This window comes from Pseudonocardia sp. MH-G8 (genome assembly GCF_002262885.1).
Taxonomy (GTDB): domain Bacteria; phylum Actinomycetota; class Actinomycetes; order Mycobacteriales; family Pseudonocardiaceae; genus Pseudonocardia.
The window spans coordinates 1-57,671 of record NZ_NKYF01000019.1; the positions used below are offsets into that span (position 1 = coordinate 1).

Sequence of the window (57,671 nt, forward strand, 5' to 3'; positions counted from 1 at the left end):
ACTACGCCGAAGACCAGGGGCGGGGTGTGAGGCAGTGGTCGCGAGCCGGGAACGGCCCGCCCACAGGAGATTCCACGACGACGTAGACGTGAGCGGGGTTGGATCTTCCCCGAACCCCGCTCACGTCTACCTGGTCGTGCAACGGGCACGGAACCTCGGCCGTCCGCGTCCGCGGGATGCGCCACGAGCGAGACGTCAGCGGGGTTGGATCTCCAGCAGACCCCGCTCACGTCTCATTGATCATGCAACGGTCGCGTTCCGGAACGTGAGGTGGCCGTGATCAGCGGAAATGGTGGGAGGTCGACAGATCGAGCGTGTGGCCGACCCGGGCCTCGGATGCCCGATGGTGATCGCTGCGAGAAGCACCTGACGTCGCCGCGGCAGCACCCACGCACTGCTCGCACCGATCATCCGGCCCTGATCATTCCGACATGTACGCCACCGTTGCTGCGCCCGCACCCAGGTGCTGATCGGACCGATCATCCGGCCCTGATCACTCCGACATGTACGCCACCGTTGCAGCGACCGCCGCCAGGTGCTGATCAGACCGATCTCCGCGCACCGCGTCCCGACCCGCAGCGTCGACCCTGGGCGGACGGTCGTGGTCGGCGATCGACCGGCCACCGTGTGCCGTGATCGACGCAGCGTCCGTGGTGCGGGCCGTGACCGATTCGGCAACGGCCTCATTTCGCCCGTTCTCGCGCCGGAGTGCCGACAACGGCCGCTCGGACGGCATCACGTCCGATTCTGCAACCGGCGTCGCGGGTGCGTTCGGGGAGTGTCGGACCGAGGTGGCAGGCTTGTCGTGATGACGAGCGAGGCGGACGGGCTGTTCGAGCTGGGTGAGCCGGAACCGGTGTCGCCGGCGGGCGAGGCCGGCGCGCGGGCCACCGCGCCGCTCGCCGTCCGCATGCGCCCGCGCACCCTCGACGAGGTGGTCGGGCAGGCGCACCTGCTGCGTCCCGGCGCCCCGCTGCGCCGGCTCGTCGAGGGCGGTGCCGCGGCATCCGTGCTGCTCTACGGCCCGCCCGGAACCGGCAAGACCACGATCGCCCGGCTGCTCGCGGGCGTGGGGAGCCGGCACTTCGTGGCGCTCTCGGCCCTCTCGTCGGGGGTCAAGGAGCTGCGCGTCGTGATCGAGGACGCGCGTCGCCGCCGCGACCGGCTCGACCAGCAGACCGTCCTGTTCATCGACGAGGTGCACCGGTTCTCCAAGACCCAGCAGGACGCGCTGCTGGGCGCCGTGGAGGACCGGCTCGTGCTGCTGGTCGCGGCCACCACCGAGAACCCGTCGTTCTCGGTGGTGTCGCCGCTGCTGTCGCGCTCGCTGGTGTTGCAGCTGCAGTCGCTCACCGAGGACGAGGTGCGCGCGCTGCTGCACCGCGCCGTGGCCGACCCGCGCGGGCTCGGCGACGCCGTGTCGCTCACCGCCGACGCCGAGGCCGCGCTCGTCCGGTTGGCCGCAGGCGACGCCCGCCGGGCGCTCACCGCGCTGGAGGCCGCCGCCGACGGCGTGGCGGGCACCGGCGCCACCGAGATCGACGTGCCCGCCGTCGAGCGCGCGGTCACCGAGGTCACCGTGCGCTACGACCGGCAGGGCGACCAGCACTACGACGTGATCAGCGCGTTCATCAAGTCGATCCGCGGCTCCGATGCCGATGCCGCACTTCACTACCTCGCCCGGATGTTGGTGGCGGGGGAGGATCCGCGGTTCATCGCGCGCAGGCTGATGGTGCACGCCAGCGAGGACATCGGCCTCGCCGATCCCACCGCGCTGCAGGCCGCCGTGGCCGCGGCGCAGGTCGTCCAGCTGATCGGGATGCCCGAGTGCCGCCTCGCGCTCGCGCAGGTGACCGTGCACCTGGCTACCGCGCCGAAGTCGAACGCCGTGATCACCGGCATCGACGAAGCGATGTCGGAGGTGCGGGCGGGCGCGGTGGGTGCGGTGCCGCCGCACCTGCGCGACGGGCACTACACGGGCGCGCAGAAGCTGGGCAACGCGGTGGGCTACCGCTACCCGCACAGCACGCCGGACGGGGTGCTCGCCCAGCAGTACCCGCCCGATGCGCTGGTCGGGCGCGACTACTACCGCCCCACGACGCACGGCGCGGAGCGCACGCTGGCCGACCGGCTGCCGAAGCTGCGCCGGGCCGTCCGCGGCAGCTCCTGAAGATCGCCCCCGCTCCCGCTGACGCCCCCAGCTGCCGCTGATGGCGTGCGCGGGTGCGGGTGCGGGTGCGACGGCCTATCGGACGAGGGCGTCGCTCGTCCAGGCCGGGTTGCGGCCGAGCAGGGTGAGGGTCCGATGCCAGGGGTCGGTGGAGGCGCCGGTCGGCAGAGCGGGGGCGAACGCGGCGCCGGGTGCCTCGCGGGCTGGTCCGTCCGGCACCTGCTCGGCCACGGCGAGCCCGGCCGCGACGAGATCCGGGTCGAGTCCGGCGGCATAGGCGTTCTGCGTGCCGAGCGTCGCGGCCACGTCCCAGCCGTGCACGAGTGTGTCGATCAGGTGGAAGCCGGCGACGGTCTCCAGCGGGAAGCTGTTGCCGAACTGGGGGAGCAGCACTGGCCGGTCGAGTCCCGTCGCCTCCGCGAAGGCCGACACGACGGCGTCCGCGCCCGCGGCGTGCACCGTCGCGGGCGCCGCGCCGAGCGGGCGTGGAGCGAACGCGGCGTCGTCGACGTCGGTGCGTGCGAGGGTCGCGCGCACCGCGGCGGCGAATCCCTGGTCCTCGCCGGTCATGTGCTCCAGGAGCGTGCGCAGGTCCCATCCTGCGCACGGTGTGGGGTGGTCGAGATGGACGGGCTGGACGGTGCGGACCACGAGTGCGGCGCTCGCGGTGGCCCGGCGGTGCAGGGCGTAGATGGTGGTCATGGGTAGACCATCTACGGGGGTAGACGATCTGTCAAGGACTATCGTCGCCGCGTGGTTGAGCAGCGGCACGACCTGGGAGCGGCCTTCGCCTGGCTCGCGCGGGCGCTGATGAAGGCGGAGGAGCCGGTGCTGCGGGCGCACGAGGTCGAGATGTGGGACTACGTGGTGCTCACCGCGCTCCGCGAGGGGCCTGCGCCGACGCAGTCGGAGCTCGCGGTCTCCGCCGGACGGGACAAGACCCGGCTCATCCCGATCCTCGACCGGCTGGAGGCCCGCGGGCTGCTGCGACGCACCCCGGACCCGGCCGACCGGCGCAACCGCGTCGTCGCGCTGACGGCGGACGGCCGGGAGCTGGTGGAGTCCTGCCGGGCCGGCATCCGTGAGGTCGAGGCGGAGCTGCTCGCCGGGTTGGACGGGCACGAGCGCCGCACGTTCGTCATCGTGCTGGACCGCCTCGCGGACACCGCGCGCGATCGGTAGCCGGACGCCCGTTGACGGCGGATAAGTTTTATCGTAGAACTTACCCGCCCGGGCGGTGGAGCAGCCGTCGCACGACGAGGTGAACGGAGCGCCGATGTCGCCGATGTCCCCGCCCGCCGACGATCTGGTGCACCTGCGTGCCGCCGGTGTGAGCGTGGTGCTCGCCGCGACCGGCGGCCGCCTGCCGGCCGTGCTGCACTGGGGCGCCGACCTCGGCGACCTGACGCCCGAGGATCTGCGCGCGCTCGAGCTCGCCGCGACGCCCGCCACCGTCCCGAACGACCTGAACGACGTCACCCGCGCCGGCCTGCTCCCCGAGCACTCGGCGGGCTGGAACGGCCGGCCCGGGCTGGCGGGCCAGCGCGCCGGGCGGGCGTGGTCCCCGCTCTTCGCGCGCACCGCCCTGGACGTCGAGCACCGCGCCGACGGTGGCGGCCGCGTGCGGGTCACCGGCCGCGATGACGAGGCCGGTCTCGAGGTGGCGTTGGAGCTGGAGCTGACGCCGTCGGGTGTGCTGCGCCAACGGGCGACCGCGAGCGTGCCCGCGGACGTGGACGTGGACGCCGGGCCCTTCGTGGTGGACGGGCTCGCGCTGGCGCTCCCGGTGCCCCCGGTGGCCACCGAGCTGTTCGACTTCGCGGGCCGCTGGGGCCGGGAGCGGGCGCCCCAGCGCGCGCCGTTCGTCGTGGGCGTGCACTCGCGGGAGAACCGCCGCGGACGCACCGGGGCGGACGCACCGCTGATCCTCGCCGCGGGCACCGACGGGTTCGGGTTCCGCTCCGGCGAGGTCTGGGCCGTCCACGTGGCGTGGAGCGGCAACCACGTGAGCTACGCCGAGCGGCTCGCGAGCGGGGCCGCGGTGCTCGGGGGCGGCGAGTTGCTGCTGCCCGGCGAGGTGCGGCTCGCGCCGGGGGAGTCCTACACGGGCCCGTGGGTGTACGCCGCGCACGCCGCCGACGGCCTCGACGGGATCGCGGCCCGGTTCCACACGCTGCTGCGCGCCCGCCCGCACCACCCGCGCAGCGCGCGCCCGGTGGTGCTGAACACCTGGGAGGCCGTGTACTTCGACCACGACCTCGACCGGCTCGTCGAGCTGGCCCGGGTCGGTGCCGACGTGGGCGTGGAGCGCTACGTCCTGGACGACGGCTGGTTCCGCCACCGCCGCTCCGACAACGCGGGCCTGGGCGACTGGTACGTCGACGAGGGCGTGTGGCCCGAGGGCCTGCACCCGCTGGTGCGCGAGGTGCGGGCCCGGGGCATGGAGTTCGGGCTGTGGGTGGAGCCGGAGATGGTCAACCCGGACTCCGACCTCGCCCGCGCCCACCCCGACTGGATCCTGCAGACCGGCGGGCGGCTGCCGATCCCCGCCCGCAACCAGCAGGTGCTCGACCTCGGCCACCCGGACGCCTACGCGTACATCCTCGAGCGGCTCGACGCGCTGCTCACCGAGTACCCGATCAGCTACCTGAAGTGGGACCACAACCGCGACCTCGTCGACGCCGGGCACGGCCCGCTCGGCGTCCCCGGCGTGCACCAGCAGACCCGCGCGGCCTACCGGCTCCTCGACGAGCTGCGCGCCCGTCACGCGCAAGTGGAGATCGAGTCGTGCTCGTCCGGAGGGCTGCGCGTCGACCTCGAGATCCTGGAGCGCACGGACCGGGTCTGGGGCAGCGACATGACCGACGCCCTGGAACGCCAGCAGATCCAGCGCTGGACCACCCAGCTGCTGCCGCCCGAGCTGATCGGCGCCCACGTCGCCTCGCCCCGCTCGCACTCCACGGCCCGCACCCTCGACCTGTCCTTCCGCGCGGGGACCGCGCTCTTCGGCTCGTTCGGCATCGAGTGGGACGTCAGGACGACCGGTCCCGAGGAGCGCAAGGAGCTCGCGGCCTGGGTGCAGCTGTACAAGGACGTCCGCGGGCTGCTGCACAGCGGCTCCGTGGTGCGCGCCGACGTGGGCGACCCGTCGTTCGCGCTGCACGGGGTGGTGGCCGCCGACCGGTCCGACGCCCTGTTCGCGCTGGTGCAGCTGGCCACCCCGCTCACGGCGGTGCCCGGCGTGCTGCGGCTGCCCGGCCTCGATCCGGACCGGCGCTACCGGGTGGCGCCGCAGCCCCCCGGCGACGCCCCGGACCTGCGGCAGCACCGGCCGCCGGAGTGGCTCGCGCACGGCGTGGAGCTGCCCGGGAGGGTGCTCGCGGGGGCCGGGCTGCGCGCGCCCGCGCTCAACCCCGAGCAGCTGCTGCTCCTGCGCGTGACGGACGCGGGCCGGTGACGGCCCCGACGGCCCCGGCCGTGCCGGCGGCCGGTGCCCCCGCGTCCGGCGCGCTGCCCTCCGCGGCCCGCGCGCGCAACACCCGCGAGACCTGGGTGGCGCTGGGGTTCATCGCGCCGACGCTGCTCGGGTTCGTCGTCTTCTACTTCTGGCCGTCGCTGCGCGGGCTGTGGCTCAGCCTCACCGACTACCAGTTCTTCTCCACCAGCTCGTTCGTCGGCCTGGCCAACTACCAGCGGCTGCTGTCCGACGAGACGTTCTGGAACGCGATGGCCGTGACGGTCTGGTACGTCGTGCTCAACATCGGCTTCCAGACCGTGCTGGCGCTGGGGCTCGCGGTGCTCCTGCACCGCCTCACCCGCTCGGTGGTGATCCGCGGGCTGGTGCTGATGCCCTACCTGGTGGCCAACGTCGTGGTCGCCCTGCTCTGGTTCTGGATGCTCGACGCCCAGATCGGGATCGTGAACCAGGTGCTGGGATGGGTCGGGCTCGGCCCGATCGCGTTCTTCGGCAGCGAGTCCTGGGCGATCCCGACCATCGCGTTCGTCAACACGTGGCGCCACCTCGGCTACACGGCGCTGCTGCTCTTCGCCGGGCTGGTGATGATCCCGCGGACGCTGTACGAGGCCGGTCGCGTGGACGGCGCGAGCGAGCTGCAGATGTTCCGCCGGATCACGCTGCCGCTGCTGCGCCCGGTGCTCGCGCTGGTGTTGGTGATCACGGTCGTCGGCTCGTTCCAGGTGTTCGACACCGTCGCGGTCACCACCGCGGGCGGCCCGGCCGACGCCTCCCGCGTGATCCAGTACTACATCTACGACCTCGCCTTCCAGCGCCTGGACTACGGCTACGCCTCGGCGGTGTCGGTGGTCCTGCTGGTGATCCTGTCCCTCGTCGCCTTCGTGCAGCTGCGGCTGATGCGGGCGAACGAGTCGGACCTGTCCTGAGGAGCTGGGAGTGGTCACCGTCGACACCGCCGTCGCACCCGACCGGGGCAGCCGCACCCCCGGCCGGGAGGCCGGGCGCCTCACCGCGGGCCGGGTCGTGGCCTGGGCCTGCCTGATCGCGATCATCGCGCTCACCCTGTTCCCGTTCTACTGGATGCTGCGCACCGCCCTGTCCAACGGCACCACCCTCGCCACCGCCGGCACGTCGTGGCTTCCGGTCGACTTCACCTGGGGAGCGTTCCGGCGCGTGCTCGGGCTGGCCACCCTCGAGGAGGCGCAGGCCGAGGGTGGCACCGGATCCGCGGTCGACTTCTGGGTCTACCTGCGCAACTCGGTGCTCGTCGCGGCGCTGATCACGGCGGGCCAGGTGTTCTTCGGGGCGCTGGCCGCGTACGCGTTCGCCCGGATGCGGTGGCGGGGCCGGGACACGGTGTTCTTCCTGATCCTGACCGCCCTGATGGTGCCGCCGATCTTCACGCAGCTGCCGAACTTCCTGCTGATGCGCGACCTGGGCATCCTCAACACCTACGCCGCGATCGTGCTGCCGTTCTTCTTCATGACGCCGTTCGCGGTGTTCTTCCTGCGCCAGTTCTTCCTCGGCATCTCCCGCGAGGTCGAGGAGGCGGCGCTGCTGGACGGCGCGGGGCACGTTCGCACGTTCTTCCGGATCATCGTGCCGATGAGCTGGGGCCCGATCACCACGCTCGCGCTGCTGCAGTACGTGCAGGCCTGGAACGAGTACTTCTGGCCGCTGCTGGTGGGCAGCGAGCGCAGCGTCCGGACGCTGACCGTGGCGCTGGGCGTGTTCCGTTCGCAGACCCCGAACAGCGGCCCGGACTGGCCCGGCCTGATGGCCGCGACGCTCATCGCGGCGTTGCCGGTGCTCCTGCTGTTCGTCGCCTTCGGCCGCAAGATCGTCGACTCCATCGGCTTCTCGGGGATCAAATGACGCGCACCCGCACCCTCACCGCGCTCGGCGTGGCCCTCGCCGTCGCGCTCGTCCCGGCCTGCGCGGCCGAGCGCCCGCCGGCCGAGCAGGGCGGCTGGGACGACACCGGCGAGGTCACCTACTGGATGTGGGACGCCACCCAGCTGCCGGCCTACCAGCAGTGCGCGACCGACTTCGAGGCCCGCAACCCGGAGATCGACATCGCGATCGAGCAGGTGGGCTGGGACGACTACTGGGGGCGGATGCTCACCGGGTTCGTCGCGAACGCCGCCCCGGACGTGTTCGTGAACCACACCTCCAAGTACGGCGACTACACGGCGCGTGGCCTGATCGAGCCGCTCGACGAGCTGGTGGCCCGCGACGGGCCGGACATGTCCCAGTTCGTCGAGGGCACCGGGGACCTGTGGCTCGGCGACGACGGGAAGCGCTACGGCCTGCCGAAGGACTTCGACGCCGTCGGCATCTTCTACAACGCCGGGATGGCCGCCGAGGCCGGCGTCACGCCCGAGCAGATGCAGAACCTGACCTGGAACCCGCAGGACGGGGGCAGCTACGAGGACGTCCTCGCCCGGCTGTCGGTCGACGCCAACGGCGTGCGCGGTGACGAGCCGGGGTTCGACCCGCGCAACGTCGCGACCTACGGGCTCGGGATCGCCTACCCGCCGGGCGGCGGGTCGGGGCAGACGCAGTGGTCGATGTACACCGCCACCCTGGGCTGGAGCCACACCGACAAGCCGCTGTGGGGTACGCACTTCAACTACGACGACCCGCGCTTCCAGGAGACCATCGCGTGGTGGCGCAGCCTGATCGACAAGGGTTACATGCCGCCGGTGGAGCAGGCGGTCGGCAACGAGCCCGCGCAGCTCATGCAGGCCGGCCGGGTCGCGCTGGTCACCGAGGGCTCCTGGAACATCGCCACCTTCGCCAAGCTCGGCGGCCTCGAGATGGCCACGGCGCCCACGCCCATCGGCCCGCAGGGGTACCGCGCGGCGATGACGAACTCGCTGGCCGACTCGATCTCGGCGGCCTCACCGAACAAGGGCGCCGCCTGGAAGTGGGTGCGCTACCTGGCCTCGCCCGAGTGCCAGTCGGTGGTGGCCCAGGGCGGGGTCGTCGTGCCCGCCATCGCGTCCGCGGTGCCCGCGGCCGAGGCCCGCATCGCGGAGTCCGGCCTGGACATCACCCCGTTCACCCGGCACCTGCGCGAGGGCACGGCGTTCCCGTTCCCGGCCGCGCAGCACGCCGCCGACGTCGATGCGATCATGGAAACGGCGATGGAGCGGGTGATGGCGGGCAACGCCGACGCGTCCTCGTTCACCGCGGTCAACGAGGAGGTCAACGCCCTGTTCACGCAGGGCTGACCGCCCGCCACCGGGGACGGCGGGCGGCGGTCAGGTCGCCGCCGGCGCGCCGAGCACGTGTTCCTGCACCGCGACGGCCGCGGCGCCGCGCGCCCATTCGGTGAACGGGAACGGGCGGACGTCGACCCGCGGTGGGGCGAGCGGCTCCTTGCGGTTCTCCCGCAGGGCGGCGTCGAGCGCGGGACGCGCGACCTCCACCAGGCCGATGCCGTCGCCGGTGAGGATCACCAGCTCGGGGTCGACGAGGGTGGCGATGTCGGCGACGAGCACGCCGAGCGCGCCCGCCGCGTCGTCGACCACCCGGCGGGCGGCCGCGTGGCCGTCCGCGGCGAGCTGCAGCGCCTCGGCGTAGGTGACCTGTCTCCCCACGGCCTGGGCGACGGCACCGGAGATCGCCCGCGACGACACCAGGCCGTGCGCGCACCCGCGGTGGCCGTCCTCGCAGACCGCCCACGTGACGACCGGACGGTGGCCGATCGTCCCGCCGCCGCCGTGCGCACCCTCGACCAACCGATCGTGCACGACGATGCCGCACCCGAGACCGGCCCCGATCGTGATCACGAGCAACGACCGCATCCCGCGGCCGGTGCCGAACCAGTGCTCGGCGGCGGTGAGCGCGCGCACGTCGTTGTCGACGACCGTCGGGAGCCCGGTGGCAGCGGTGAGGAGGTCGGCGAGCCGGACCGGCTCCCGCCAGCCGAGGAAGTGGGCGCGGGCGACGTCGCGGCGCTCGACGACCAGGCCGCCGATCCCGATGCCGAGACCCACCACGTCGGGGTGCGCGGCCCGCAGCGTCTGCACGACGTCGGCAACAGCACTCACGACGGCCGCGGGTCCCGGGTCGGGCAGCGGCGCGGTGTGCTCGGCGAGCACGGTGGCGCGCAGGTCGGTGACCACCGCGAACACCGCGTCACCGGTGATCTTCACCCCGAGGAAGCGGCGCGAGGACGCCCGGATGTCCAGGGGCAGCGACGGGCGCCCGGTGCGCCCGGGTCCCTCGGGACCGTTCTCCGGGCTGCCCTCGACGAGCAGCCCGGAGTCCACGAGCGGGCGGGTGAGCCGGGTGAGCGACCCGGGCGACAGGCCGAGCCTGCGGGCGAGCTGCGCGCGGGGGAGCGGGCCGAACCGCAGGACCTCCACCGCGACGCGCTGCGCACTGCCGTCGAGGGTGGTCCAGTCGTCGGGGAGCGGAGTTCGTTCCGCGACGGAAGTCACCGAGGAACGATAGCTCGCCCGGACGGGAATCCGCCGCACTTTCGCCCGTGTGGGCAGGACGCACCGTCGCTCACCGGACGGGGTCGAAGACCGCGGGGCCGGGGGCCAGGACGTGCGCCGGGTCGTAGCGGTGCTTCAGGGCCGCCAGGTGCTCCCACCGGTCGCCGTAGTGGGTCCGCCAGTCGGCGGGGCCGTAGCCGACGGTGCCGATCGGGTAGCGGGTGCCACCCGCCGCGACCGCACGCTCGACGATGCGGCGGTTGCGTTCCCGCATCGCCTCCGCGAAGCCGGCGTCGGCGCCCGGTGGTCCGGCGGTCATGACCGTGAACAGGTGCACCAGCTCGCTGCCGTCCGCGGCGGGCAGGCGCAGCGACGGGCGGGTGAGCGCGGCCCGGTGGTGGCTGTAGAGCAGCACGAACCCGCCGGCGCCGACGTCGTACGGGGTGAGGTCGGCCAGGACCTCCGCGACGACCGCCTCGACGCGGCTGTCGGGCAGCCACACGGTGACCCACGGCTTGTCGAGCGCGTCCCAGTCCAGCCCGGCGCGCAGGTCGGCGACGGCGTCGTCGATGCGGCAGACGTGCTCCAGGTAGCCCGACTCGCGCACGGTCGCCGCACCCGGGGCCGCGCTCAGCCCGCGCAGGACGTGCGCGTCGTCGACCTCCTCGTGCGCCCCGGCGAACACGAACGCGTTGAGGTGGTGCACCTCGCCCGCCTCGCCGGGCCGCCACCAGTCGCCGTACACCTCGCTGACCTCGCCGCGGCGCACGAGGGTGCGCAGGTCGGCGAAGAACGCGGCCGGGTCGGCGTAGGGGATGCAGTAGCCGCGCACCCGGGCCGGCGCCGGGACGAGCCCGACCGTGGCCTCGGTGATGATCCCGAACTGGCCGAGCCCGGCGAGGACGGCGTCGAAGAGCTCGGGCTCCGCGGACGGCGAGCAGCGGCGCAGCACACCGTCGCCGGTGACGACCTCGAGCGCGCGGACGTGGTCGACCTGGGCCCCCGTCGCGATCGCGGGCGGGATGCCGCCGACCGACAGGGTGCCGCCGACGGTGAGGCCGAGGTAGCCCGTGGCCACCGGGATCGCGAGGCCGTGGGCGTCGGCGGCACGTGCGAGCTCCAGCCAGGTGGCCCCCGCGCCGACGGTCGCGTGGTCGGCGCCGATCGTGGCGACGCCGGCCAGGTCGCGGGCGTCGACCACGACCCCGTCGGGCACGAGCGACTGGCCACCTGTGGTGTTGCCCAGCCCGCGTGCGGCGACCGGCACGCCGTGGTGCCGGCAGTGCGCGACCACCCGCGCGACGTCCCCGGCCGAGCCGGGACGCAGGACGGCGGCCGGGAGCGCGGTCGCGATCCGGCCGGCGTCGGTCGCGTACCGCTGCCGGGTGGCGAGATCCCGGTGCAGGGTGCCGTCCAGCAGGGTGGCGTCGAGGGGCGGGAGGTCCGTCACGCGGGATCCCGGACGATCGGGCAGCTCATGCACCGCGGTCCGCCGCGCCCGCGGCCCAGCTCCCCGCCCGGGACCTCGAGCACCTCGATGCCGTGGCGGCGCAGGTACCGGTTGGTGGTGACGGTGCGCTCGTAGGTGACCACGACGCCCGGCGCGACGGCGAGGGTGTTGCAGCCGTCGTCCCACTGCTCGCGTTCCGCGGAGTGCACGTCCTGCGCGGGCGTGAGCACGCGGATCGCGGGCAGCCGCAGGGCGTCGGCGATCGCGCGGTGCATGTCCTCGGGGCGGTGGTCGGTGAGGTGCAGCTCCTTCTCGCTGTCGCCGGGCCGGATCGTGTAGGCCGGTAGCTCGCCGAGGCCGGCGTACTGCACGAACGTCTCGGCGTCGACCATCGTCAGCACCGTGTCGAGGTGCATGAAGGCGCGGGCCTGCGGCATCCGCAGTGCGACGATCCGGTCCACCTCACCGCCGGCGAACAGCCGCCGGGCCAGGCGCTCGACCCCCTGCGGGGTGGTGCGCTCGGACAGCCCGACGAGCACCGCGCCGTCGCCGAGGACCAGCATGTCGCCGCCCTCGGTGGTGGCGGGCCCGTTGACCGTGCCGTCGGACCAGACGGCGTAGTCGGCGCCGGCGAACAGCGGGTGCCAGCGGTAGACGGCCTCGTAGTGCACGGTCTCGCGCATGCGCGCCTTCTTGCGCATGCTGTTGATCGCCACGCCGGCGTGGATCCACGCCGACGTGTCGCGCGTGTAGAGGTGGTTGGGCAGCGGTTCGAGGACGAAGTCGTCGGCGTCGAGCACGTGGAAGGCGATCGAGCGCGGCTCCGGGATCCGGTCGAGGACCTCCCGCTTCGTGATCCCGCCGACGAGGTGGTCGGCCAGCGTGTCGGCGTCCATCGCGTCCACGCAGTTGCGCAGGGCGTCGATCGCGAGCGGCCCGTACACGCGGTCGTCGAAGATCCGGTCCAGGACGTGCTTGCGTGCCTCCGGGATCTCCAGCGTCGCCCGCAGCAGGTCGCCGAACAGGTGCACGGCCACCCCGCGCTCGCGCAGCAGGGCCGCGAACAGGTCGTGCTCCTCTTGCGCCCGCGCCACCCACAGCACGTCGTCGAACAGCAGCCGCTCCCGGTTGCCCGGCGTCAGCCGCTTCAGCTCGAGACCCGGCCGGTGCAGGATCACCTGCCGCAGCACGCCCACTTCCGAATCCACGCGGTACACGCGGTCCATCGTGCCCGCTCCCCACCGGGCACGATGGGTTCGTGCCGCTGGACCCCCTGGACGAGGAGATCGTCGCGCTGCTCGTGGACGACGCGCGCCGCAGCTACGCCGAGCTGGGTCAGCGGGTCGGGCTGAGCGCGTCGGCGGTCAAGCGCCGGGTCGACCGCCTCCGGGCCGAGGGCGCGATCACCGGGTTCACCGTGCGGCTCGACCCCGCCGCGCTCGGCTGGACCGTCGAGGCGTACGTCGAGATCTACTGCCGCACCCAGACCGCCCCCTCGGTCATCCGCGTGGCGGTGGCCCGGTTCCCCGAGGTCGTCGAGGCCAGCACGGTGTCCGGCGACGCCAACGCCGTGCTGCGCATCCTCGCCACCGACATGCGCCACTTCGAGCAGGTGCTCGAACAGATCGGCGCGCAGCCCTTCGTCGCCCGCACGAAGTCGGTGCTGGTGCTCTCCCCGCTCCTGCGCCGCCCGTCGAGCCCGCCGCCGCAGTGAGGACCCTGCACTGACGCACCCTGCACTCACGGTGGTGATGGCGCGCGGTGCAGGGCCCATCGGCCCGAGTCGATCTCGAAGTGGCGGTCCGGGCCGAGCCAGCGACCGGTCAACGTCCGACCGGTGGGATCGAGCACGAACTGCACGACGCCGTGGTACACCGCGCCCCGGTAGTAGCCGTCGGTCGCGGTGCGCTCGGTCCAGTTGCCCGTGACGAGCAGTCCGTCGGCGACGAGATCAAGTTCCAGCGTGCCGGTGGACGTGGCGGCGCTCCGCCCGACGAGGCGCCCGCGTTCGGCCTGCAGAACGATCTGGTGCGTCCCGTGGAGTTCCTGGTCACGGGCGGTGCTGACGTAGGTGTAGTGGCTCTCCCAGAGCCCGGCGAGCTCGGTCGGTGCCGGCCCGCGGCCCAAGGCGTTCGCGAGAGGTGAACCGGCGGACCGCCCCGCGGCGACCGCGGCAGCCGCGCTCAGCTTCAGCAGCGAGGCACGCCGCTGCTCGGCGGGCAGCCGGCGCGCCCATTCGCCGATGGCGCGGGTCAGCTCACGGAGGTCGAGGTGATCGACCTGCCACGCGAGCGTCTCGGGTTCGGTGCCGACGGCGGGCCGGTCGCTGCCGTGCTCGCCCCAGCCCGCCACCAGGTCGGCGACGTCGCACCCGTAGATCCGGGCCAACCGGTCGAGCACCTGCAATGACGGCATGTGGCCGGTGGGGCTCGGCCAGTTCTCCCAGTAGGAGATGTTCTTGAACGTCCTGGGCTCGTCGGGCCAGCGGCGCGTCCACTCCTGGGCGGTCTCGGCCTGGGTCCACCCGTGCGCGACCCGCATCGCGACCCGGGCGTTGAGCCCGTAGCGGTCCCGCAGCGTCGTGGCGATCTCCGCCCAGGTCCGGCCGTCACCGCGCAACGACTCGGCCAGTGCGACCTGCTCCCGCTGCCGGGCGGAGCGCGCGACCATGCGTGGACGGTACTCCCCGCCGAACAAGGAGTCACCCTGCGGGATCGGGGTGTCACGGGGTGTTCTCGCAGGTGCGGCGGCACGAAGCTCGGTTCGTGCAGGAGGACGAGGAAGGCCCCGCGGAATGGGGACTCGCGGTGGAGCTGGCCGGTATGTCCGAGGTGTGGCGCAGGTTGCTGGAGCTGCACGTCAGCGGGCGGGACGGGCGGTGCACGGGATGCCGTTCGCCGGTGCGCGCCGCGCCGCACTGGCCGTGCACGCTCTACCGCGCCGCGGCGCACGCGCGCCGGATCGCGGCCGACGGGCCGCGGCGCCCGGCGGGGTGACCATCACCGGCCGCCCTCGCGCCTAGTACCGCGACCGGATTCCGCGACCATGATCCGCAGTATCGGGTGCACATGGTTGTGATCACGACAATGGGCAACCGAAAGTTCGGATCATGCCTGCCCTGGGCCGGGGCTGTTCGATCTTCTCCGAACCGCGCTCACCGCCCTCTCGGCGGGTCGTGATCGGCGCATGCGGTCGTCCGGCCGCATCGGTGCGGTTCCGTGACCGCTCTCGCCGATCATGGGCGTTCGGTGTGCGCAACGTTCGGCATCACAGCCGCTGATCAACGCGTGAATCGTGCGTGGATCAGCAGCACTTCGCGATTGTCGGCCGTGATCGGCGCTCCTACCGTGATCCTCGTGACCAGCGTCCTGCCCCGGCCGTCGGCCGCGACGGCGCGCACCGCGCGTCCCCGCCACTACCTCATGTGCCGCCCCGACCACTTCGAGGTGCGCTACGCCATCAACCCCTGGATGCACCCCGACGTCCCCGTGGACCGCGAGCGCGCCCTCGCGCAGTGGGAGGGCCTGCGGCGCGCCTACCTCGACCTCGGCCACCGCGTCGACCTGCTCGAGCCCGTGCCCGGGCTGCCCGACATGGTCTACACCGCCAACGGCGCCACCGTCGTGGACGGGCGGGTGCTCGGCGCGCGGTTCCGCCACCCGCAGCGGGCGGCGGAGGCGCAGGCGCACCGGGCGTGGTTCGCCGCGGCGGGCCACCCGGTCGTCGAGCCCGAGTTCGTCAACGAGGGGGAGGGCGACCTGCTCGTCATCGGGGACGTCGTGCTGGCCGGTTGCGGGTTCCGCACCGACCCGCGCGCCCACGCCGAGGCCGCCGCGGTGCTGGGACGCGAGGTCGTGGCGCTGGAGCTGGTCGACCCCTGCTACTACCACCTGGACACCGCGATCGCGGTGCTCGACGAGACGACGATCGCGTGGCTCCCCGCCGCGTTCACGCCCGCGGCGCAGCAGGTGCTGCGCGCCCGGTTCCCCGATGCGGTCGTCGCCGACCCGGCCGACGCCGCGGTGCTCGGGCTCAACGCGGTGAGCGACGGGCGCCACGTCGTGCTCCCCGCTCAGGCTGTCGGCCTGGCCGCCACGCTGGCCGAGCGCGGCTTCATCCCCGTTCCCGTGGACCTGTCGGAGCTGCGCAAGGGCGGCGGCGGTCCCAAGTGCTGCACGCTGGAGGTACGCGCATGACGCTCACGACATCGCCCCGGGACTCCGTGACGGCCCGGCACGAGACGCTCGTGCAGGAGCACTCGGCGCACAACTACCACCCGCTCCCGGTGGTGGTGGCCCACGGCAGCGGTGCTTGGGTCACCGACGTCGAGGGCCGCCGCTACCTCGACTGCCTCGCCGGCTACTCGGCGCTCAACTTCGGGCACCGCCATCCCGACCTGGTCGCCGCCGCGCACCGCCAGCTCGACCGGCTGACGTTGACCAGCCGAGCCTTCGGCAACGACCAGCTCGGCCCGTTCTGCGCCGAGCTCGCGGCGCTCGTGGGCAAGCAGCGCGTGCTGCCGATGAACACCGGCGCCGAGGCCGTCGAGAGCGGGTTGAAGGTCGCGCGCAAGTGGGGCTACGAGGTCAAGGGCGTGCCTGCGGACCGGGCCCGGATCGTCGTGGCCGCGGGCGGCTTCCACGGCCGCACGATCAGCATCGTCGGCTTCTCCACCGACCCCGACGCCCGCGGCGGCTTCGGGCCCTTCACCCCGGGCTTCGACGTGGTGCCCTACGGCGACCTGGACGCGCTCGCCGCCGCCGTCACCCGCGACACCGTGGCGGTGCTGCTCGAGCCCGTGCAGGGCGAGGCCGGGGTGGTCGTGCCGCCCGGCGGCTACCTCGCCGGGGTCCGGGAGGTCTGCGACAACGCGCGCGTGCTCTTCGTCGCCGACGAGGTGCAGTCCGGCCTGGGCCGAACCGGGGACGTGCTCGCGACCCGCGCCGCGGGCGTCGACGCGGACGTGTACCTGCTCGGCAAAGCGCTGGGCGGGGGCATCGTGGCGCTCTCGGCCGTGGTCGCCGACGACGAGGTGCTCGGCGTGCTGCGCCCCGGTCAGCACGGCAGCACGTTCGGGGGCAACCCGTTGGCCTGCGCCGTCGGCCGGGCGGTGCTGGAGCTGCTCGCCGACACCGGGCCGCACGGGATGCTCGCCTCGGCCCGCCGGCTCGGCGACGTGCTGCACGCCCGGCTCGAGACGCTGGTCGGCCACGGTGTCTTGGCGGTGCGTGGCGCGGGGCTGTGGGCCGGCGTGGACATCGACCCGCGGCTGGGCAGCGGCCGTGCGGTGAGCGAGGCGCTGGCCCGCCGCGGCGTGCTGGTCAAGGACACCCACGGCGCGACGATCCGCCTCTCCCCGCCGCTGGTGGTCACCGAGGACGAGATCGCCCTCGCCGTCGACGCGCTCGCCGACGTGCTGGCCACCGACCTCTGACCCCCGGCCGCCGCGGCGTCAGGCCCGAGTCGAGGCCCGGGCGGCTCGGCGGTTCAACCAGGCGATCGGCGGGGTGAGCGCGCGGCCGATGAGGCGGTAGGCGCGGGCGTCGAGGTAGGGGTCGCGCTCCTCGAACGCCACGCGGGCCCGCGGGTGCTCCCCGAGGACGCGACCCGGTCGGGGGAACGTGCGCGTGGCCTCGAGCCCGACGAGGTGCTTGATGTTCTTGTAGCCGTACTGGCCGGGACTCACGAGGCGCAGCGGAGCCCCGTGGCCGTCCCCGAGCGGCCGGCCGTCGAGCCCGTCGGCGAGCAGGACGTCGTCGGCCAGCGCGTCCCGCAGGTCCAGGACCGCCGTCACGCCGTCGGCGCCGCGGGCGATGACGGCGACCGCGCCGGCCGGCCGACACCGCGGAACGACGAGCTGCTCCCAGAACTGCCGGAAGGAGACGCCCGACCACTGCAGGCCGGTGGCCGACCAGGTGGCGACGCAGTGGAAGTCGGCGGTCCGCTCGACGCGGGGGAGCGCGTCGAGCACATCGGCGAGCGGGAGCCGCAGCTCGTGCTCGACCGCGCCGGTGACGGTGAGCTCCGGGACGTCCGGTACCGGGGGCCGGGACAGGAACGGCACGCCGAAGCGGGGGAAGTCGCGGCGCCGGCGCTGGCCGGGCGGGAGACCGGCCCGGGAGGAGCTTTCGGTGGCCGTCGGCTCGCGTGGTGTTCCCATGTCGCCAAGGGTGGGACGACCGCCGGTCCCCACCACTCCCGCACGAGGGGGAACCTGCTCCCTCCGGAGGGGGATGTCCGAGGAGTACGCCGCAGCGGCCCTCCCCGCCAGGGCGTACGACTCGCAGCGCTCAGGAGCCGGTGATCGATCCCAGCAGCACGTGAGCGCGGGCCCTGCGACCGTGGTGTGCGGCTCGTGGCGATCGATGAGCGGTGATCCGTCAGCGCGGCTCCTCACACCGCGTCGAGGACCAGCACCCAATCCTGCTCGTCCGGAGCCGTGTACGTGCCGGCCCCGTGCGCCTCGCCGTTGTGGGACTCGCCGGGCTGGGACTCACCCGTGCGCGGGTCGAACCACGTGACCTGCGGGCTGCTGCTCGCCAGCGCGGAGGTGTCCACGCCGATGGAGCCGCCCTCGGGCAGGTAGACCATGGCCCAGCTCCCGGACTGCGACCGGATGGCGCGTCCGGTGCCGGAGGTGATCAGCGACTGGTCGGGAACCCGATCGGCGTAGGACCGGGAGAGCACGAGGTCCTTGAGGTGGTGCATCTGCGTGGCGCCCTCGTGCAGGATCGCGTCCTGCCACGCGTCGCGAACCTCGTACGGCGCGTCCATGCCCGGCTCCCAGAACTGGTGCACGGCGCCGTCGCCGTAGGTGTGCCCCGCGGCACCCGAGAAGACCTGGAAGTAGGCCGCGCCCCGGGCGTGCGAGGCGGTCTTCCAGCCCTCGTCGGAGTTCCAGTTGAACGGGTGCTCCTCGTAGAACACCTCGCTGTCGATCACCGGCTTGACCGGGCTCCTGCCGTAGTCGTCGACCAGCAGCGTGGTGAGCTCCGCGAACGACACGTTCTTGTGGCTGCCCTGGATCATGTTGAAGTCGATGACCGGGCTGTCGTTGGGGAACATCTCCGTGGAGGACTCCTCGCCCCACGGGTGGAACGAGATCAACCGGTCGTGGGTGTCGGTGGCGCGGATGCCCTCGGCCAGTGCGCTCCACACCTGCGGGGTGTTGCCGCCCGCGTTCGACTCGCGGTCGCCGCCGAGGACGAAGAAGACGCCCTTGCCGCCGTAGCGCTCGCCGAGGAACTCCCCGTACGAGCGGGCGTTGGAGGCGTCGAGCACCTCCGGTCCGTCCTGCACCATGCTTCCCCAGGCCGCCCAGAGCGCGACGTACATCCCCTGGTCGTTGGCATGGTCGATCATGTGGTCGACGTCGTCCCAGTAGTCGTTGTCGGGGCCCTCGCGCACGTCCGGCCGGGCGGGGTCGTCGTCGACCAGCGGGATGTGGCCGGCCGGGGTGGGGACGTCGAGGCCGCCCTTCTCGGCGAGGGCCACCGCCTGGATGACGGTGAACCCCTGTGCGGCGCGGGTGTCGAGGTAGAGCCGGGCGTCCTCCCGGTCGGCCCGGTGGAACAGCTCCCACCCCGTGTCGGCCAACCAGAAGAACGGCCGCCCGTCGGGGTGCTGGAGGAACCGCCCGTTCTCCGAGACCTCGACGGGGGCGAGGCCCGTTGCCCCGGCGGGCTCCTGCCCGCCGCGTGCGGGGGGTGGCCGCTGCGAGGAGATGCCCTCGGACGCGAACCGGCGCGGGGGCTCGGCGTGCGAACCGGTGAGCAACGACTCCAGGTCCGCGCGCGTCGGCTCCTCCTCGCCGGTGATGGCGAAGTAGGCCATCCCCGCGTCGGACACATCGCCCTTCTCGGCCAGCTCGAGCCGGGAGTACAGCCACTCCATCGCGGGGTCGCCGGAGCTGCGCAGGTAGTCCCAGTCGGACATGTCGGTCGGACCGAGGTTGCTGTTCTGGTCGGGGATCTGCGTGCGCCGGCAGCCGAGGTCGATCACGTCGTCGTAGGAGTGGCCGCCGTGGTCGGTCTCCCCGTGCGTCTGGTTGAACGTGCCCTCGCCGTGCGAGACGCACCTGACGTTCCCGCGGGCCTGCGGGTCGGCGGCGTCGAAGGCCATCCAGGCGGTCTCCATCGGACCCGCGAGCACGATCGTGAGCTCGTCGTCGGGCGTGGAGGCGTTGATCTCGGCCGTGAGGTCCTCCACGCCGGCCGCGAGCCCGTCGGGGTCCGCGGCGTCGTAGAAGACCGAGCGGTCGAACCCGAACCGTTCCGCCGCACCGAGGACGCTCTCGGTCATGTTCTCGCGATGCGTGGGGTCGGAGTCCCAGATGTGGTTGTCGTAGGTGTAGTTCACCAGGTTCGGCTGCAGGCCGCGCTGGGCCAGGATGGCCAGGGTCATGGGCGCGGAGGCCCAGTCGTCCTCGTCGTGCTGGTTGCCGTCGGCGGCAACGGCGATCCGTCCGACACCGCCGGCAGGCGCGGGAGCGGTGTCGTCGGGGTCGCGTTCTTGCGGGGGGTCATCCTGCTCGGCGCCCCCGCAGCCGGCGGGGGGCGGGCTGTCGGCCGTGATGCCCTGCCGCTCGAGGGCGTCGCGCAGGCGCCGGGCCCGGGCATCGTCCTCGCCCGCGAGCGACCCCGCGAGCCGCACCGCGGCGGCGTGCCAGTCGCAGGGGTCCTGGCCGGCGTGGCCGGGCACCGCGTCGGGCGGTGCCGGGGTGATCTCCCGTACCTGGACGGCGGTCGCCTCCACGTCGGGTGCCGGCGCTCCCACGCCGGACGTGGCCGCGGCGAGCACGGCGAGGGCGGCGACCGCAGGCCAGGCGAAGAACCTCACTGCGGGGATCCTCCTCGACACGCGCCGCGTTCGTGGCGTTTTCGCCTCATCCGATCGGGCATCCGGGGCAGTCACGCGAGGGTGACCTCCAGGTGCGGGACGTGCGCGCTCTCGGCGGAGGAGAACCGCTTCCACGCGAGCGGATCGTGTTCGTCGCTCGCGCGCAACTGGACGGTCCCGGTCGGGGCGCCCGCGCCGGCCCAGCCCCGCACGAGCTCGCTGACGTCGACGCCGGACCACCCGCCTGCGCAGGCGGTGTGCCCGCGGGTGTCGGTGCTGGTGGCCCACAGCCGGTCGGCCACCGGCTGGTTCGCCCACCGGGTCCCGGGCCCCGCGGCCGGCGCGGTCCACACCTCCCACGCCCGCGGCCGGCACGAGGCCGACCAGTCCTGGTGCACGAGCAGCCGCGCAGACATGACCTGCTGCCCGGCGAGCGACGCGGTGTCCCAGGTCAGCAGGCTGCGCGCCACAGCGGTCCCGTCGTAGCTGCCCAGCCGCAGGTCCGGGTCGCCGGAGAGGTCGGAGCGCAGCACGGTGGTCTGCACCGTCGTGTCGAACGGCACGGGCGCAGGCCCCGTGGGTGCGGCGGCCACCACCCGGCTCACCGCGGACTCGGTCTCCACCATCGACTCCCCGGCGATCGACTCCCCGGCACCCGCCGGCTGGCCGTCGCGGCGCAGCGTCAACGGCGGTACGGGGGCCGCGGCCGGGTCGGTCCGGTGCAGGGCCGCGAGGAAGCCGCTGCTGGTGGCCGCCACGACCAGGTCGTGGCCCGGCAGGGCCTGCGGGTAGGTGGCGCGGTGGCCCGCCAATCGCGGGGCGGGCAGCGGCGTGGTCCATTCCAGCGCCGCGCTGCCGCCGCCGGCGAAGCGGACGACCGGCCCGGTCGGGGGCAGCGTGAGGTCGTGCGCGACCGCGGTGGGACGCACGACGCCGTCCGGGCCGGCCACGAGGGTGAGGTCGATGGGACGCCACTGCGTGCCCTGGCGCAGCCGGACCGGCCCGGCGTGCAGGGTCACGGCGCGGGTCCCGTCCGGGTTGCGGACGGTCGTGCTCGTCTCGGTGAGTGCCTGTTCTGTCGTCGCGCCCGGCGGTGCGGCGTGCGCCGCGGTGGGCACCGCCACCGCCGCGAGCCCCGCCGTCGCCACCATCGCCACCGCGCCGAGCGCGCTTACCAGCCGTTGTCGAGGCTCTCGCGTCACGACCGCAACGGATAGGCCCGGCGGTGGGGTGCTGACAAGATCAACGGGCGATGCCCCCACCCGTGGACCGCAGGTCCACCCGTTGGGGGCGGGAGATCAGTGCACGTGGCCGAACGGACGCGCCTGCGCGCCGGCGTCGGTGAGCAGTTCGGGGCGGAGCATGCCGAACAGCACGGTGAGCAGGAGCTCCGCGGTGACCTCGGCGGGCTCGTCGGGGTGGTTGATGCTGCGCAGCAGCAGCAGGTTCGCGATCATCCCGCTGGCCTCGAGCGCCGTGGGGTACGCGCGGAGCTCGCCGGTGAGCTGGCCGTGCTCGATCAGCACCCGCAGCGGCTGCGGGACCGGGGCGAGCGTGCGGGGGTCGATGTCGTCCCCCGGGTCCGGCGGTCCGGCGATCTTGATCGTGTACTCCTCGACCGCGGACCAGAACGCCGCCGTGAGCTTGCGGTTGCGCTGGCTGATCCGGGCGAGCGCCCGGACCTGGTCGGTGAGGGCGTCCACGACGGGCCGATCGGTGCGCACGTCGTGGTCGGCCTGGATCAGCAAGGGGTGCACCAGCGGGCTGTAGACGCAGCCGACGAGCACGTGCTTGGACGGGAAGTGGTTGTACGCGGTGGCCGCGCTGACGCCCGCCGCGGCGGCGATGTCCTCCATGCGCGTGTTCGCCCAGCCCCGGGCGCCGAACGTCGCGTCGGCCGCGTCGAGGAGCGCCCGACGCGTACGGTCGCGCTTCGTCTGCGCCGCCCGTGCACGCGGGTCGTCCAGAGGAGTGGGGTCGGAGGCTGCCATTGGGCGCAGCGTAACCGTTTTCGGGCCGAACTGCTCTTGACTCCAACTTGGGTGCAACACCAGACTGCGTACTTGAGCGTCGAACGACTCCGGCGGGGCAGGGCACGGCGCCACCGGAGGGGCAACGGGGAGTCGGCACCTGCGGTCGGGGGACGCAGCAGGTATCTCGCCGAGTCCCCGGTGTCTCACAGCAGCGAGAAGTAACACGCAGCAGTACCCAGCACGATCGCAGTGCGCGCCACCCGGATGGCACCGGGCGGCGCGGCCGTTGTCGCCGGTGGCGGTCCGCCACCGGTGCAGGGGGAGGGGAACCCGATGAACGTGTTCGACCAGTGCTGCCGCCGCACCACCGGCGCGCACCAGGTGCCGCCGGACGCACGACGATGAGCGCCCTCGCGGTGGCCGGAGCCGGGCAGGTCGCGCCCGCGGTTGCCCCGGTGCTCGACGTCGCGCAGGCCCCGGTCATGCCGAACCACGATCCCGGCCCCGCCGGTGCCGCCGGTCCCGTCGCCGGTCCGGTCGCCGCTGCCGGCGAGCCCGACCCGCCGGTGTTGGAGAGCCTGCTCCGCGGAGCGGTCGCCGGCGAGCCGCGGGCCCGCGAGCGGCTGCTCGAGGAGATCCACCCGCTGGTGTTGCGCTACTGCCGGGCCCGGCTGGGCCGGCAGGAAACCGTGATCGGCGCTGCGGAGGACGTGGCTCAGGACGTCTGCCTCGCCGTCGTGAACGCGCTGCCGACCTACACGTTGCGGGGTCTGTCGTTCCGGGCCTTCGTCTACGGGATCGCGGCGCACAAGGTCACCGACGCGTTCCGGGCGATCGGGCGCAACCGGGCCGAGCCGATGGCCGACCTTCCCGACTCCCCGGTCGTGCACGACGGGCCCGAGCACCGCCTGCTGCAGGCCGAGCTCACCGAGCGGCTCGGCGCGCTGCTGCACCGCCTCACCCCGCGCCAGCGCGAGGTGCTGGTGCTGCGGATCGCGGTCGGTCTGTCCGCCGAGGAGACCGCGCTCATCGTCGGGTCCACCCCGGGAGCCGTCCGGGTCACCCAGCACCGCGCGCTGAACCGGCTGCGGCGCAAGGTCGTCACCGCGGGAGTGGCCACCAAGGAGCTCGACGAGGCCGACAACCCGGAGTGACCGATCCGGTGCACCCGGCGTGCCCTGACCGTGCCCGGGGGCCCGCGGGGGGTAACCTGGCGACGATCAACATCGGTCGTGCGGTGATCCGTACGGACTCCGGGGAGGCAACGTGGCGGCTGGCCAGATCGCGGCGCTCATCGCCGCGGGGGCCTTCGTGGTCCTCGTGCTGCTGCTGGCCGTCCCGCTGCTCAAACTCGGGCGCACCCTCGACGAGGCCACCGTCGCCATCCGCAAGGCCCACGAGGGCAGCGACCCGCTGCTGCGCAACGCGCAGACCACCCTGCACCAGGTGAACACGCAGCTGGAGCGGGTGGACGGCATCACCTCCAGCGCGCGCACGGTGTCGAGCAACGTGTCGGTCCTGACGTCGCTGTTCACCGCCACCCTCGGCGGCCCGCTGGTGCGCGCCGCGGCGCTCACCTACGGGGTCAGCAAGGCGGTCAAGGCCCGCCGCGCGGGCCGCGACGCCGGTGCCCACTCCCTGCGCACGCGCCCGGGACGCCGGAAGGGCAAGCGGTGAGCGAGCTTGCGAGCGAACCAGTGACACGACGCCTGCGCGAGGTCGTGCGATGAAGCGGCTGTTCTGGCTGGGGCTGGGGCTCGCGGTGGGCGTGTACGCCACCCGGCGGGCCACCGAGGCCGCGCAGAGCCTCACGCCGGCCGGTCTCGGCGCCAACCTGGCCGACGGCCTGCGCGAGCTGGGCGCCGGGCTGGGTGCCTTCGGCGCCGAGGTGCGTGCGGGGATGTCCGAGCGGGAGCGCGAGCTCGCCACGCTGGTGGAGCGCCGTACGGGCGCACCGCTGCCGTCGGTGGTCGACGCCTTCGCCGACCCCGAGCCGGCACCGACTCCGTACGCGCGAGCGCCCAGGGCAGGGCGACGCGGCCCAGGGGCCTGACCCGCCCCCCGTGGCGTCCCCCTGCCGTCCCGCGTCCCGCTCGCTGCGGGAGACTGGTCCGCGTCGTCCCACGCCGCGCCCGCCTCCCGCTCGACCCTTGGAAGCCACACCGTGCAGACCCACGAGATCATCCGTCGTTTCACCGAGCACTTCACGAATGCCGGGCACACGCGCGTGCCCAGCGCGTCGCTGATCCTCGACGATCCCAACCTGCTGTTCGTCAACGCGGGGATGGTGCAGTTCAAGCCGTACTTCCTGGGGCAGGTGCCGCCGCCGTACCCGCGGGCCACGTCGATCCAGAAGTGCGTGCGCACGGGCGACATCGACGAGGTCGGGCGGACCACCCGGCACAACACGTTCTTCCAGATGGCCGGGAACTTCTCCTTCGGCGACTACTTCAAGGAAGGCGCGATCCAGCTCGCCTGGAACCTGGTCACCGGTAGCCAGGACGAGGGCGGCTTCGGCTTCGACCCCGACCGCATCTGGCCCACCGTCTACCAGGACGACGACGAGGCGTTCGAGCTGTGGCGGCGGATCAGCGGCCTGCCCGCGGAGCGCATCCAGCGCCGCGGCGGCGAGGACAACTACTGGGACATGGGCGTGCCCGGTCCCGGCGGGCCGTGCTCGGAGATCTTCTACGACCGCGGGCCCGAGCACGGCCGGGACGGCGGGCCCGCCGTCGACGAGGACCGGTACATCGAGATCTGGAACCTCGTCTTCATGCAGGACGAGCGCGGCGAGCTGTCGCCCAAGAAGGGACACCGGCCGGTCGGCACGCTGCCGAGGAAGAACATCGACACCGGCATGGGCATCGAGCGGGTGGCCTACCTGCTGCAGGGCGTCGAGAACGTCTACGAGACCGACCTCGTGCGGCCGGTGATCGCGCGCGCCGAGGAGTTCTCCGGGCGCCGCTACGGCAGCGACCACGCCGACGACGTCCGGTTCCGGGTGATCGCCGACCACGCCCGGTCCGGCCTGATGATCATCGCCGACGGCGTCACCCCGTCCAACGAGGGCCGCGGCTACGTCCTGCGCAGGCTGCTGCGCCGGATCGTCCGCTCGGCGCGGCTGCTCGGCGTGCACGAGCCCGTGCTCGGCGCGTTCGCCGAGGTCGTGCGCGACACCATGGCGCCCGCCTACCCGGAGGTCCAGACCGACTTCGAGCGCATCTCGGCGGTGATGCGTGCGGAGGAGGAGGCCTTCCTCGCCACGCTGACCGCGGGCTCGCGGATCTTCGACACCGCGGTGGCGGAGACCAAGCAGGCCGGCAACCTGGTGCTTCCCGGCGACCGGGCCTTCCAGCTGCACGACACCTACGGGTTCCCGATCGACCTGACCCTGGAGATGGCCTCGGAGGCCGGCCTGGAGGTCGACCAGGACCGGTTCCGCGCCCTGATGCAGGAGCAGCGTTCCCGGGCGAAGGCCGACGCGGCCAAGCACAAGGTGGGCCACGGCGACGGGTCGGTCTACCGCACGGTGCTCGACCAGCACGGCAGCACCGACTTCCTCGGCTACACCGAGCTCGCCGCCGAGGCCACCGTCATCGGGCTGCTGGTCGACGGTCAGCCGGTCCCGGCCGCGCGGGAGGGTGGGCAGGTCGAGGTGGTCCTCGACCGCACCCCGTTCTACGCGGAGGCCGGCGGCCAGCAGGCCGACACCGGCGAGCTGCGCGGCGCGTCGTTCACCGTGCGCGTCGAGGACGTGCAGTCCCCGGTGGCCGGGCTGCGGGTGCACCGCGGCACGGTCGTCGCCGGCGAGGTGTCGCTGGACGCGTCGGTCGTGGCGGAGGTCGACCGGTCCCGCCGATCCTCGGTGTCGCGGGCCCACACGGCCACCCACCTCGTGCACGCCGGTGTCCGGGGCGCGCTGGGCAACGCCGCCGCCCAGGCCGGTTCGCTCAACGCGCCGGGAAGGCTGCGGTTCGACTTCACCTCGCCCACGGGTGCCGTCGCCCCTGCGGCGCTCTCCGAGATCGAGGACGAGGTCAACACCGTCCTGCAGGAGAACCGCGAGGTCGAGGCCTACGAGACGTCGATGGACGAGGCCCGCAGGCTCGGCGCCATGATGCTGTTCGGCGAGAAGCACGGCGACCGCGTCCGCGTGGTCGACATGGGCGACTACTCGCGGGAGCTGTGCGGAGGCACCCACGTCGGGCGCACCGGCGAGATCGGCATGATCAAGGTCCTCTCGGAGGCCTCGATCGGCTCCGGGGTGCGGCGCGTGGACGCCCTGGTCGGGTTGGACGCGTTCCGGCACCTCTCCAAGGAGCACCTGCTGGTCTCCACGCTCGCCGACCAGCTCAAGGCCCGCCCCGACGAGCTGCCCGAGCGCATCAACGGGCTCGTCGAGCGGCTGCGCACCGCCGAGCGGGACCTGGAGAAGGTCCGCGCCGACGCGGTGCTGTCGTCGGCCGGCGCACTCGCCGAGGGCGCCGAGGACGTCGACGGGGTCGCGCTGGTCGCGGTCGCCGCCCCGGACGGGGTCGGCGGCAACGACCTGCGGGCCCTCGCCTCCGACGTGCGCGGCCGGCTCGGGTCGCGGCCCGGTGTCGTCGCGCTGTTCTCCTCGGACGGCGAGAAGGTGGCGTTCGTCGTCGCCACCACGGCGGCGGCCCGCGACCGGGGGCTCGCCGCGGGGAAGCTGATCCCGGCGTTCGCCTCCGCCGTGGGCGGTCGCGGCGGCGGCAAGCCGGACCTCGCGCAGGGCGGCGGCACCAACCCCGCCGGCGTCCCGGAAGCGGTCGCGGCGCTGCGCGCTGCATTGCGCGCGTGACGCGCGGGCGCCGCCTGGGCATCGACGTCGGCGCCGTCCGGGTCGGGGTCGCGATCTGCGACCCCGACGGCGTGCTCGCCACGCCGCTGGTCACGGTGCCCCGTGACGTCGAGGGCGAGTCCGACCTGCGGGCCATCGCAAGCCTGGTCGTCGAGCACGAGGTCGTGGGCGTGGTCGTCGGGCTGCCGCGTACGCTCGCGGGCCGCGAGGGCGCGGCCGCGGAGGCCGCGCGGGTGTTCGCCGACGCGCTCGCCGGCGTGGTCGACGTGCCGCTCGAGCTGTCCGACGAGCGGCTCACCACCGTGGTCGCCACCCAGCAGCTGCGTGCACGGGGCGTGAAGGGCCGCAAGCAGCGGGCCGTGGTCGACCAGGCCGCGGCCGTCGCGATCCTGCAGGGCTGGCTGGACGCGCACCGCGGTTGACCCGCGAGTGCAGCTGCCGCCGCGGGGCTGGTTACTCTCCGGTCTCGTGAGTCCGGACGGATGGGATCAGCGACCGCCGCCCCGTCAGCGGGGCGAGGGCGGCCGTCATGGTGCTCGTCCCGGGCCACCGCAGGCCCCACCGCACCGCCGGCAGGCGCCGGAGTCGGGCAGTCCCACCGTGCCGGTGCCCGTGGCGGGTCGCCGGGAGCTCCCGCCACCTCCGCGACGCGAGATCGGTCCGCCGTTCGACCGTCGTGAGCCCGCACCGCCGGTGCACCGGCAGGACGCCGGGCCTGCGTCGGATCGGCGCGAGCCCGTGCCGGCTCGGGAGCAGGAGGCACCCGGCTCGTCGGCGCCCGAGCCGGCGCCCGCCTCCCCACGGAGCTCGCGGCATACCGAGAACGGGGCTCCTCGGCGCAAGCGCAGGCGCACGACCGTCGTCCTGCTCGCGCTCCTGCTGCTCGGCGGGATCGCCGCTGGGGGCGCCTACACGTTCTTCACCTGGTTCGCGGCGCCCGACTTCGAGGGCACCGGCGTCGGTGACGTCGTCGTCCAGGTCGAGGACGGCGACTCGACCACCCGCATCGGCAACGAGCTCGTCGACAGCGGGGTCGTGAAGAGTGCGAAGGCATTCACCAACGCCGCGGCGGACGACGAGCGGATGCGCGCCGTGCAGCCCGGCTACTACCAGCTGCGGCGGGAGATGTCCGGCGCCTCGGCCGTGGCGCTGATGCTGGACCCGGCCTCGCGCGTCGGGCAGCTGGAGATCCGCGGCGGTGTTCAGCTCGACGACACGAGCGCCCCCGACGGCAGCGTCGCCCCCGGCGTGCTCAGCCTGATCTCGCAGGCCACCTGCGTCCGGCGGGACGGCGAGGAGCAGTGCGTGTCGGTCGAGGAGCTGCGCACCACCATGAGCGAGACCGACCCGGCGGCACTCGGGGTCCCGGCGTGGGCGCTGGAGGACGTGGCCGAGGCGGAGCCGCGACGTCGCCTGGAGGGCCTGCTGCTGCCCGGGCGCTACGACGTCCACCCCGGCTCCACGGCGGTCGACGTCCTGAGCGACCTGCTGGCCGCCTCGGCCGCGCGACTGGAGGCCACCGGCCTCGTCTCGGGCGCGCAGAGCATCGGTTCCTCCCCCTACGACGTGCTGACCATCGCCTCTCTCGTGGAGAAGGAAGCGATCACCCCGGACATGCCCCAGGTCGCCCGGGTGATCTACAACCGGCTCGGGGCCGGGCGCCGCCTCGAGCTGGACTCGATGGTGAACTACCCGCTCGACCTGCAGGCACTGCGCACCACGGCGGAGGACCGCACGCGGCCCGGCCCGTACAACAGCTACGTGGTCACCGGGCTGCCGCCCACGCCCATCGCGGCGGCGGGCCAGGAGGCCATCGCCGCGGCGCTGGAGCCCGAGGCCGGGCCGTGGATGTACTTCGTGCGCTGCCGGTCCGACGGCACCTCCTGCTTCGCCGAGACCTACGAGGAGCACGACACCAACGTCCGCGAGGCGCGCGCCAACGGCGCCTTCTGACAGCGCCGGGCCCCACGAGGCCCGCCGCGGGATGTCGACCTCAGTCCTCGGGACGGCCGAAGAACCCCGGCGGTGGCATCGGCGAGGGGGAGGTGCTGCGGTCGCCGGGCACGGGCACGCCGTCCGCGAGCCCGCGGGCGTCCGGCCCGGGGAGCACCCGGGCGGGGAACGGGTCGCCCGCCGCACGTCGGACCAGCCCGTCCACCGGGAGCGGCGTCGCGGACGCCAGCAGGACGAGGTTGCCGAACCGCCGCCCGTGCAGCAGCGAGGGAACGGCCATCACGGCGATCTCGGGGAACACCGCTGCGGCCGCCGCCACCTGGCTGCGGGCGAACCCGAGCCGCCCTCCGTCGGCGACGTTCGCCGCGTACACCCCGCCCGGGGCGAGCACGGCCGCCGCGGCGCGGACGAACTCCACCGACGTGAGGTGCGCCGGGGTGCGGGCACCGGCGAACACGTCCAGCACCAGCAGGTCCACCGATGCGGGCGGCAGCCGGGCGAGGGCGGCCCGCGCGTCCCCGACCGTGACCTCGATCCCCGTGCCGTCGGCGGGCAGCCGGGAGCCGACCAGGTCGACGAGGCCCGCGTCCAGTTCGACCACCCGCTGCGGCGAACCGGGACGCGTCGCCGCCACGTAGCGGGCGAGAGTCCACGCCCCGCCCCCGAGGTGCAGCACCCGTAACGGGGAGGTCGGCGGCGCCACGAGATCGACCACGTGGCCCAGGCGGCGGACGTACTCGAACTCGAGGTGCAGCGGGTCGTCCAGGTCGACGTGCGACTGCGCCGTGCCGTCGAGCAGCAGCGTCCACCCCTGCGGCCGGTCGGGATCCCCGACGAGCTCGGCTCGGCCGTGGTCCACGTCCGCGCTGATGACCGCGCGCGCCACCCGGTCCGTCCGTTGCCTCTGCACGCCACGATCCTGCCTCTGCCACGGGAGCGCACGGCATGCGCACCCGGTGCCCAGCGCTGGTTGTCCACCTCGCCCTCCCGCCGTCCACAGCCCGTCGTCGGCTCTGTGCGCGGTGTCCTGTGACGTCGAGGATCGAGGGCGGGCACCGGATTGCGGGGGGTGATGGCCGTGCTGGCGGTCGTGCTGGCGGTGGCGGGAGCGGTGGCGGGGGCCGGGGCGCGGCTCCTGCTGGGTCGGCTGCGCCGTGGCGCGCGGGTGCCGGTGCCGTGCTGCGAGGTCGCGGTGGCGGTGCTCTGGGCGGGCACCGGGCTGGCTCGGGCCGCAGGGCTGCTGCCACTCACCTGGCTACCGGTCCTGCTGGGGCTCGGGTGGCTGGCCGTCGCGGCCGGCGCCGTCGACGTCCTGCACCGGCGGTTGCCCGACGCCCTCACGGTGCCCGCGCTGCCGGTGGCGCTGCTGCTCCTGCTGCCGGTGGGGCCCGCGGCCGTCGTGCGCGGGGCGGCCGGCGCGGCGGTGGCCGTGGCCGTGCACGCCGCGGTGCACCTGCTCGACCGGCGGGCGGTGGGCGCGGGCGATGTGAAGCTCGCGGCGTCGCTCGGCGCCGTCCTGACCGCGGTGGCGTGGCCCGCGCTCGCGGTGGCCGCGGTGCTGGCCGCCGTCCTCACCGCGGTCGCCGGACTGCTCGGCGCCGCGGGTCCCGCCGGTGCCGGCGCGCCTGCCCGCAGGCTCCCGCGCCCGCGCTCCGGGGCAGCCGTGGCGCACGGGCCGTCGATGCTCGCCGCCACCTGGCTGGTCGTCACCTGCCTGGCCGGTGTGGGGGCGGCCGGTGGCTCGGGCGGGGGGTGAGAGAATCTCCCCGTGCTGCGTTGGATCACCGCCGGGGAGTCCCACGGTCCTGCCCTGATGGCCGTGCTGGAGGGCATGGTCGCCGGGGTCGAGATCACCACCAAGGAGCTCGCCGCGGAGCTGGCGCGCCGCCGGCTCGGGCACGGCCGGGGTGCCCGGATGAAGTTCGAGGCCGACGAGCTCGAGGTCATCGGCGGTGTCCGTCACGGTGTCACGCAGGGCGGGCCGGTGGCCGTGCGGATCGGCAACACCGAGTGGCCGAAGTGGGAGACGGTGATGGCCGCCGACCCCGTCGACCCCGCGCTGATCGCCGAACGCGCCCGCAACGCCCCTCTCACGCGCCCGCGCCCCGGCCACGCCGACCTCGCCGGCATGACGAAGTTCGGTTTCGACGACGCGCGGCCGGTGCTGGAGCGCGCGAGCGCCCGTGAGACGGCGTCCCGGGTGGTGCTGGGCACGGTGGCGAAGGCGTTCCTCGCGCAGGCGTTCGACGTCGCGATCGTGTCGCACGTCGTGGCGCTGGGGGCCGTCGAGGCGCCGGAGGGGGAGCAGCCGGGCCCGGGCGACCTCGAGCGCGTGGACGCCAGCCCGGTCCGCGCGTTCACCGACACCGCCACCGCCGAGATGGTCGAGGAGGTCGACGCCGCGCAGAAGGACGGCGACACCCTCGGCGGCGTGGTCGAGGTGATCGCCTACGGACTCCCGGTCGGGATCGGCTCGTACGTGCAGAGCGACCGCCGCCTCGACGCCCGCCTCGCGGGAGCGTTGATGGGCATCCAGGCGATGAAGGGCGTCGAGATCGGCGACGGCTTCCGCACGGCCCGCCGCAGGGGCAGCGCCGCCCACGACGAGATGGTGCCGGGCAGCCCCGTGCAGCGGTTGTCCAACCGCGCGGGGGGCATCGAGGGCGGGATGACCAACGGGGAGCCGGTGCGCGTCCGCGTGGCGATGAAGCCGATCTCCACGGTCCCGCGCGCGCTGCAGACCGTCGATGTGGCCACCGGCGAGCCGGCCCAGGCGATCCACCAGCGCTCGGACGTGTGCGCCGTTCCCGCGGCAGGTGTGGTGGCCGAGGCGATGGTCGCGCTCGTGCTGGCCGACGCCGCGTTGGAGAAGTTCGGCGGCGACTCGCTGGCCGAGACCCGCCGCAACCTGCGCAGCTACCTCGACGCCACGCGCTGACCCCGCCCGGCGGGCGGGCAGGTCCCACACTGCTCTCGCGCCCGGGGCAGGCGCTGGTGTACATCTCGGACGGATCACGGGTCGGCCATCGACGAGGGGCCGTACCCGGCCGGCGTGGTGAGCGCTCTGGTGCGCGGCTGATCGGTGATCGATGCGGGACGCACACCGGGGTGGCGCGACGGTCTCTGGTGCGCGTCTGGGATCGATCATGAGTGGGTGATCGATCCCAACCGCGCGCTGGTGCGGCGACGACCTGGCTGCGGCCGGGTCAGCGCTCCGGACGGCGCGGACCGCGCGAGTGGGGTGCGCCGCCACCGCGGCGGGCGCCGGCGCGGAAGGCGGCTGCGCGGTCGGCGGCTGCGCCGGCCGGGCCGCTCGGGGCGGTGTCGTCCCGGACCGGGCGGACCACCGGAATCTCGCCGGTGGGAGCGTCACAGGCGAACGCGGTGAACGGGGTGCCTGCGCCAGGGCCGCCGGGGGCGCGCAGATGCGGGTCGAGGTGGGCCTGGCTGCGCCGGCGGGGGAGCGGGAGCTGCTCGCGGGCCGGTGTCGGGCCGTCGGGCTGGCGGTGTGCGTCGTCGGGCCGCGTCATCGCCGGCGCCTCGCAGCGGGCGTGGTGGGCCCGGGGCACGCAGCAGCGCGGTGGTGGCCCTGGTGCGCGGCGCTGCCGCCTCGTCCGTCCTCGCCGTGGCTCACCGGCTGCTCCGTTCGTGCGACGTCACGTGTCGTCGTTGGTCACCGTTCGGCGTTGCCGCCGTCCAGTCAGCCTAGTAGATCCGTTGTTCGCGGCTGCGACACCCGCCTGGTCCGCGCGGGCCTCCCGCGCGCTGGAGCGACCACCAGTGTGGTGACCTGCTGTGTGAGCCGCGCACCAGGGCCCTCGTGACCGCGCTCCCGTACTTCTCGCACACGGGCTCGCCGTCATGATCGCCGGGAGTGGTGTGAGGACGACAAATCTGTCGCCCTCACACCACTTTCGCTGATCACGGCCGTCGCGCCCCCTGACCGGTGACCATCGGGCAGGTCGGAGGCGTGTCCACCCTCGTGGTCGGCGGGATCGGGACACCAGATGCAGGGGGAGCGTGTTGCCGAATCGGGGCCCCGGATGCCTGATGGTGATCGCTTCGAGAAGTACCTGACGTCGCCGCGACTGATCAGATCGATCAGCCCGTGCCCGGTCACGCCTCCGGACTCGCGCCCCGCACCCCGCGACGGGTCGCGTGGGGGGAGACGGGGTGCGTGGGCTGGGTGCGGACCGGTCGCTGCCTCGTCCGGCGAACGTCCACCGATACCCCCGACGAGCCTCGGACGGGACGCACTAGCCTGGAGCCGTGCAGGTCGAGAGGCGTCCCACCCTGGTCATCGTCGGTCCGCCGGGGGCCGGGAAGACCACCGTCGGGCGGGTGCTGGCCCGTCGGCTCGGCGTCGGGTTCACCGACGCCGACGCGCTGATCGAACAGCGGACGGGCACGGCGATCGCCGACATCTTCCTCGCCGACGGCGAAGATGCGTTCCGGGCACTGGAGCGCGAGGTCGTGGCGGAGGCGCTGGGCGCCACCCGCGGGGTCCTCGCACTCGGCGGCGGGGCGGTGCTGGCGGCGGAGACCCGCGAGCTCCTGCGGGCGCACCGCGTCGTGCACCTGACGGTCGGGCTGGCCGACGGGCTGCGCCGCACCGGGATGTCCACCGCGCGCCCGCTGCTGGCCGGCGTCAACCCGCGGGCCACGTTCAAGGCATTGCTCGACGCGCGTGCCCCGCTCTACGCCGAGGTCGCCACGGTGGCGGTCGACACGAACCGGCGCAGCGCCAACCAGGTGGCCCGCGCGGTGCTGGAAGCGCTGGGGGAGCTGCCGGCCTCGGCCCCCGAGGACCCGGTGGATCCGGACGACCCGCTGGACCGGCCCACGCCGCACGAGAGCGCGACGCTCCCCGACCCGAGCCTCCGCCCCTGACGACTCCTGACAGCCACCTTGGAGCCGTACTGCTGATATTCGGGCGTCAGAACGGCGGTAAGGCTCCAAGGTGCGAGGGGGAACAGGCAGGTGCGAGTGGGGCCGGGGTGGCGGACCGGTCGACAGTAGGGTGATCGCCGTGAGCGAGACAGTGCGGATCGACGTGGCCGGTGAGCGGCCCTACCCGGTGCTCGTCGGGCGGGGTGTGCGCGCGCAGCTGCCGGCCACGGTCGCCGGGCTCGGTGCGGCTGCCGCGCTGATCGTGCACCAGCCCGCGCTGGCCGAGGTGGCCGAGCAGGTCCGGGGCGAGCTGGAGGCCTCGGGTGTCGACGCGCACCGCGTGGAGGTGCCCGACGCCGAGGACGGCAAGGCGCTGGCCGTCGCCGGGTTCTGCTGGGAGGTGTGCGGGCGCGCCGGCCTCACCCGCGGCGACGTCGTGATCTCGCTCGGCGGTGGCGCGGCCACCGACCTGGCCGGGTTCGTGGCGGCCACCTGGATGCGCGGGGTGCGGGTGGTGCACGTGCCCACCACGCTGCTCGCGATGGTCGACGCCGCGGTCGGCGGGAAGACCGGGATCAACACGCCCGCCGGCAAGAACCTGGTCGGGGCGTTCCACGAGCCCTCGGCGGTGCTGGTCGACCTCGCCGTGCTCGACACGCTGCCCGCGCCCGAGCTGGTCGCCGGCAGCGCGGAGATCATCAAGACCGGATTCATCGCCGACCCGGTGATCCTGGAACGGATCGAGGCCGGCCCCGCGGCCGCGCTCGACCCGGCCGGCCCGGTGCTGCCCGACCTCGTGCGGCGCTCCATCCAGGTCAAGGCCGACGTCGTGGCCGCCGACCTGCGGGAGTCGCACCTGCGGGAGATCCTCAACTACGGCCACACCCTCGGGCACGCCATCGAGCGCCGCGAGGAGTACCGGTGGCGCCACGGCGCGGCCGTGAGCGTCGGGTTGGTGTTCGCGGCCGAGCTGGCGCGGGCCGCCGGGCGGCTCGACGACGCGACGGCCGACCGGCACCGCGCCGTGCTGGAGTCGGTGGGGCTCCCCGTCAGCTATGCCGCGGGTGTGCTGCCCGAGCTGGTGGAGACGATGCGCGGGGACAAGAAGGCACGCGCGGGCACGCTGCGGTTCGTGGTGCTCGACGGCCTCGCGAAGCCGGGCCGCCTGGAGGGACCGGAGCTGGAGCTGCTGGAGCGGGCGTACGGGGCGGTGAGCGCGTGAACCGCGTGTTGGTGCTGAACGGGCCGAACCTGGGACGGCTCGGCACCCGGGAGCCCGCGGTGTACGGCCGCACCACCTACGCCGACCTCGTCGCGCTCTGCGAGCGCACCGGCGCGGAGCTGGGCTGCGACGTGGAGGTGCGCCAGACCAACCACGAGGGCGAGCTGCTCGGCTGGCTGCACGAGGCGGCCGACGCGCAGGCCCCGGTGGTGCTCAACGCCGCGGCGTGGACGCACACGTCGGTTGCGGTGCGCGACGCCTGCGCGCAGCTCACCGCTCCGCTGGTGGAGGTGCACATCACGAACGTCCACCGGCGCGAGGAGTTCCGCCACCACTCCTACATCTCGGGCGTGGCCACCGGGGTGATCGTCGGGCTCGGCGTCGAGGGCTACGTGCTCGCGCTGCGGTGGATCGCAGGCCAGGCCGAGAGCGCGTCCCAGTAGCGCGTCCCAGTAGCGCGTCTCAGTAGCGCGGGTCCGGCGGGCGCGGCGGCGGGTACTCGGCCTCCCGGCGCACCACCGGGCGGGCCTGCCGGGCCAGGACGAGGCTCGCGACCAGCCCGATGACGCCGACGACGGTGAGGATCCAGCCCACGAGCTCCAGGTCGATCCCGGCGAGGTCGACCCGCACCGCGAGGGCCAGGATCAGACCGATCGCGATCAGGCCGATGCTCGATCCGATTCTCATGTCCACGCCTACCCGCTCGCGCGGTGCCTGCAACCCCCCGGTCGTAGGGTGGCGGGCATGATCTCCGCCGGTCCGACCGCCCGCAGGCGCGCGGCCCTGCGCGCGCTGCTGCCCGCCGTGGACGGCGGTGCCGGTGTCGATGCGCTCCTCGTCAGCGATCTGGTCAACATCCGCTACCTCACCGGGTTCACCGGGTCGAACGCGGCGCTGCTCGTGCACGCCGACGGCGACGCGGCGAGCCGCTTCTGCACCGACGGGCGCTACCGGACGCAGGCGGCGGCACAGGTACCGGACCTGGAGACGGTGATCGACCGCGCGAGCGCACTCGCGCTGGCCGCGCAGGTGTTCGCGCCGGGCGTGCGTCGTCTGGGCTTCGAATCCGACGCCGTCACCGTCGACGCCCACGACGCGCTGGCGGCCGCGGCCGAGGGGGTGGCGCTGCACCGGGCGCCCGGGCTCGTGCAGCGGTTGCGGGCGGTGAAGGACGCCGGCGAGGTCGAGGCCCTGCGCCGGGCGTGCGCGGTGGGCGACGCCGCGCTCGCGGACCTGCTGGCCGCGGGCGGCCTGCGTGCCGGGCGCACCGAGCGGGAGGTCGCGCACGACCTGGAGGAACGGATGCGCGCCCACGGTGCCGACGGGCCCGCGTTCGCGACGATCCTCGCCGCGGGGGCGCACTCGGCGGTGCCCCACCACCGGCCCACCGACACCGAGCTGCGGCGCGGTGACCTGGTGAAGCTGGATTTCGGAGCGCTCGTCGAGGGCTACCACTCCGACATGACCCGCACGGTGGTGCTCGGCCCGGCGGCCGGCTGGCAGCGGGAGCTGCACGCGCTCGTCGCGCAGGCCCAGGCCGCGGGGCGCGCGGCGCTGGCACCGGGCGCCGAGACCCGGGCGGTGGACGCGGCGGCCCGCGGTGTGGTGGAGCGGGCCGGGCGCGGCGAGGAGTTCGTGCACGGTCTCGGCCACGGGGTCGGCCTGCAGATCCACGAGGCGCCCGCGCTGGGCAAGACCGCCACGGACGTGCTGGCGGCCGGGATGGTGGTCACCGTCGAACCCGGGGTGTACGAGGCGGGCCGCGGCGGTGTCCGCATCGAGGACACGCTGGTGGTGCACGACGACGGGCCCGAGCTGCTCACGCACACCGCGCGCGAGCTGCTCGAGGTCTGACCGGTATCCTGGTCGACGACGAACGGCGCCGCTCGCGCCGGTTTACCGCAGCACACCCGGCGCGTGACGGCAGCCCTCCGCGCCCGACGACGACAATGCGAGGAGTCAGGCGCACGTGGCGACGACCAACGACCTGAAGAACGGTTTGGTGCTCAACATCGACGGCCAGCTCTGGGCTGTCACGGCGTTCCAGCACGTGAAGCCCGGTAAGGGCGGCGCCTTCGTGCGCACCACGCTGAAGAACGTGCTCACCGGCAAGGTCGTCGACAAGACGTTCAACGCCGGCACGAAGGTCGACACCGCCACGGTGGACCGCCGGGACATGACCTACCTGTACCGCGACGGCGGCGACTTCGTCTTCATGGACGGCGACACGTACGACCAGATCCCGGTGCCGGAGGCCACGGTCGGTCGCGCGGCCGGTTTCATGCTGGAGAACCAGGGGGCGATGGTGGCCTTCCACGAGGGCACCGCGCTCTACATCGAGCTGCCCACGTCCGTGGAGCTGGTGATCTCCCACACCGACCCGGGCCTGCAGGGCGACCGCTCCACCGGCGGCACCAAGCCCGCCACCCTGGAGACCGGCGCCGAGATCCAGGTCCCGCTGTTCGTCACCACCGGCGAGAAGGTCAAGGTCGACACCCGGGACGGGCGTTACCTGGGCCGCGTATCCAGCTGATGACCGACCGGCTGCCGCGGGCGCGCACCAGGGCGCGCAAGCGTGCCCTGGACATCCTCTTCGAGTCCGAGGCGCGCGGCGATGACGCGCTCGCTGTGCTCACCCATCGGCGCGAGACCGAGGACGCTCCGCCGGTCTCGGACTACGCCGGGATGCTCGTGGAAGGCGTCGTGGCGCACCGGGAGCGCATCGACCAGCTGCTCTCCGAGCACGCCGAGGGCTGGACGGTGGCGCGCATGCCCGCCGTCGACCGCACGCTGCTGCGCATCGGGGTGTTCGAGTTGCTGTGGGTCGACGAGATCGACGACCCGGTGGCCATCACGGAGGCCGTCGAGCTGGCTCGCACGCTCTCCACCGACGACAGCCCGCGCTTCCTCAACGGTGTGCTCGGCCGGATCGCCGACATCGCCGAGCACCTGCGCGCAACCCGCTGACCCCGGCCCGTGAGTGGATACGAGTGCGTGAGCACCCGTATCCACTCACGGCTCGTCAGGCGGTGGGACGCGCCTCGGGCGGCAGGACGCCCCAGTCGATGAGCTGGTCGGTGAGCTCGCCGGGCGTCATGTCGTAGATGATCGACAGCGACCGCAGGTCCTCGGAGCGGATCGAGAGCACCTTGCCGTTGTAGTCGCCGCGCTGGCTCTGGATCGCCGCGGCGTAGCGGGCGAGCGGGCCCACCTTGTCGGCCGGGAGCTGCTGCAGGCGCTCGAGGTTGATCACGATCTTGGTGGCGGGCTCGGAGCCCGACGGGACACGGCCCTCGGGAAGCAGCTCCGCGACCGGGACGCCGTAGAAGTCGGCCAGCTCGGCCAGCTTCTGCACGGTGACGGCGCGGTCGCCGCGCTCGTAGGAGCCCACCACGACCGCCTTCCAGCGGCCGCCGGACTTCTGCTCGACGCCGTGCAGCGACAACCCCTGCTGCTGCCGGATGGCGCGGAGCTTGCCGCCGAGCGCCTTGGCGTAGTCGCCCATCTGGCGACCTCCTCACTTGCTGCGCGCCCGGCCGCGGGACCGAGCTGTGACGGTGGTGCAGGTTGGGGCGTGCGCCGGGTCGGCGCCAGCCCTTGCTCTTGAGGTGGTGCCCCCCGCTACCGCGGCCACCCTCGGAGCAATGCTTCGATACGGAGAGTAATCATGCGCTCGCGCCGACGATCGGTCAAGTTGTCGTCCCCCTCCCGGTACCACGGAACGTAGAGACCACTCGAACGGCTGATCGAGCGTCCCCCGCCAGGCGTTACGTCGCGTGCGGCGCGTGCTTGTCGGCCCAGATGTTCTCAGCCGTGCTTGCAGGCGGTGACGGGTGGGGTAGGTGTGGGTGTCCGGGAAGGGTACGGCGTGTGACGCTGGCGATGCCGCGGCGCGGAAACAGGGGGCCGTGCGACGCCCGCTGGTAGCGTCCGGTCGACCGGTTCCTTTAAGCCCGTCCGGTGAGGCGGGGAAGGAGAGACTTCGTGGCGGAGAACCGCCGCGGGGACCCGGCCGGCGCGAGCCCTCCCGCCCGGGAGCTGCTCGGCGCTGCCGACGTCACCCGCACCATCGCGCGCATCGCGCACCAGATCATCGAGAAGACGGCGGGCACCGCCGGCCTGGAGAACGTCGTGCTGATCGGCATCCCGACGCGCGGCGCCGTGCTGGCGCGGCGGCTCGCTGCCGCGATCGCCGAGTTCGAGGGCAGCGCGCCCCCGGTCGGCTCCGTCGACCCCACGCTCTACCGCGACGACCTGCGTCGCCGCCCCGCGCGCGCTCTGGAGGACACCGCGGTGCCCGAGGGTGGCCTGGACGACGCGCTCGTCGTGCTCGTCGACGACGTGCTGATGTCCGGACGCACCGTGCGCTCCGCGCTCGACGCGCTGTCGGACCACGGACGCCCGCGTGCGGTGCAGCTGGCCGTGCTCGTCGACCGCGGGCACCGCGAGCTGCCCATCCGCGCGGACTACGTCGGGAAGAACGTGCCGACCGCACGCGACGAGCAGGTCCTCGTCCTGCTGTCGGAGACCGACGGCGTGGACGCGGTCCGGCTGCGGCGCGGGACGCAGGACGAGGTGACGCAGTGAAGCACCTGCTCTCGGTCACCGACCTCGACGCCGCCGCCGCGACCGGTCTGCTCGACACGGCCGACCGGCTCAAGCAGGCGCTGCTGGGCCGCGAGGTGCGCAAGCTGCCCACGCTGCGCGGTCGCACCATCATCACGATGTTCTACGAGAACTCCACGCGCACCCGGGTGTCGTTCGAGATCGCCGGCAAGTGGATGAGCGCCGACACCATCAACGTCAGCTCCTCGGGCTCGTCGGTGGCCAAGGGGGAGTCGCTGCGCGACACGTCGCTGACGCTCTCGGCCATGGGCGCCGACTGCGTGGTCGTGCGCCACCCGGCGTCGGGCGCCGCGCACCGCCTCGCGGGCTGGATCGACCGCGACCACGAAACGCGCGACCACGAGGCCACCGGCGCCCACACCTCGATCGTCAACGCCGGCGACGGCACCCACGAGCACCCCACCCAGGCGTTGCTGGACGCGGCCACCCTGCGCGACCGGTTCGGATCGATCGCCGGTCGCCGGATCGGGATCGTCGGCGACGTGCTGCACAGCCGTGTGGCGCGCTCCAACGTGTTCCTGCTCGCCACGCTGGGCGCCGAGGTGGTGCTCGTCGGGCCGCCGACCCTGCTGCCGGTGGGCGTGGCCCAGTGGCCGTGCCGCGTGAGCCCCGACCTGGACGCCGAGCTGCCCGGGCTGGACGCGGTGATGATGCTGCGCGTGCAGGCCGAGCGGATGCACGGCGCGTTCTTCCCCTCGGCGCGGGAGTACTCGATCGGCTACGGCCTGTCCGAGGAGCGGGCGCGGTTGCTGCCCGAGCACGCCGTGGTGCTGCACCCGGGACCGATGGTGCGCGGCATGGAGATCGCTCCGAGCGTGGCGGACAGCCCGTCGGCGGCGATCCTCGCGCAGGTCTCGAACGGGGTGCACGTGCGCATGGCCGTCCTCTACCACCTCCTCGCAGGAGCCCCCGAATGACCGACCTGCTGATCACCCGGGCCCGGCCCTACGGCGAGGACCCCGTCGACCTGCTGGTGCGCGACGGTGTGGTGACCGAGATGGGGGGCGACCTGCGGGCCCCCGACGGCGTCGAGGTACTCGATGCGGACGGCGCCGTGCTGCTGCCCGGCTTCGTCGACCTGCACACCCACCTGCGCGAGCCGGGCGGCGAGGAGTCCGAGACCGTCGAGACCGGCTCGCGGGCTGCCGTCCGTGGCGGCTACACGGCCGTGTTCGCGATGCCGAACACCGACCCGGTGGCCGACACGGCGGTCGTCGTGGAGCACGTGCACCGCCGGGGCGAGGACGTCGGGCTCGTCGACGTGCACCCGGTCGGTGCGGTCACCGTCGGGCTCGAGGGCGTCAAGATGGCCGAGCTGGGCACGATGGCGAAGTCGCGGGCGCGCGTGCGCATGTTCTCCGACGACGGCCGCTGCGTGCACGACCCGGTGATCATGCGCCGGGCGCTGGAGTACGCCTCGGCCCTGGACGTCGTGATCGCCCAGCACGCCGAGGACCACCGGCTCACCGTCGGCGCGCAGGCGCACGAGGGCGTGGTGGCCTCCCGGCTCGGCCTGGCCGGCTGGCCTGCCACCGCCGAGGAGACGATCGTGGCCCGCGACTGCGCGCTGGCCCGCGAGGCCGGGGCGAAGCTGCACGTGTGCCACGTGTCGTCGGCGCGCACGCTCGCGGTGCTGCGCGCGGCGAAGGCGCAGGGCGTGCGTGTCTCGGCCGAGGTCACCCCGCACCACCTGCTGCTCACCGACGCCGCGCTCTCCGGCTACGACCCGGTGAACAAGGTCAACCCGCCGCTGCGCACGGGCGAGGACACCAAGGCGATGCGCGCGGCGCTGGCCGAGGGTGTGATCGACGTGGTCGGCACCGACCACGCCCCGCACGCCGCGCAGTACAAGGACACCGAGTGGGCCGCCGCACGCTCCGGGATGCTGGGGTTGGAGACGGCGCTGTCGGTGGTGGTGCACACCATGGTCGAGCCGGGCCTGCTGGACTGGCGCGGCGTGGCGCGGGTGCTCTCGCAGCGCCCGGCGCAGATCGCCGGCCTGTCCGACCAGGGCCGGCCGATCGCGGTCGGCGAGCCTGCGACGTTCGCGCTGGTCGACCCGGACGGCGCCTGGACGGTGCGCGGCGCGGCGCTCGCGAGCCGGGCGTCCAACACCCCCTTCGAGGGGATGCGACTGCCCGCGACGGTGACGGCCACCGTGCTGCGCGGGCGGATGACGATGAGGAACGGGGAGGTGCAGGCGTGACGGCAGTTCTGGTCCTGGAGGATGGGCGGATCTTCCGCGGTGAGGCGTATGGCGCCCGCGGCACGGGCCTCGGTGAGGCCGTGTTCACCACCGGGATGACCGGTTACCAGGAGACGCTGACCGACCCGTCCTACCACCGGCAGATCGTGGTGCAGACGGCGCCGCAGATCGGCAACACGGGGTGGAACGACGAGGACGACGAGTCGCACCGCATCCAGGTGGCGGGGTACGCGGTGCGCGACCCGGCCCGCACCCCGTCGAACTGGCGCTCCCGCCGCTCGCTGGAGGACGCGCTGCGCGAGCAGGACGTCGTCGGGATCGCGGGTATCGACACCCGCGCGCTGGTGCGCCACCTGCGCGAGCGCGGCGCGATGCGCGCCGGCGTCTTCTCCGGGGATGCGGTCGCCGGTGACGCCGAACTCGTGGACCGCGTGCTGGCGAGCCCGCCGATGGAGGGCGCGGACCTCTACGGCGCCGTCACCACGCGCGAGCCCTACGTCGTGCAGGCCGACGGGGAACGGCGCTTCCGCGTGGCCGCGCTCGACGTCGGGATCAAGTTCAACACCCCGCGCATGATGGCCGCCCGCGGCATCGAGGTGCACGTGCTGCCGGCCGACACGTCGATCGCCGCGATCGAGGAGCTGGCCCCGGACGGGTTCTTCCTGGCCAACGGGCCGGGCGACCCGGCAACGGCGGACGTGCCCGTCGCGCTGACCCGCGAGGTGCTGGAGCGGCGGATCCCGACGTTCGGCATCTGCTTCGGCAACCAGATCCTCGCCCGCGCGCTCGGGCGCGGCACGTACAAGATGCGCTACGGCCACCGCGGCATCAACATCCCGGTGATCGAGCACGCCACCGGTCGCGTCGCCATCACCTCGCAGAACCACGGGTTCGCGGTCGAGGGCGAGGCGGGGGAGCGGTTCGACACCCCGTTCGGCGCCGCCGAGGTCAGCCACACCTGCCCCAACGACGGCTGCGTGGAGGGCTTGCGCGCGCTGGAGGTCCCGGCGTTCAGCGTGCAGTACCACCCGGAGGCCGCGGCCGGACCGCACGACGCCGCCGACCTCTTCGACCGGTTCGTCGAGCTCATGGACGGGAGCAAGAGCTGATGCCCAGGCGCGACGACATCCGCCACGTCATGGTGATCGGCTCCGGGCCGATCGTCATCGGCCAGGCCGCCGAGTTCGACTACTCCGGCACGCAGGCCTGCCGCGTGCTGCAGGCCGAGGGCCTGCGCGTCTCGCTGGTGAACTCGAACCCGGCCACGATCATGACCGACCCCGAGTTCGCCGACGCCACCTACGTCGAGCCGGTCACCCCGGAGTTCCTGGAGCAGGTGATCGCGGCTGAGCGGCCCGACGCCATCCTGGCCACGCTGGGCGGGCAGACCGCGCTGAACGCCGCGATCGCGCTGCACGACAACGGGGTGCTGGAGCGCTACGGCGTCGAGCTGATCGGTGCCGACGTCGACGCGATCCAGCGCGGCGAGGACCGGCTGAAGTTCAAGGAGATCGTGCAGTCGATCGGCGGCGACGTGCCCCGCAGCGCCGTCTGCCACTCGATGGACGAGGTCCGGGCCGCGGCCGACGAGCTGGGCCTGCCGGTCGTCATCCGGCCCTCGTTCACGATGGGCGGGCTCGGCTCGGGCATGGCGCACACGCCCGAGGACCTCGAGCGGCTCGCCGGCACCGGCCTGGACGCCTCCCCGGTCACAGAGGTGCTCATCGAGGAGTCGGTGCTCGGGTGGAAGGAGTACGAGCTCGAGCTGATGCGCGATCACCACGACAACGTGGTCGTCGTCTGCTCGATCGAGAACCTCGACCCGATGGGCGTCCACACCGGTGACTCGATCACCGTGGCCCCGGCGATGACGCTCACCGACCGCGAGTACCAGACCATGCGCGACGTCGGCATCGCCGTGCTGCGCGCGGTCGGCGTCGACACCGGCGGCTGCAACATCCAGTTCGCCGTGCACCCCGACACCGGGCGCCTGGTCGTCATCGAGATGAACCCGCGCGTGTCGCGCTCGTCGGCGCTGGCGTCCAAGGCCACCGGGTTCCCGATCGCGAAGATCGCCGCGCGGCTGGCGATCGGCTACACGCTCGACGAGATCCGCAACGACATCACCGGCGAGACCCCGGCCGCGTTCGAGCCCACGCTCGACTACGTCGTGGTGAAGATCCCGCGGTTCGCGTTCGAGAAGTTCCCCGGCGCCGACCCCGAGCTCACCACCACGATGAAGAGCGTCGGCGAGGCGATGGCGCTGGGCCGGTCCTTCCCGGAGGCGCTGGGCAAGGCCATGCGCTCGATGGAGACCACCCGCATCGGGTTCTGGACCGCGCCCGACCCGGACGACGAGCCGGACGTGGCGGCCAGCCGCGACGGGCGGATCTACGCCGTGGAGCAGGCGCTGCGCCAGGGCCGCGACGTGGCCGACGTGGCCGCGGCGTCCGGCATCGACCCGTGGTTCGTGGACCAGATCGCGGCGCTCACCGAGCTGCGGCAGGAGATCGAGGACGCGGCGGTGCTCGACGCGGCGCTGCTGCGGCGGGCGAAGCGGGCCGGGCTCTCGGACCGCCAGGTCGCGGTGCTGCGTCCGGAGTTCGCCGGCGAGGACGGCGTGCGCTCCCTGCGCCACCGCCTGGGCATCCGCCCGGTCTACAAGACCGTGGACACCTGCGCCGCGGAGTTCGCGGCGAAGACGCCCTACCACTACAGCGCCTACGAGACCGACCCGAGCGCGGAGTCGGAGATCGCCGCGCAGACCGAGAAGCCGAAGGTGCTCATCCTCGGCTCCGGACCCAACCGCATCGGGCAGGGCATCGAGTTCGACTACTCGTGCGTGCACGCGGTGATGGCGCTGCGCGAGGCCGGGTTCGAGACCGTGATGGTCAACTGCAACCCCGAGACCGTCTCCACCGACTACGACACCGCCGACCGCCTCTACTTCGAGCCGCTCACGTTCGAGGACGTCCTCGAGGTCGTGCACGCCGAGCAGCAGTCCGGCACGGTCGCGGGCGTCATCGTGCAGCTGGGCGGGCAGACCCCGCTCGGGCTCGCGCAGCGGCTCACCGCGGCGGGCGTACCGGTGGTCGGCACCTCGGCGGCGGCCATCGACCTGGCCGAGGACCGCGGCGCGTTCGGCGAGGTGCTGCGCAAGGCGGGCCTCCCGGCGCCGGCGTTCGGCATGGCCACCTCGTTCGACTCGGCGCGCGCGATCGCCGACCGGATCGGCTACCCGGTGCTCGTGCGGCCCTCCTACGTGCTCGGCGGGCGCGGCATGGAGATCGTCTACGACGACGAGACCCTGGCCGGCTACATCTCGCGGGCCACGACGATCAGCGAGGACCGCCCGGTGCTGGTCGACCGGTTCCTCGACGACGCGATCGAGATCGACGTCGACGCGCTGTGCGACGGCACCGAGGTCTTCCTCGGCGGCGTCATGGAGCACATCGAGGAGGCCGGGGTGCATTCCGGCGACTCGTCCTGCACCCTGCCCCCGATCACGCTCGGGCACACGGTGCTGGAGCAGGTCCGCCGCTCCACCGAGGCGATCGCGCACGGCGTGGGCGTGCGGGGGCTGCTCAACGTCCAGTACGCGCTGCACGGCGAGACGCTCTACGTGCTGGAGGCCAACCCCCGGGCGTCGCGCACGGTGCCCTTCGTCTCCAAGGCCACGGCGGTGCCGCTGGCCAAGGCGGCGGCGCGGATCATGCTCGGTGCGACCATCGCGGAACTGCGCGCCGAGGGCCTGCTCCCGGCCGATGGCGACGGCGGCGAGCTGCCGCCCGACGCGCCCGTGGCCGTCAAGGAGGCGGTGCTGCCGTTCCACCGGTTCCGCACTGTCGAGGGGCACGGGGTCGACCCGCTGCTCGGACCGGAGATGAAGTCGACCGGCGAGGTCATGGGCTTCGACGCCTCGTTCGGCGCCGCGTTCGCCAAGTCGCAGGCCGGCGCCTACGGGTCCCTGCCGACGTCGGGGCGGGTGTTCGTGTCGATGGCCGACCGCGACAAGCGCGCCATGGTGTTCCCGGTGCTGCGCCTGGCCGACCTCGGGTTCGAGGTGCTCGCGACGGCCGGCACCGCGGACGTCCTGCGCCGCCACGGCGTCGCCGCCACGGTGGTGCGCAAGCACAGCGAGAGCGCCGAGGGCGAGACGATCGTCGACCGGATCCTGGCCGGCGACGTCGGATTGATCATCAACACGCCGTACGGCAACTCCGGCCCCCGGGTGGACGGCTACGAGATCCGCTCGGCCGCGGTGGCCCGCGGGGTGCCGTGCATCACGACCGTGCAGGGCGCGGGCGCCGCGGTGCAGGGCATCGAGGCGATGAAGGCGGGCCGCATCGGCGTCCGTTCGCTGCAGGACGCGCACGCGAGCCTGGCGAAGGCGCGCTCGTGAACCTCCCTGGTGCGGGGGAGGGGGCGGTGTGAACGCGTTCGGGGCGCGGCTCGTCGACGCCGTCGCCGCGCGTGGAGCGCTGTGCGTCGGCATCGACCCCCATCCCGCGTTGCTCGCCGCCTGGGGGCTCACCGACGACCCGGACGGGCTCGGCCGCTTCGCCGACGCGTGCGTGGACGCGTTCGCCGGGCACGTCGCGGTGGTCAAGCCGCAGTCGGCGTTCTTCGAACGGCACGGATCACGCGGCATCGCGGTCCTGGAGCGCGTGCTCGCGGCGTTCGCCGAAGGGCCGACGCTCACGCTCCTGGACGTCAAGCGCGGCGACATCGGCTCCACGATGGACGGCTACGCCGACGCCTACCTGGGCGTCGGCGCCCCACTGGGGGCCGACGCCGTGACGCTCTCGCCGTACCTCGGTTTCGGGTCACTCGCCACGGCGCTCGACACCGCCGCCGACGCCGGGCGCGGTGCCTTCGTCCTCGCTCGCACATCGAACCCGGAGGGCGCGGACGTGCAGCTGGCCGAGTTCGGTGGCCGCCCCACCGCGCAGTCGATCGTGGACGGTGCGGCGGGCCGCAATGCCGGTGTGGAGCCCATGGGCGACGTCGGCGTGGTCGTGGGGGCCACGCGGGAGCACGGCCTCGACCTGTCCACGCTGAACGGCCCCGTGCTGGCGCCCGGACTCGGGGCGCAGGGCGCCGCACCGGGCGACATCGCGGGGATCTTCTGCGGCGTGCGGGGCGTCGTGCTGCCTGCGGCGTCGCGGTCGGTGCTGCGCGCAGGCCCGGACGTGGTGACGCTGCGCGCGGCGGCGGAGTCCCTGCGCGACGAGCTGGCCGCCACGGTCTGACGACCGCACACACCGTCGCTGGTCCGCACACACGCCCGGCCGCCCCGTGTGCGGACCGCGGGCGCTGTGTTCGGTGCCCTCGGGGTCAGGAGCGGCCCACCAGGAGCGACACGCGCACGTCCTCCGTGAAGGTCGTCGCGGGGCCCAGTGCCTCGCGGAGCCGGTGCTCGAACGTCTCGCGGGCCTCGCCGGTCGGCAGGCTGTCGGGGCTCATCGCGGAGTAGACGCTGCCCACGAGCTGTGCGAACGTCAACTCGTCCCGGTAGGCGACGGCGCGTTCCTCGACGCGGGCGAACCCGGCGGCGACCAGGGCGTCGCGGTAGCCCCTTCGGGAATCCGCGTCGGTGCCGCAGCGCGCGGTGAGCGGCCGGCCCAGCCAGCGCTCCAGGTGCCCGCGCAGGGCGCGCGACCACGCGACGTCCAGCAGCCACTGCGGCTCGCCGTTCGTGACCACGGCGACGCCCCCGCCGGGCCGCACGAGCAGCGCCAGCCTGCGGAACAGGTCGGGCACGTCCATCCAGTGCAGGGCCTGGCCGATGGTGGCCGCGTCGAACACGTCCTCGCCGGTGAACGCGGCGAGGGCGCCGAGGTCGCGGTCGGCGCCGAGCACCCAGGTGACGTTGCCCGCACCGGCGTCGGCGGCTGCCCGGTGCGCGAGGCGGAGCATGTCCGGTTCGACGTCGACGCCGAGCGCTGCCCGCGTCCGCGCGGCGAGCGGGAGGGTGAGCTGGCCGGTGCCGCAGCCGACGTCGAGGACGCGCGAGCCGGCGTCCAGGTCGAGCGCTGCGGCGAGCTCGTCGACCACCACCGGCGGGTAACCCCGCCGGAACCGCGCGTAGTGCTCCGCGACCGGGCCGTGGAAGGTGCTCGTCGGTGTCGCTGTCACGCGCCCAGCCTCACCCGGATGCGGTGCCCGGGTCTCGGGATATCGCTGAGGGCGCACGGCCCGTTCAGCGTGGGGAGCCGGCGAGATCATCGGTTGGGTGCGACGCCGGCCGTATCCGGCCGGTTCTGCGCCCGATCAATGATCACGGTCACACCGGGCGGGATCCTCGTTCGGCGCCGGCTCGAGTGCGACAAGCCCGCGACTCGCGTGCGGCAGCCCGCGACTCGCGGTTGAGAGCCCGCGGCTCGCGGTTGAGGGGTCGCGACTCGCGGGTGGCGGAGGCCGGTGCGCTCGCTCGGCGCACGTGGGACGCCGCCGACAGCGGAGATCGCGCAGCTCGGCGCCACCGGCGACGCGTCGCCGACGGCGCCCGGCGCGCTCGTCCGCCCGTGAACACGGCTGCGGCGGGCCTCGGGCGGCGCGCCACGCCGGAGACGGTCGCTCCGGTGCGCCGAGCGGGCGGGTCGCAGTGCTCGTCCGGGTGGTCGTCGTGGTATCACCCGTCCGGGTGGCCGAAGCCGGAGAACCGGCAGGTGGCACCCCCGTTTCCCCTTCCGTGGGGTGCGTGAGTACGTTCGGTGGAAGCCGCGGGTCAGGCCCGCGACGGTGGTGAGGATGCGCCTGGTTCCAGGCCGCACGAGAAAGACGGAGGAGACCGTGGCCCTTCCCCAGCTGACCGAGGAACAGCGTGCTGCCGCCCTGGAGAAGGCGGCTGCGGCGCGCCGGGCCCGGGCCGAGCTGAAGGACCGGCTCAAGCGCGGCGGGACGACCCTCGGCGAGGTCCTGAAGCAGTCCGACACCGATGAGGTGCTGGGCAAGATGAAGGTCTCAGCCCTGCTCGAGGCGATGCCCGGCGTCGGCAAGGTCCGTGCCGCTCAGATCATGGAGCGGCTCGAGATCGCGCCGTCGCGTCGGCTGCGTGGGCTCGGTGACCGGCAGCGCAAGGCGCTGCTGGCCGATTTCGAGTCCTGAGCCCGAGAGGTCCGGAAATCGTGTCGCACGGCGCGCGGAGGGGTCGGCTGGTGGTATTGGCCGGCCCCTCCGGCGTCGGCAAGAGCAGTGTGATCAACCAGTTGCGGGCACGGCTGCCCGAGCTGTTCTTCAGCGTCTCGGCCACCACCCGCGATCCGCGGGTCGGCGAGGTCGACGGCGTGCACTACCGCTTCGTCGGCCCGGCCGGGTTCGACGCGCTCGTCGCCCGTGGCGATCTGCTGGAGTGGGCCGAGATCCACGGTGGGCTGCAGCGCTCCGGCACGCCGCGCGAGCCCGTCGAGACGGCGTTGGCCGCGGGGCGCCCGGTGCTGGTCGAGGTCGATCTGCAGGGCGCTCGGGCGATCAAGGCGGTGCTGCCGGAGGCCGTCACGGTGTTCCTGGCGCCGCCGTCGGTCGAGGAGCTGGCCCGCCGGTTGCGGGGGCGTGGCACCGAGTCGGAGGCGCAGTACCAGCGGCGGTTGGAGACGGCCCGCGAGGAGCTCGCCGCCAGCGACGAGTTCGATGTGACCGTGGTGAACCACGAGCTGCAGGCCGTCGTGTCGCGGTTGGTACAGTTGCTGGTCGGTGTGGGTGACCCCGCCGCCAGCCCGTCCCCCCAGGAGTCTTCTTCGTGAGCATGCCGCTGACCGGTGCAGTAGCCGGTGTCGCCCCCGAGGGCATCACCAACCCGCCCATCGATGACCTGCTGGGCCAGGTGAGTTCCAAGTACGCGCTGGTGATCTACGCCGCCAAGCGCGCCCGCCAGATCAACGACTACTACTCGCAGCTGGGCGAAGGCCTGCTGGAGTACGTCGGCCCGCTCGTCGAGCCGGGCCCCCGCGAGAAGCCGCTGTCGATCGCCATGCGCGAGATTCAGGCCGGGCTGCTCGAGCACACCGAGGGCGAATAGTAAGTGACCCCCGCCGGGCGTCCGCCACACATCTCGACGGCCCAGGTCCCCGCTGAGCGCTCCGGCAAGCCTCCCGAGTATGCCGATATGCGTGGCGGCCCGCCGGCGCACTCAGCGGAAACCTGGATCCGCCGATATACGCAACGGACTCCCGGCGGGGGGCACTGATGGCCGCCCCCCGGGTCCTGCTGGGTGTCGCCGGGGGCATCGCCGCCTACAAGAGCGCGGAGCTGCTGCGCAGGCTCACCGAGTCCGGGCACTCGGTCCGCGTGCTGCCCACCCCATCGGCGCTGGAGTTCGTCGGCGCCGCCACGTTCGAGGCGCTGTCCGGGCAGCCGGTGCACACCGGCGTCTTCACCGACGTGCCGTCGGTGCCGCACGTGCGGTTGGGGCAGGAGGCCGACCTCGTCGTCGTCGCTCCGGCCACCGCCGACCTGATGGCCCGCGCCGCGTCGGGCCGTGCCGATGACCTGCTGACGGCGTCGTTGCTCACCGCGCGGTGCCCGGTCCTGTTCGCCCCGGCCATGCACACCGAGATGTGGGAGCACCCCGCCACCCGCGCCAACGTGGAGCTGCTGCGCTCCCGTGGCGTGATCGTCCTGGAGCCGGCGTCGGGCCGGTTGACCGGCGCCGACACCGGTCCGGGCCGGCTGCCCGACCCCGCGGAGATCGCCGAGCTGGTCCGACTGCTGCTCGAGCGCGCAGACGCGCTGCCCCGCGATCTCACCGGCCGCCGCGTGGTGGTCTCCGCAGGTGGCACGCGCGAGGCCCTCGACCCGGTGCGCTACCTGGGGAACCGCTCGTCGGGCCGGCAGGGCTACGCGCTCGCGCGGGTCGCCGCGCAGCGGGGAGCCGACGTCACGCTGGTCGCCGCGCACACGGCTGATCTGGGCGACCCAGCCGCCGTCGACGTCGTGCGGGTCGGCTCCGCGCGTGAACTGCGCGATGCGATGCACGCAGCGTCCGCAGGCGCGGACGCGGTCGTGATGGCGGCGGCGGTCGCGGACTTCCGCCCGGTCGCACTCGCCGAACACAAGATCAAGAAGGACGGGTCGGAGCCGCCCGCGCTCGCGCTGGCCCTCAACCCGGACATCCTCGTGGAGCTGGTCGCCGCGCGACGTCCCGGGCAGATCGTCGTGGGCTTCGCGGCCGAGACCGGCGACACGTCGGGGGATCCCCTCCACCACGGCCGGGCGAAGCTCGCGCGCAAGGGCTGCGACCTGCTCGTCGTCAACGCGGTGGGGGACGGTCGGGCGTTCGAGGTGCCCGACAACGCCGGATGGTTGCTGGGCGCCGACGGTACCGAGCGGGAGCTGGCGTCCGGCTCCAAGGCGCTGCTGGCCTCCCACGTCTGGGACGCCGTCGCCACCCGCCTGGAATAGCGGGGCCGGTCACTCACGCGGTTGCGCTCCCGCATGAGGGCGCCGGGAGGGTCGTGAGCCCGCTGAGGTGAAGCGGAGACCGTTCAGCGGGTTGCGTCTGCTCTGGTGGCATTTTCGCTGATCCTGGCCGCCTGCGTCAGGCGGAACTCGCCCGCTTCATGATCAGATCGACGTCAGGGCTGTCGCCGCGAGATCTCACAGCCCTGGTGTCGATGTGACCACGGAAACCTCCCGTGGGCGCGCCGTTCTCGGCTCGCGACGTCTGCCTCAGACCCCGGCCTTCGGCGCAGTCGGCGCGGTCCCCGGATCTCGCCCGTCGGCCGGGGTGGCCGGGTTGGGCAGAACTACCGAGTATCGGGCTGGGTGGGCGGCCGTTCCCGGCTTGGCCCAGGCCCGTTCGGGACGATCCCGTGCCTGCTGGGTGCGTGCGCACCTTGCGGTGGTCCCGTTCCACTCCCTACCGGCGATCGGGTGGTCTGCGGCGTGTTTGCTCTTGATCGGCGGGATCGGGGCTGCAGGAGTGCGGCTCAGGTCCCTGGTCCGCTGATCGTGGCCGTTGTCGAGGGGTTCGGCGACGGCACCACAGCCAGTTGCGCGGGGGCCCGGGCAGGGACGGTAGTTCGGTCGGTGTGAGCGGCCCGGTGCCGTCCTGCGGGGGAGGCGCGCAGGGAGCGAGGGACGAGCGACCGAGCACCGGAGGAGCAGGGCGGCACCTCGAAGGGCCGCGAACCGCCGGAGCGGAGCGGAGGCCATCCAACACAGCCCGCGGGGCGGGCGCAGCTGCGGGTCCGGGGGCACCCGGCGCAGCCCGCCCCGCGGGAAGCGGGTGGCCTCAGCCGATCAGGCCGCCGAGGCCGCCGCCACCGCCGCCGGACTGCTGTCCGCTCGGCTGCTGGCTGTCCTCCTCCGCGGTGTCGTCCTCCGCGGTGCCGTCCTCGGTCTCCTCGCCGGTTTCCTGGCCGGTCTCGCCGCCGGCGCCGTCCTCCTCGGACGTGCCGGCGGCATCGCCGGAGCCCTCGCCGGACGCGGCGTCGCCCTCCTCGCCGGACTCGGAGCCGGACTCGGAGCCGGACTCGGACTCGGACTCGGAGCCGGACTCGGAGCCGGTGGCGCGCTCGGCGGGGGCGGGGTTCTGCCCGTTGACCGAGATGTACTCCTGCGCTGCCCAGCCGCCGAGGCTGGTGAGCTGCACGAAGCCGTCGCGGGACTCGCCGGTCTGCACCTCGCTCCCCGCCTCGCACAGCGCGACGATCTGGGAGCTCACGTCCGGCTCGGAGCGGACGTTGACGTTCTCGGTGCAGCGGCCGGGCTCCTGGGCGGCGGCAGTGCCGGAGACCAGGGCGACGGCGGCGCTCGCGCTGACCGCGACCACCGCGCCGACGACGGCTGCAGCGCGGCCGGGTCGGTCGAAGAGCGACGTGGGGGCCTTCATTTCAGCGTTCCTCCGTGGGGTGGGGGCCTTCGCCGGGACCAACGAGCGTTTCCGTTACCGATTCGCTACCGAGCGCAACATCACCGGATGGGCTGACGCTGTGCACCCGTGTCGTGCACGGCGTGACTGTGCGTCACCGGTCGTGGTGGTCCCGGAGCCGTCGGGGGCGTCGACTAGGCTCGCCGGTCGGACATCGGGGTAGGTGGTCGCGCCCAGCGGCGACCGGTCGGAAGCGGACGGAGTACGGCGTGGCGAACGCAGGGCGGCGGCTGTTCACCAGCGAGTCGGTGACCGAGGGTCACCCGGACAAGATGTGCGACGCCATCAGCGACACGATCCTCGACGCGCTGCTGGCGCAGGACCCGCGCAGCCGGGTCGCGGTGGAGACTCTCGTGACCACGGGCCAGGTGCACGTGGCGGGCGAGGTCACCACGAGTGCCTACGCCGACATCCCCACGCTCGTGCGCGACACGGTGCTCGGGATCGGCTACGACTCGTCGGCCAAGGGCTTCGACGGCGCCTCCTGTGGCGTGAACGTCGCGATCGGGGCGCAGTCGGCCGACATCGCGCAGGGTGTCGACACGGCGTACGAGAGCCGCGTGGAGGCCTCGGAGGACGTGATCGCCCGCCAGGGTGCGGGCGACCAGGGGCTGATGTTCGGCTACGCCAACACCGACACGCCCGAACTGCTGCCGCTGCCGATCGCGCTGGCACACCGGCTGGCGCGTCGGCTCACCGTGGCCCGCAAGTCCGGCCAGCTGCCCTACCTGCGGCCCGACGGCAAGACCCAGGTCACGATCGAGTACGACGGCGACAAGGCCGTGCGCCTGGACACCGTCGTGGTCTCCAGCCAGCACGCTTCGGACATCGACCTCGACGGGTTGCTGACGCCGGACATCCGTGAGCAGGTCGTCGGCCCGGAGATCGCCGAGCTCGGGATCGACGTCACCGACGTCCGGCTCCTGGTCAACCCCACGGGGCGCTTCGTGGTGGGCGGCCCGATGGGCGACGCGGGCCTCACCGGCCGCAAGATCATCGTCGACACCTACGGCGGCTTCGCCCGCCACGGCGGCGGCGCGTTCTCGGGCAAGGACCCCTCGAAGGTCGACCGCTCGGCCGCCTACGCCATGCGCTGGGTCGCGAAGAACGTCGTGGCCGCAGGCCTGGCCGAGCGCGTCGAGGTGCAGGTCGCCTACGCGATCGGCAAGGCGGCGCCGGTCGGGCTGTTCATCGAGACGTTCGGCACGGAGCACGTCGACCCGGTGAAGATCCAGTCGGCGATCCACGAGGTGTTCGACCTGCGTCCGGCCGCGATCATCCGCGACCTCGACCTGCTGCGCCCGATCTACGCGCAGACCGCGGCGTACGGGCACTTCGGCCGCACCGACATCGAGCTGCCGTGGGAGAGCACCGCCCGCGCCGCCGACCTGAAGGCCGCCGCCGGCGCCTGACACCCCCTGCGAGAGCAGCGAGGGGCGACGGACCGTGAGTGGATACGAGTGCCGCAGCACTCGTATCCACTCACGGCCGTCGGAGGGCGGGGGCGCCGTGGCGAGGAGGACGTGTGGCGCGAGCGAGCCGCAACCGCGGCGAGTGGCGCCCCGCCGCGCAGCTGCCGGTGGCGCGCGTCGCGGTGGACGTCGCGCTCGCCCACCTCGACCGCCCCTTCGACTACCGCGTGCCCGAGCACCTCGACGTCGACGCGGTGCCGGGGGTGCGGCTGCGGGTGCGGTTCGCCGGTCGACTGGTGGACGGGTTCCTGCTGGAACGGGTCGCCGAGTCGGCCCACGGCGGACGCCTCGCCTGGGTAGAGAAGGTGGTGTCGGCCGAGCCGGTGCTGACCGGCGAGGTCGCCGCGCTGTGCCGAGCGGTCGCCGACCGCTGCGCCGGCGTGCTCGCCGACGTGCTGCGCCTCGCCGTGCCGCCCCGGCACGCGCGGGTCGAGGCGGAAGCCGTTCCCGACGCCGATCCGGGACCAGCGGCGCCGGCGGCCGCGGAGCCGGCCGACACCGGCTGGCGGCGCTACCCGCGAGGGCCTGCGCTGCTCGACGCGCTGGCCGGGGGCCGGGCGGCGCACGCCGTCTGGCAGGCGCTGCCGGGGGAGGACTGGCCGCGCCGCCTCGCCGAGGCCGCTGCGGCCACCGCCGGTGCCGGGCGGGGCGCGCTGCTGGTGGTGCCCGACCAGCGTGACCTCGACGTCCTGCACGCGGCCTGCGTGGACGTGCTCGGGAAGGACGCGGTGGTGGCGCTGTCGGCCGAGCTCGGCCCGGCCGAGCGGTACCGGCGCTGGCTCGCGGTGCGCCGCGGGCGGGTGCGGGTGGTGGTGGGCACCCGGTCCGCTGCGTTCGCGCCGGTGGCGCCGCTGGGCCTGCTCGTCGTGTGGGACGACGGCGACGACCTGCACGCCGAGCCGAGGGCGCCCTACCCGCAGGTCCGTGACGTGCTGGTGCTGCGCGCGCACGCCGCCGGCGCGGCGCTGCTGGTGGCGGGCTTCGCGCGGACCGCGGAGGCGCACCTGCTCGTCGAGTCCGGGTGGGCCCGGGAGGTCGTGGCCGAGCGCGACAGCGTGCGCGTGGCGATGCCGCGGATCGCGGCGATCGGCGAGTCGGACACCGATCTCGTCCGCGACCCCGACGCGCGCGCCGCCCGGCTGCCGCACGTCGCGTTCGAGGCGGCGCGATCGGCGCTCACCGGCGGGCGACCGGTGCTCGTGCAGGTTCCACGGTCCGGGTACGTGCCGTACCTGTCCTGCGGGTCGTGCCGGGAGCCGGCCCGGTGCCGCCACTGCGCGGGTCCGCTCGGCTTCGTCGGGCGCGCGCCGGAGTCCGGTGGTGCCCAGCTGCCCCACTGCCGTTGGTGCGGCCGTGCCGACGGCGGGTTCCGATGCCCGGCCTGCGGGTCGCGGCGGCTGCGGGCCGGCGTGGTCGGGGCGGGCCGCACCGCGGAGGAGCTCGGACGCGCGTTCCCGGGCACGACGGTGCGCGCGTCCGGCGGCGGGGCCGCCGTGCTGCCCACCGTGGCGCCGCGTCCGGAGCTGGTGGTCGCCACGCCGGGAGCCGAGCCGCGCGTCGCCGGCGGGTACGGGGCGGCCCTGCTGCTCGACGGCTGGGCGTTGCTGTCACGCCCGGACCTGCGGGTGGCCGAGGAGACCCTGCGCCGCTGGCTGGGCGCGGTCGCCCTCGTCGTGCCGCACAGGGACGGCGGGCGCGTCGTCATCATGGCGGACGCGGGCCTGCCGGTGGTGCAGGCACTGGTGCGCTGGGACCCCGCGGGCCACGCCGCGTCCGAGCTGGCAGGGCGCGCCGAGGTCGGCTTCCCGCCTGCGGTGCGCATGGCGGCCGTGGAGGGCGGGCCCACGGCCGTGGCCGAGGTCGTCGACGCGGTGCTCGCCGACCTGCCCGACGTCGAGGTCCTCGGCCCGGTCGAGATCGAGCCCGACACCGCGACCGGACCGGGCGACGGCGACGTGCGCGAACGCGCCCTGCTGCGGGTGCCCCGCACCGCGGGCCGCTCCCTCGCGGCCGCGCTGCACGCCGCCCAGGCCGCCCGCACGGCCCGCAAGGCGGCGGACCCGGTCCGGGTCCGGCTCGACCCGGTCGAGTTGGGCTGAGCACAGCCCGCACGGGCGTGCGGGCACCGGCGGCCACGCATGGCAGAATCGAGGGTCGCCGCCGCGCGTCCCCGCTCCCGTCCCCTGCGCGGCGCTGCCCGGAGGAGATGCGTGTCCGTCCTGCCCGTCCGGCTCTTCGGTGACCCGGTGCTGCGCACCCCCGCCGCCGAGGTCACCACGTTCGACGCCGAGCTGCGCAAGCTCGTGGCCGACCTCACCGACACCATGCACGAGGAGGGCGGTGCGGGCCTGGCCGCGCCGCAGCTCGGCGTGGGCCTGCGGGTGTTCACCTACGACTGCGACACGTTCGAGGGGCACCTGGTGAACCCGACGTTCGACGTCGTCGGCGACGAGGAGCAGCTCGGGCCGGAGGGGTGCCTGTCCATCCCGGGCATGCGCTGGGAATGCCGTCGCCACCTGCACGTGGTGGCCCGTGGCTGGAACATGCACGGCGAGCCGGTCGTCGTCGAGGGCAGCGAGATGCTCGCGCGCTGCATCCAGCACGAGACAGACCACCTCGACGGCGTCCTGTTCGTCGACCGCCTCGACCCGGAGACGCGCCGCCAGGCGCTGGCCGAGATCCGCGCCGCGGAGTGGTTCGGGCAGCAGGCCCCCGAGGTCCGGGTCAGCCCGCACCCGCTGTTCGGGAAGGCGAGGTAGTGCGCCTGGTCTTCGCCGGCACCCCCGAGCCCGCCGTGCCGTCGCTGCGCGCGCTGCTGGATTCGCAGCACGAGGTGGTCGGTGTCGTCACGCGCCCGGACGCGCCCGCGGGCCGGGGCCGCAAGGTGGTGCGCTCACCGGTCGGCCGGCTCGCCGACGAGGCCGGGATCCCGGTGCTGACTCCCGCCCGCCCGTCCGAGCCCGCGTTCCTCGCGCAGCTGCAGGATCTCGCGCCGGACTGCTGCCCCGTCGTCGCGTACGGCGCGCTCGTGCCCCGCGCGGCCCTGGACGTGCCCCGTCACGGGTGGGTCAACCTGCACTTCTCGCTGCTGCCCGCTTGGCGCGGCGCGGCGCCCGTGCAGGCCGCGCTGCGCCACGGGGACGAGATCACCGGCGCCAGCACGTTCCGGCTCGAGGAGGGGCTGGACACCGGCCCGGTGTTCGGGGTGGTCACGGAGGCCGTCCGTCCGACCGACACGGCGGGTGCG

At 73.9% G+C, this 57,671-nt stretch carries 53 protein-coding genes (1 of these 53 running past the window's edge); 38 read left to right on the top strand and 15 right to left on the bottom strand.

Features of this window, described 5'->3' with window-relative positions:
• Positions 1-808: 808 nt before the first annotated feature.
• Positions 809-2,170 (top strand): replication-associated recombination protein A, encoded by a 1,362-nt coding sequence (locus CFP66_RS31320; protein WP_094928837.1) that lies wholly within the window; start codon positions 809-811, stop codon positions 2,168-2,170.
• A gap of 75 nt (positions 2,171-2,245) precedes the next feature.
• On the opposite strand, the gene CFP66_RS31325 is transcribed toward CFP66_RS31320, so the two are convergent.
• Entirely contained in the window at positions 2,246-2,872 is a 627-nt protein-coding gene (locus CFP66_RS31325; protein ID WP_094928838.1) for a TIGR03086 family metal-binding protein, read from the bottom strand.
• A 51-nt stretch (positions 2,873-2,923) separates the two neighbouring features.
• On the opposite strand from CFP66_RS31325, the gene CFP66_RS31330 reads away from it, so the two are divergent.
• The 5 genes from CFP66_RS31330 (at position 2,924) to CFP66_RS31350 (ending at position 8,881) form a co-directional block, all read left to right on the top strand.
• Positions 2,924-3,352: a MarR family winged helix-turn-helix transcriptional regulator gene (locus CFP66_RS31330; RefSeq protein WP_233159873.1), complete on the top strand. Its 429-nt coding sequence runs from the start codon at positions 2,924-2,926 to the stop codon at positions 3,350-3,352.
• A 94-nt stretch (positions 3,353-3,446) separates the two neighbouring features.
• A complete protein-coding gene (locus tag CFP66_RS31335; protein ID WP_094928975.1) occupies positions 3,447-5,627 on the top strand; it encodes an alpha-galactosidase in 2,181 nt (726 codons plus the stop codon).
• Positions 5,624-6,571: a carbohydrate ABC transporter permease gene (locus CFP66_RS31340; RefSeq protein WP_233159874.1), complete on the top strand. Its 948-nt coding sequence runs from the start codon at positions 5,624-5,626 to the stop codon at positions 6,569-6,571. Before CFP66_RS31335 ends, CFP66_RS31340 begins: the two co-directional genes overlap by 4 nt.
• Positions 6,572-6,581: 10 nt before the next feature.
• A complete protein-coding gene (locus CFP66_RS31345; protein WP_233159875.1) occupies positions 6,582-7,520 on the top strand; it encodes a carbohydrate ABC transporter permease in 939 nt (312 codons plus the stop codon).
• Positions 7,517-8,881, top strand: coding sequence for a sugar ABC transporter substrate-binding protein (locus CFP66_RS31350; protein ID WP_094928839.1), 1,365 nt, complete (start codon positions 7,517-7,519; stop codon positions 8,879-8,881). Before CFP66_RS31345 ends, CFP66_RS31350 begins: the two co-directional genes overlap by 4 nt.
• Before the next feature lie 30 nt (positions 8,882-8,911).
• Here the strand turns inward: CFP66_RS31350 and CFP66_RS31355 are convergent, their stop codons facing one another.
• The 3 genes from CFP66_RS31355 to CFP66_RS31365 form a co-directional block, all read right to left on the bottom strand.
• On the bottom strand, positions 8,912-10,096 hold the full coding sequence (locus tag CFP66_RS31355) for an ROK family transcriptional regulator (protein ID WP_094928840.1): 1,185 nt from the start codon (positions 10,094-10,096) through the stop codon (positions 8,912-8,914).
• A 70-nt stretch (positions 10,097-10,166) separates the two neighbouring features.
• Positions 10,167-11,546, bottom strand: coding sequence for an FAD-binding protein (locus CFP66_RS31360; protein ID WP_158228279.1), 1,380 nt, complete (start codon positions 11,544-11,546; stop codon positions 10,167-10,169).
• The gene (locus CFP66_RS31365; RefSeq protein ID WP_094928842.1) at positions 11,543-12,772 is read right to left on the bottom strand and encodes an arginine deiminase; all 1,230 of its coding nucleotides are present in this window, start codon (positions 12,770-12,772) and stop codon (positions 11,543-11,545) included. The genes CFP66_RS31360 and CFP66_RS31365 overlap by 4 nt, the downstream gene beginning before the upstream one ends.
• 32 nt (positions 12,773-12,804) lie before the next feature.
• Here CFP66_RS31365 and CFP66_RS31370 point away from each other — a divergent pair, with 32 nt between their 5' ends.
• Positions 12,805-13,260, top strand: a complete 456-nt coding sequence (locus tag CFP66_RS31370) for an Lrp/AsnC family transcriptional regulator (RefSeq protein ID WP_094928843.1) — start codon at positions 12,805-12,807, stop codon at positions 13,258-13,260.
• A gap of 26 nt (positions 13,261-13,286) precedes the next feature.
• Here the strand turns inward: CFP66_RS31370 and CFP66_RS31375 are convergent, their stop codons facing one another.
• Positions 13,287-14,216 (bottom strand): helix-turn-helix transcriptional regulator, encoded by a 930-nt coding sequence (locus tag CFP66_RS31375; protein WP_094928844.1) that lies wholly within the window; start codon positions 14,214-14,216, stop codon positions 13,287-13,289.
• Positions 14,217-14,311: 95 nt separating this feature from the next.
• Here CFP66_RS31375 and CFP66_RS31380 point away from each other — a divergent pair, with 95 nt between their 5' ends.
• The 3 genes from CFP66_RS31380 (at position 14,312) to rocD (ending at position 16,980) form a co-directional block, all read left to right on the top strand.
• A complete protein-coding gene (locus CFP66_RS31380; protein ID WP_143517430.1) occupies positions 14,312-14,542 on the top strand; it encodes a hypothetical protein in 231 nt (76 codons plus the stop codon).
• Between the two features lie 360 nt (positions 14,543-14,902).
• A complete protein-coding gene (ddaH, locus tag CFP66_RS31385) occupies positions 14,903-15,742 on the top strand; it encodes a dimethylargininase (protein WP_369805217.1) in 840 nt (279 codons plus the stop codon).
• Positions 15,739-16,980: an ornithine--oxo-acid transaminase gene (gene rocD / locus CFP66_RS31390; RefSeq protein WP_094928846.1), complete on the top strand. Its 1,242-nt coding sequence runs from the start codon at positions 15,739-15,741 to the stop codon at positions 16,978-16,980. Before ddaH ends, rocD begins: the two co-directional genes overlap by 4 nt.
• Positions 16,981-16,998: 18 nt before the next feature.
• On the opposite strand, the gene CFP66_RS31395 is transcribed toward rocD, so the two are convergent.
• From CFP66_RS31395 to CFP66_RS31410, 4 genes are all read right to left on the bottom strand, one after another.
• Entirely contained in the window at positions 16,999-17,706 is a 708-nt protein-coding gene (locus tag CFP66_RS31395; protein ID WP_094928847.1) for a molybdopterin-dependent oxidoreductase, read from the bottom strand.
• Positions 17,707-17,939: 233 nt separating this feature from the next.
• Positions 17,940-20,384 (bottom strand): glycoside hydrolase family 140 protein, encoded by a 2,445-nt coding sequence (locus CFP66_RS31400; protein ID WP_094928848.1) that lies wholly within the window; start codon positions 20,382-20,384, stop codon positions 17,940-17,942.
• A gap of 71 nt (positions 20,385-20,455) precedes the next feature.
• Positions 20,456-21,586 carry a DNRLRE domain-containing protein gene (locus CFP66_RS31405; protein ID WP_143517431.1) on the bottom strand — a complete coding sequence of 377 codons (1,131 nt, stop codon included), beginning with the start codon at positions 21,584-21,586 and terminating at the stop codon, positions 20,456-20,458.
• 96 nt (positions 21,587-21,682) lie between these two features.
• A complete protein-coding gene (locus CFP66_RS31410; RefSeq protein ID WP_094928850.1) occupies positions 21,683-22,375 on the bottom strand; it encodes a TetR/AcrR family transcriptional regulator in 693 nt (230 codons plus the stop codon).
• A 548-nt stretch (positions 22,376-22,923) separates the two neighbouring features.
• Here CFP66_RS31410 and shbA point away from each other — a divergent pair.
• The 6 genes from shbA to mltG all read left to right on the top strand — a co-directional run bounded on the left by shbA (position 22,924) and on the right by mltG (position 29,135).
• The gene (gene shbA / locus CFP66_RS31415; protein WP_233159891.1) at positions 22,924-23,511 is read left to right on the top strand and encodes an RNA polymerase sigma factor ShbA; all 588 of its coding nucleotides are present in this window, start codon (positions 22,924-22,926) and stop codon (positions 23,509-23,511) included.
• Between the two features lie 112 nt (positions 23,512-23,623).
• Positions 23,624-24,034, top strand: a complete 411-nt coding sequence (locus CFP66_RS31420) for a DUF948 domain-containing protein (RefSeq protein WP_094928851.1) — start codon at positions 23,624-23,626, stop codon at positions 24,032-24,034.
• A gap of 49 nt (positions 24,035-24,083) precedes the next feature.
• Entirely contained in the window at positions 24,084-24,410 is a 327-nt protein-coding gene (locus CFP66_RS31425; protein WP_094928852.1) for a hypothetical protein, read from the top strand.
• Between the two features lie 111 nt (positions 24,411-24,521).
• Entirely contained in the window at positions 24,522-27,182 is a 2,661-nt protein-coding gene (alaS, locus tag CFP66_RS31430; protein WP_094928853.1) for an alanine--tRNA ligase, read from the top strand.
• Positions 27,179-27,604: a Holliday junction resolvase RuvX gene (gene ruvX / locus CFP66_RS31435; protein WP_369805218.1), complete on the top strand. Its 426-nt coding sequence runs from the start codon at positions 27,179-27,181 to the stop codon at positions 27,602-27,604. Before alaS ends, ruvX begins: the two co-directional genes overlap by 4 nt.
• A 178-nt stretch (positions 27,605-27,782) precedes the next feature.
• Entirely contained in the window at positions 27,783-29,135 is a 1,353-nt protein-coding gene (gene mltG, locus CFP66_RS31440; protein WP_233159876.1) for an endolytic transglycosylase MltG, read from the top strand.
• Between the two features lie 40 nt (positions 29,136-29,175).
• Here the strand turns inward: mltG and CFP66_RS31445 are convergent, their stop codons facing one another.
• Complete coding sequence (locus tag CFP66_RS31445; RefSeq protein WP_233159877.1) at positions 29,176-30,045, bottom strand: spermidine synthase; 870 nt, start codon at positions 30,043-30,045, stop codon at positions 29,176-29,178.
• A 162-nt stretch (positions 30,046-30,207) separates the two neighbouring features.
• Here CFP66_RS31445 and CFP66_RS31450 point away from each other — a divergent pair, with 162 nt between their 5' ends.
• Together CFP66_RS31450 and aroC are read left to right on the top strand one after the other, a co-directional pair.
• Positions 30,208-30,891, top strand: coding sequence for a prepilin peptidase (locus CFP66_RS31450; RefSeq protein ID WP_094928854.1), 684 nt, complete (start codon positions 30,208-30,210; stop codon positions 30,889-30,891).
• 12 nt (positions 30,892-30,903) lie between these two features.
• Positions 30,904-32,073: a chorismate synthase gene (gene aroC, locus CFP66_RS31455; protein WP_094928855.1), complete on the top strand. Its 1,170-nt coding sequence runs from the start codon at positions 30,904-30,906 to the stop codon at positions 32,071-32,073.
• A gap of 268 nt (positions 32,074-32,341) precedes the next feature.
• Here the strand turns inward: aroC and CFP66_RS31460 are convergent, their stop codons facing one another.
• A complete protein-coding gene (locus tag CFP66_RS31460; protein ID WP_094928856.1) occupies positions 32,342-32,665 on the bottom strand; it encodes a hypothetical protein in 324 nt (107 codons plus the stop codon).
• Between the two features lie 739 nt (positions 32,666-33,404).
• Between CFP66_RS31460 and CFP66_RS31465 the strand changes: the two genes are divergently transcribed.
• The 3 genes from CFP66_RS31465 (at position 33,405) to aroQ (ending at position 35,690) form a co-directional block, all read left to right on the top strand.
• A complete protein-coding gene (locus tag CFP66_RS31465) occupies positions 33,405-34,025 on the top strand; it encodes a shikimate kinase (RefSeq protein WP_094928857.1) in 621 nt (206 codons plus the stop codon).
• A 139-nt stretch (positions 34,026-34,164) separates the two neighbouring features.
• On the top strand, positions 34,165-35,247 hold the full coding sequence (gene aroB, locus CFP66_RS31470) for a 3-dehydroquinate synthase (protein ID WP_094928983.1): 1,083 nt from the start codon (positions 34,165-34,167) through the stop codon (positions 35,245-35,247).
• On the top strand, positions 35,244-35,690 hold the full coding sequence (gene aroQ / locus CFP66_RS31475) for a type II 3-dehydroquinate dehydratase (RefSeq protein WP_094928858.1): 447 nt from the start codon (positions 35,244-35,246) through the stop codon (positions 35,688-35,690). Before aroB ends, aroQ begins: the two co-directional genes overlap by 4 nt.
• A 19-nt stretch (positions 35,691-35,709) precedes the next feature.
• Here the strand turns inward: aroQ and CFP66_RS31480 are convergent, their stop codons facing one another.
• Positions 35,710-35,934 carry a DUF6458 family protein gene (locus CFP66_RS31480; RefSeq protein ID WP_094928859.1) on the bottom strand — a complete coding sequence of 75 codons (225 nt, stop codon included), beginning with the start codon at positions 35,932-35,934 and terminating at the stop codon, positions 35,710-35,712.
• A 57-nt stretch (positions 35,935-35,991) separates the two neighbouring features.
• Between CFP66_RS31480 and CFP66_RS31485 the strand changes: the two genes are divergently transcribed.
• The 3 genes from CFP66_RS31485 (at position 35,992) to nusB (ending at position 38,214) form a co-directional block, all read left to right on the top strand.
• A complete protein-coding gene (locus CFP66_RS31485; protein WP_094928860.1) occupies positions 35,992-37,101 on the top strand; it encodes a Xaa-Pro peptidase family protein in 1,110 nt (369 codons plus the stop codon).
• Positions 37,102-37,216: 115 nt separating this feature from the next.
• On the top strand, positions 37,217-37,780 hold the full coding sequence (efp, locus tag CFP66_RS31490; RefSeq protein ID WP_094928861.1) for an elongation factor P: 564 nt from the start codon (positions 37,217-37,219) through the stop codon (positions 37,778-37,780).
• Complete coding sequence (nusB, locus tag CFP66_RS31495) at positions 37,780-38,214, top strand: transcription antitermination factor NusB (RefSeq protein ID WP_094928862.1); 435 nt, start codon at positions 37,780-37,782, stop codon at positions 38,212-38,214. Before efp ends, nusB begins: the two co-directional genes overlap by 1 nt.
• Before the next feature lie 55 nt (positions 38,215-38,269).
• Here nusB and CFP66_RS31500 read toward each other — a convergent pair whose 3' ends face one another.
• Positions 38,270-38,752, bottom strand: a complete 483-nt coding sequence (locus CFP66_RS31500; protein WP_094928863.1) for a transcriptional regulator — start codon at positions 38,750-38,752, stop codon at positions 38,270-38,272.
• Positions 38,753-39,231: 479 nt separating this feature from the next.
• Between CFP66_RS31500 and pyrR the strand changes: the two genes are divergently transcribed.
• Genes pyrR through pyrF form a run of 6 tightly spaced genes read left to right on the top strand, consistent with a single transcriptional unit; the run spans position 39,232 to position 47,331 of the window.
• The gene (gene pyrR / locus CFP66_RS31505; RefSeq protein WP_094928864.1) at positions 39,232-39,834 is read left to right on the top strand and encodes a bifunctional pyr operon transcriptional regulator/uracil phosphoribosyltransferase PyrR; all 603 of its coding nucleotides are present in this window, start codon (positions 39,232-39,234) and stop codon (positions 39,832-39,834) included.
• Entirely contained in the window at positions 39,831-40,790 is a 960-nt protein-coding gene (locus tag CFP66_RS31510; protein ID WP_094928865.1) for an aspartate carbamoyltransferase catalytic subunit, read from the top strand. The genes pyrR and CFP66_RS31510 overlap by 4 nt, the downstream gene beginning before the upstream one ends.
• Complete coding sequence (locus CFP66_RS31515) at positions 40,787-42,079, top strand: dihydroorotase (protein WP_094928866.1); 1,293 nt, start codon at positions 40,787-40,789, stop codon at positions 42,077-42,079. Before CFP66_RS31510 ends, CFP66_RS31515 begins: the two co-directional genes overlap by 4 nt.
• Positions 42,076-43,188, top strand: a complete 1,113-nt coding sequence (gene carA, locus CFP66_RS31520) for a glutamine-hydrolyzing carbamoyl-phosphate synthase small subunit (RefSeq protein WP_094928867.1) — start codon at positions 42,076-42,078, stop codon at positions 43,186-43,188. The genes CFP66_RS31515 and carA overlap by 4 nt, the downstream gene beginning before the upstream one ends.
• On the top strand, positions 43,188-46,481 hold the full coding sequence (carB, locus tag CFP66_RS31525) for a carbamoyl-phosphate synthase large subunit (protein WP_094928868.1): 3,294 nt from the start codon (positions 43,188-43,190) through the stop codon (positions 46,479-46,481). Before carA ends, carB begins: the two co-directional genes overlap by 1 nt.
• A 28-nt stretch (positions 46,482-46,509) precedes the next feature.
• Positions 46,510-47,331: an orotidine-5'-phosphate decarboxylase gene (gene pyrF / locus CFP66_RS31530; protein ID WP_094928869.1), complete on the top strand. Its 822-nt coding sequence runs from the start codon at positions 46,510-46,512 to the stop codon at positions 47,329-47,331.
• An 85-nt stretch (positions 47,332-47,416) separates the two neighbouring features.
• Here pyrF and CFP66_RS31535 read toward each other — a convergent pair whose 3' ends face one another.
• The gene (locus CFP66_RS31535) at positions 47,417-48,217 is read right to left on the bottom strand and encodes a class I SAM-dependent methyltransferase (RefSeq protein WP_233159879.1); all 801 of its coding nucleotides are present in this window, start codon (positions 48,215-48,217) and stop codon (positions 47,417-47,419) included.
• A 657-nt stretch (positions 48,218-48,874) separates the two neighbouring features.
• Between CFP66_RS31535 and mihF the strand changes: the two genes are divergently transcribed.
• The 4 genes from mihF to coaBC all read left to right on the top strand — a co-directional run bounded on the left by mihF (position 48,875) and on the right by coaBC (position 51,481).
• Positions 48,875-49,189, top strand: a complete 315-nt coding sequence (gene mihF, locus CFP66_RS31540; RefSeq protein ID WP_094928871.1) for an integration host factor, actinobacterial type — start codon at positions 48,875-48,877, stop codon at positions 49,187-49,189.
• A 56-nt stretch (positions 49,190-49,245) separates the two neighbouring features.
• Positions 49,246-49,824: a guanylate kinase gene (gmk, locus tag CFP66_RS31545; RefSeq protein WP_369805219.1), complete on the top strand. Its 579-nt coding sequence runs from the start codon at positions 49,246-49,248 to the stop codon at positions 49,822-49,824.
• A 2-nt stretch (positions 49,825-49,826) separates the two neighbouring features.
• Complete coding sequence (gene rpoZ / locus CFP66_RS31550; RefSeq protein WP_094928873.1) at positions 49,827-50,099, top strand: DNA-directed RNA polymerase subunit omega; 273 nt, start codon at positions 49,827-49,829, stop codon at positions 50,097-50,099.
• A gap of 167 nt (positions 50,100-50,266) precedes the next feature.
• On the top strand, positions 50,267-51,481 hold the full coding sequence (gene coaBC, locus CFP66_RS31555; protein WP_198961790.1) for a bifunctional phosphopantothenoylcysteine decarboxylase/phosphopantothenate--cysteine ligase CoaBC: 1,215 nt from the start codon (positions 50,267-50,269) through the stop codon (positions 51,479-51,481).
• A gap of 832 nt (positions 51,482-52,313) precedes the next feature.
• Here coaBC and CFP66_RS31560 read toward each other — a convergent pair.
• Positions 52,314-52,913, bottom strand: coding sequence for an SH3 domain-containing protein (locus CFP66_RS31560; protein WP_094928874.1), 600 nt, complete (start codon positions 52,911-52,913; stop codon positions 52,314-52,316).
• Positions 52,914-53,161: 248 nt separating this feature from the next.
• On the opposite strand from CFP66_RS31560, the gene metK reads away from it, so the two are divergent.
• The 4 genes from metK to fmt all read left to right on the top strand — a co-directional run.
• On the top strand, positions 53,162-54,364 hold the full coding sequence (metK, locus tag CFP66_RS31565; RefSeq protein WP_094928875.1) for a methionine adenosyltransferase: 1,203 nt from the start codon (positions 53,162-53,164) through the stop codon (positions 54,362-54,364).
• Between the two features lie 113 nt (positions 54,365-54,477).
• Positions 54,478-56,523: a primosomal protein N' gene (locus tag CFP66_RS31570; RefSeq protein ID WP_094928876.1), complete on the top strand. Its 2,046-nt coding sequence runs from the start codon at positions 54,478-54,480 to the stop codon at positions 56,521-56,523.
• A 111-nt stretch (positions 56,524-56,634) separates the two neighbouring features.
• Positions 56,635-57,183: a peptide deformylase gene (gene def / locus CFP66_RS31575; RefSeq protein ID WP_094928877.1), complete on the top strand. Its 549-nt coding sequence runs from the start codon at positions 56,635-56,637 to the stop codon at positions 57,181-57,183.
• On the top strand, positions 57,183-57,671 hold the 5' portion of the coding sequence (gene fmt / locus CFP66_RS31580) for a methionyl-tRNA formyltransferase (protein WP_094928878.1). 441 nt of this gene lie beyond the right edge of the window; 489 of the gene's 930 nt are visible here — the first part of the coding sequence; the start codon lies at positions 57,183-57,185; the stop codon falls past the right edge of the window. The genes def and fmt overlap by 1 nt, the downstream gene beginning before the upstream one ends.

Coding starts and splice junctions, on each gene's coding strand:
- CFP66_RS31320 (WP_094928837.1), top strand. CDS start 809: ATGACGAGCGAGGCGGACGGGCTGTTCGAGCTGGGTGAGCCGGAACCG.
- CFP66_RS31325 (WP_094928838.1), bottom strand. CDS start 2,872: ATGACCACCATCTACGCCCTGCACCGCCGGGCCACCGCGAGCGCCGCA.
- CFP66_RS31335 (WP_094928975.1), top strand. CDS start 3,447: ATGTCGCCGATGTCCCCGCCCGCCGACGATCTGGTGCACCTGCGTGCC.
- CFP66_RS31350 (WP_094928839.1), top strand. CDS start 7,517: ATGACGCGCACCCGCACCCTCACCGCGCTCGGCGTGGCCCTCGCCGTC.
- CFP66_RS31365 (WP_094928842.1), bottom strand. CDS start 12,772: ATGGACCGCGTGTACCGCGTGGATTCGGAAGTGGGCGTGCTGCGGCAG.
- CFP66_RS31375 (WP_094928844.1), bottom strand. CDS start 14,216: ATGGTCGCGCGCTCCGCCCGGCAGCGGGAGCAGGTCGCACTGGCCGAG.
- rocD (WP_094928846.1), top strand. CDS start 15,739: ATGACGCTCACGACATCGCCCCGGGACTCCGTGACGGCCCGGCACGAG.
- CFP66_RS31395 (WP_094928847.1), bottom strand. CDS start 17,706: ATGGGAACACCACGCGAGCCGACGGCCACCGAAAGCTCCTCCCGGGCC.
- CFP66_RS31410 (WP_094928850.1), bottom strand. CDS start 22,375: ATGGCAGCCTCCGACCCCACTCCTCTGGACGACCCGCGTGCACGGGCG.
- CFP66_RS31425 (WP_094928852.1), top strand. CDS start 24,084: ATGAAGCGGCTGTTCTGGCTGGGGCTGGGGCTCGCGGTGGGCGTGTAC.
- CFP66_RS31450 (WP_094928854.1), top strand. CDS start 30,208: ATGGCCGTGCTGGCGGTCGTGCTGGCGGTGGCGGGAGCGGTGGCGGGG.
- CFP66_RS31460 (WP_094928856.1), bottom strand. CDS start 32,665: ATGACGCGGCCCGACGACGCACACCGCCAGCCCGACGGCCCGACACCG.
- CFP66_RS31480 (WP_094928859.1), bottom strand. CDS start 35,934: ATGAGAATCGGATCGAGCATCGGCCTGATCGCGATCGGTCTGATCCTG.
- CFP66_RS31485 (WP_094928860.1), top strand. CDS start 35,992: ATGATCTCCGCCGGTCCGACCGCCCGCAGGCGCGCGGCCCTGCGCGCG.
- nusB (WP_094928862.1), top strand. CDS start 37,780: ATGACCGACCGGCTGCCGCGGGCGCGCACCAGGGCGCGCAAGCGTGCC.
- CFP66_RS31500 (WP_094928863.1), bottom strand. CDS start 38,752: ATGGGCGACTACGCCAAGGCGCTCGGCGGCAAGCTCCGCGCCATCCGG.
- CFP66_RS31515 (WP_094928866.1), top strand. CDS start 40,787: ATGACCGACCTGCTGATCACCCGGGCCCGGCCCTACGGCGAGGACCCC.
- carB (WP_094928868.1), top strand. CDS start 43,188: ATGCCCAGGCGCGACGACATCCGCCACGTCATGGTGATCGGCTCCGGG.
- rpoZ (WP_094928873.1), top strand. CDS start 49,827: ATGCCGCTGACCGGTGCAGTAGCCGGTGTCGCCCCCGAGGGCATCACC.
- coaBC (WP_198961790.1), top strand. CDS start 50,267: ATGGCCGCCCCCCGGGTCCTGCTGGGTGTCGCCGGGGGCATCGCCGCC.
- CFP66_RS31560 (WP_094928874.1), bottom strand. CDS start 52,913: ATGAAGGCCCCCACGTCGCTCTTCGACCGACCCGGCCGCGCTGCAGCC.